The sequence below is a fragment of the Streptomyces sp. NPDC053427 genome (assembly GCF_044544985.1).
In the GTDB taxonomy this organism is placed as follows: Bacteria; Actinomycetota; Actinomycetes; order Streptomycetales; family Streptomycetaceae; genus Streptomyces.
The window spans coordinates 57672-113134 of sequence record NZ_JBITYA010000003.1; the positions used below are offsets into that span (position 1 = coordinate 57672).

Here is a 55463-nt window from a genome sequence, read left to right on the forward strand (position 1 = left end):
GGACGTGGTCCATCAGGACTGACCCCCACACCGCTGGCCCGAGGGCGAAGCGCCTGTCGGCGCCGGAGTACTGCAGGAAGAATGCGGTCAGAAGGATCCCAGGTCGGCGGAGACCCAGTGTTCCGGCCGCATGTAGAGGGCGACGTGTTCACCGAGCTGGGTGCGGTCGTATTCCACGAAGTCGGCGACCTTGTCCTGAGGGAGGTACCGCGCGGCCATTTCCCAGGATCGCTCGCGGCTGTCTGCTTCCGTCCTGGTTACCGGTCCCTCCACCGACACATAGCGCACGGTCGGCTCGGTCCGCTGCACCATCAGGCTGAAACGCCCTGCCGACCGAATCGCTTGCGCCTTACGGGAATCAGGCCCGGTACGCACCCACAGTTCGCCACCCGGCGTGTAGTGATACCAGATGGGAACTGTCAGCGGTGCGCGGTCCGGCCGTTCGACCACCGACAGCGCTCCGATATGAGGCTCCGCCAGAAACTGCTCTCGTTCTCGCATCGACAGCGTCATACGGCCGACCATAGCCCCACGGGACAGCCGCCCACCCGCGCGTACGAGCCCTCTGACTTCAAGAACGCCAGGGTGGCGGGATCGAGGATCTCCGAGAATCCGGATACGGCACGATCGAGCACCGCCTTGCCCACACGGCCAGCAACCTCGCCGTGTGGTCATCTGCTCACCGTGCGTAAATCTCCACAAGTAACTTGGCAAAGTTACTTGTCGAGTCTTACGCTGGGGTCATGACTTCGAACCCCCGGCCGCAGCAGTCCGCTGCGGCAGCACAGCGCCTCAACGACGCGCTGAAACGGCTGCGCGCCCGGCTGCGCACGGAATCGGGGCAGCATGCGATCGGCCTGACCACCACGCAGCTCAGCGTGTTGAGCAGCGTCGTGCGGCAGGGTCCCATCACCGCGGCGCGGCTCGCCGCCGTCGAGCACGTCAGTGCGCAGGCCGTCGCGCAGAACGTCGCGGTCCTCAAGGCCGCCGGGCTCGTCCACAGCGAGCCCGACCCGCAGGACGGCCGCAGGAAGCTGATCAGCGCCGATCCCTCCGCGACCGAGATGATCGGCACGCTCCTGGCCGGTCGCGACACCTTCCTGGCGCGCGCCATCGACCAACTCGTCACGAACGCGGACGAGTTCAAGGACGTGGAGAAGGCCATCGAGCTGCTGGAGCGACTGGCCGCGGCCGATCTGAGCGACGGCGCGATATGAAGACCGGCACAAGCCGGGCCGACGCCCCGACACGCGACCTCGCGCACAAGCCCTTCGCGTGGACGTTCACCACCCCGCTCTATGTGGGCTCCAGCCTCAACCCCGTCAACAGCTCCATCATCGCGACGGCCCTGGTGCCGATCGCCGCCGATCTGCACGTCTCGGTGGGCAGTACCGCCGTCCTCGTCTCCTCGCTCTACCTGGCCAGCGCCGTCGCGCAGCCCACGGCGGGCAAGCTGGCGGAGGTGCTCGGTGCGCGCCGGATCTTCCTGTCCGGCATCGTGCTCGTCCTGCTCGGCGGCCTCGTCGGCGGCCTCGGCCAGAACCTGGCGATGCTGACCGTTGCCCGGGTCCTGATCGGCATCGGCACCTCGGCCGCCTTCCCCTGCGCGATGGTGCTGATCCGGCGCCGGGCCGGGGAGGCCGGTCTCGACGCCCCGCCGGGCGGGGTGCTCGGCGGCATCGCGGTCGCGGGCATGGCCACCGCCGCCGTCGGCCCGCCCATCGGCGGACTGCTGGTCGGCGCCGCGGGCTGGCGCTGGGCCTTCCTGATCAACCTTCCGGTCACCGCGATCGCGATGGTGATGGCCGTGCGCTGGCTGCCCAAGGACGCCGTGCTCGACCGCGCGCACCAGGGCTTCCGCGTGGTCGCCGACCGGATCGACCTGCCCGGCATTCTCGGCTTCGCCGCGTCGATGAGCGCGCTCGTCATCTTCCTGATGGGCCTTCCGGAGGTGGAGTGGGCCGCGCTCGCCGTCTTCGTCCTGGCCGCCGTGCCCACCGTCGTATGGGAGCTGCGCAAGACCGCGCCGTTCTTCGACTTCCGCGGCCTCGCGGCCAACGGCGCCCTCGCCCGCACCTATCTGCGCCAGGCGCTCTCCCTGCTCGGCGTCTACTCCGTGATGTACGGGATGACCCAGTGGATGGAGGCCGCGTACGGCCTTTCCACCCTCCAGGCGGGGTTGATGCTGCTGCCGATGGGAGCGGTGTCCGCGCTGATCTCGCGCCCGCTCGCCAGCCGCAATCTGGTCCGAGGACCGCTGATCGCCTCGGCGGTGACCATGCTGCTCGGCTCGGTCGGCATCATGCTGCTCACCTCCAACAGCCCTGCCCTCGCACTCGTGTTGGTGTCCCTGGTCTTCGGCATCACGTCCGCCACCACCATGGTCGGGAACCAGACGGCCCTCTATCTCGCGGCGCCGCCCGAGCAGATCGGCACCGCCTCCGGGCTCTTCCGGACCTTCGCCTACCTCGGCAGCATCACCTCCGCCGTGATCGGCAGTCAGGTCTTCCGCGACGGGGCGAGCGACCACGGTCTGCACACGCTCGGCATCGTGCTGGTCGGGGCGGGCCTCGCGGCCCTGCTGCTGACCGTCCTCGACCGCCGCCTGATGGGCCGCGGGCCGAAGAACGCCCCCAGCACCTCCAACACCCCGCACACAAAGGAGAGTTCCGCGTGACCACCCCCACCCTGCCCCCGATCGACCCCGAGCGCACCGCCCTGCTGGCGATGGACTTCCAGGACGGGATCGTCCCCCTCGCCCCCGACGCCGACGCGCTCGTCGAGCGGGTCAAGGGCGCCATCGCCGACGTCCGCTCCGCCGGCGGCACCATCGGCTACGTCCGTGTCGCCTTCACCGAGGACGACTGGGCGGCGATCCCGGAGACCAACAAGACCTTCAGCGCGGTCGCCGCGGCGAAGCGGATGCACCACGAGGACATCGCCACCCGGATCGACGAGCGGATCGCCCCCGAGGACGGCGACATCGTCGTACGCAAGGTCCGCATCGGCTCGGGCTCCACCACCGATCTCCACCAGCAGTTGCGCGACCGGGGTATCGACACGCTGATCCTCGCCGGGATCAGCACCAGCGGCGTCGTCCTGTCCACCCTCAACGACGCCGCCGACCGCGACTACCGTGTCTACGTCCTGTCCGACGGCGTCGCCGACCCCGACCCCGAGGTCCACCGGGTGCTGGTGGACAAGGTGTTCCCGTCCCGTGCCCATGTCATCGACACCATCGGGCTACGTGCGCTGCTGGCGTCCGCCTGACATGCAGCCGCTCGGCGCTCCGGCTCGGGGATCTCCCGCGGCGGGGCTCATCGCGCAACGTCTGAGCCAGGCGGCGGACATCCTCGCTGAGCCGGTCCACCCCGGACTGACCCGCGCCACCCTGCATGCGACGGTCGCCGGGACGCCTGTGTACCCGCGCATCGGCTTCAAGCCGAACTCACCGATCCGCTTCTACGGGCTGAGGAGCTGATCCAGGTCGGGGTGCTCGTGTTCGCAGGCGTCGTCGATTCCGTACGTGTCCCACGCGGGGAACGGGTCGTCGCGGAGTCGTTCCCCGTCCGCCAAGAGGCAGTCGGTCAGGGCCGCTTGTAGTGCCTCGACGCGCAGACCGGTGCCGATGAAGACCAGTTCCTGGCCCTGGCTGTCGTCGGCATCGCGGGCCCCGGACGGCTCGAAGCGTGCGACTGCTCCGGCCTGCGACCACAAGCCCGTGACGTTCGGGCGGCTGGCCAGCCAGAAGAAGCCCTTGGAGCGCAGGATGCGACCGTAGGCGCCGCTGTCCAGGCCCTCGGTGACGAAGGTCCACAGTCGGCCCGGGTGGAATGGCGTATCGGCGCGGAAGACCGTGCTGGAGATGCCGTATTCCTCGGTTTCCGGGAGGTGGTCGCCGTTGAGTTCCTGCACCCAGCCAGGGGCCTGCTGGGCCCGCTCCAGGTCGAAGAGTCCGGTGCCGAGGATGTCGCCGGGGTTCACCCGGCCGTGCCGGGCGGGCACGATGCGGGCGGCCGGGTTGAGGCGGGCGAGCGTGGCACGGAGGCGGTCGGCGCTGTCCGCGTCGACGAGGTCGGTCTTGTTGAGGACGATGACGTCGGCGAACTCGATCTGGTCCATCAGCAGGTCGCTGACGGTGCGTTCGTCCTCCTCGTACTGGTCCAGCCCCCGTTCGGCCAGTCCGTCGCCGCCGGCCAGCTCCGGCAGGAAGTTGGCGGCGTCGACGACGGTGACCATCGTGTCGAGCCTGGCGAGGTCGCCCAGGGTCGCTCCGTCGTCGCGCGGGAAGGCGAAGGTGGCCGCGACGGGCATCGGTTCCGATATGCCGCTGGATTCGATGAGGAGGTAGTCGAAGCGGCCCTCGCGGGCCAGCCGGTCGACCTCTTCGAGCAGGTCGTCGCGCAGGGTGCAGCAGATGCAGCCGTTCGTCATCTCGACCAGGCGTTCCTCGGTACGCGAGAGGGCGGCCTGGCCCCCGCGCACCAGCGTCGCGTCGATGTTGACCTCGCTCATGTCATTGACGATGACCGCGACGCGCAGGCCGTCCCGGTTGCCCAGGACGTGGTTGAGCAGGGTGGTCTTGCCCGCTCCGAGAAAACCGGACAGGACGGTGACGGGCAGTCGGTGGTGGATCATTCCGTCGGCTCAGCTCTCGGGGCGCAGCAGGCCGCGTGCGTACGCCTTGGCCAGTCGCTGCGGGACGAGGTAGGGGGTGCCGTCGACGGTGACGGGTACGAGCTGGGGGGTGCTGGCCTTCCACTGGGCGCGGCGGTGGCGGGTGTTGCTGCGGGACATCTTCCGCTTGGGTACGGCCATGGGGACCTCCTGAAGGGGTGTGCGGCGGACGGACGCCACTCTATATGGAAATGGATTCCATTTCCAAAAGGGCGAAGCTCAGGCGTGCCGCAGAGTCTGCCCACGAGGCCGCGCATTCCGGGGCCGACGAGTGTCACCGTACGATGACATCACTTGGTGACATCGTCGACAGGAGGACCCCGCCGTGGAAGCCGCAGATACGACCCCCTCGCTGAGGGAACGGGCGCTGGTGCCGGTGCTGCTCTCGGTGGGGATGCTGGTGGCGATCATCAGCAGCCTGGGCGCGCCGCTGATCCCGACGATCGCGCGGGTGGACCATGTGTCCCTGGGCGTGGCCCAGTGGTCGTTGACGGTGACGATGCTGGTGGGCGCGGTGGCCACCCCGCTGATGGGGCGGCTGGGGGACGGGCCGCACCGCCGGAAGGTGATCCTCGGGGGCCTGGCGGTGGCGCTCGTGGGCAGTCTGCTGGCGGCGCTGCCGACGGGCTTCGCCGGGCTGGTCGTCGGGCGGGGACTGCAGGGCATCGGCATCGGCCTCACCCCGCTGGCCATGGCCGCCGCCCGGGACGCGCTGCCGCCCGAGCGGGCGCGGCATGCGGTCGCCACCCTCTCCCTGACCGCGGCCGCCGGAGTGGGGCTGGGCTATCCGCTCACCGGGGTCCTAGCCGCATACCTGGGGCTGCACTCCGGATTCTGGTTCGCGGCGCTCGCCACGGCGCTGGCCCTGGCGGCCCTCTGCGTGGTCCTGCCGCCGTCGCCGCAGCGGCCCAAGCACCCCTTGGACGTTTTGGGCGCGCTGTTGCTGGCCGCGGGGATGGCCGGACTGCTCTACGCGACCACTGTCGGCGGGCAGTGGGGCTGGGGTTCGGCACGGCTGCTCGGGCTGATCGCGGTGTCCGTGCTGCTCCTGACCTGGTGGGTGGTGCACGAACTGCGTACCGCCCACCCCCTGGTCGACGTGCGGCTGGTCCGCGACCGGGCGGTGCTCGCCGCGGATCTCACCGCGCTGATATCCGGAGTGGCGATGTACGTCATGTTGTCGCTGGTGACCCAGTACGTGCAGACGCCGACGTCGGCCGGCTACGGCTTCGGCGCCTCGGTCGTGGTCGCCGGTCTGGTGCTGGTGCCCTTCTCGGCGGCCAGCATGGTCTCCGGCCGTCTGGTGCGGATGGTCTCCCGCAGGGTCCCGCCCGCCCGTCTGCTGCCCCTGGGCTGCCTGGTGTCCCTGGGGGGAACCGCGCTCTTCGTCTGCGCTCGGGGCGGTCTGTGGGAGGTGTTCGTCACCATGGGCCTCATCGGTCTGGGCGCCGGCGTCACCATGTCCGTGATGCCCGCGATGATCGTGGGCGCGGTCCCGGCGCACGAGACCGGCAGCGCGATGAGCTTCAACCAGGTGGTGAAGTACATCGGGTACTCCACCGGCAGCGCCTTCGGCGCGGCCGTCCTCGCGGCTCATACCGGTGCCCAGGGGCTGCCCACCGAGGGCGGCTACGGGGTGGCCGCGCTCTCCGCCTGCGCGGTCTGGGTGGTCACCGCCCTGGCCGGATATCTGCTGGCCCGCGCGCCGCGTCCGGCCGCCGCGTCCCGCCAGGTGTCGCGATCCCCCGAGACGGCACCGGCCGCCGGAACGCATAGGGTGGCCGTGACGGAGCGTGAGATCGACACGCGGGCGGACACGGAGGGACACCGTTGAGCGGGAGACAGGAAGCGCGCCGCAGGGATTCCGCGCAGAGCCGCGAATCGCTGCTGCGCGCGGCGGGCGAACTCTTCGCCGAGCACGGGTTCGACCGCACCACCACCCGGGACATCGGCCGCCGAGCGGGTGTGGACCCGGCCCTCATCGCCCGCTATTTCGGGGGCAAGACGCAGCTGTATCTGGCCACCGTCGAGGCCGAGCGGGGCGACACGGTCCTCGGAGACCTGCTCGATCCGGACCGGCTGCTGGACGTCCTGGAGCGGGCCGACCGCAAGGGGCTCGTCCCGATCCTCCAGGTCGGCGTCCAGCGGCTGAGTGAGCCGGAAGCCGAGGAGGCCGCGCGCGCCGCACTGCACGACCGACTGGTGGAGCCGCTGTACCGGCGCTTCGCGGCCGACGGGAAGGGACGGCCCAGGCTGCGCGCCGAGATGGTGGTGGCGGCGGTCCTGGGCATCGTGCTGGGGCGCCGGTCCGGTTCGTTCGGCGAACTCGGCAAGGTGGAAGCGGCCGACCTGGCCGGCCTGCTCCGGGAAGTTCTCACCGGCGAGGCGTGCTGACGCCCCGTCGACCGCCGCGCTCCGCCCGCCCGGGAAGGCGGGCCGGGCATGCCGAAAGGCTCCCCGTTCCGTCGGAGCGGTAACGGAGAGCCCTCAGGCTTGCGCCGGTGGCTCAGGAGTTGAGTTCCTCCAGGGTCCGGCCCTTCGTCTCGACGGCGAACAGCGCGATGACCGCGCCCACCGCCGCCACGCACGCGAGCTGGGTGAAGACCAGCGTCAGGCTGCCGCCCGCGCCCAGGATGCCGCCGACGACGATCGGGCCGAGGATGACGCCCGCCCGGTTCCACAGGCCGCCGAAGGCCGCGCCCTTGGCGCGGTTGCGCGTCGGGTACAGCTCGGGGGAGTAGAGGTAGAGCCCGGCATTGATCGCGTAGACGAAGAAGGTCGTGCAGGACGCGAACACCGCGACCTGGCCGCCGGAGACGGCCCCGGCCAGTGCGAGGGTCCCCACCGCCAGCGCCGTACCGCCGAACGCGACCACCAGGGCGGGCCGTCGGCCGACCCGGTCGATCACGAGCGCGACCACCAGCGTGCCGAGCAGGCCGGTGACATTGCTGAGCAGCGTGTAGACCAGCGCGGTGGTCAGGTCCAGGCCGAAGTTCTTGGTGTAGAGGGACGGCAGCCAGGTGGAGATGCCGTGGTTGACGTAGTACGCGACGAACCAGAGGCCGGAGACGACCGCGGTGCGGCGCAGATAGCGCCCGCCGAAGAGCTCCCGCAGGCGTCCCCGAGAGGTGTCCGTGCCCGCCGTGGCGGTGGCGGCCGGTTCCGGCAGAGGGGCGGCGGTGGAGCGCGCCACCTCGGCCTCGATCCGTGCGAGGACGCGCTCGGCCTCCTCCGTCCGCCCGCGCGCCAGCAGCCAGCGCGGCGACTCGGCGACGTGCCGGGGGAGGGCGGCGGCGAGCAGTACGGGCAGCCCGCCGATCACGAACATCGCCCGCCAGCCGAGATGGGGCACCACCCACACGGCGAGCAGGGTCGCGGCGGCCAGACCGGCCGGGAAGATCATCTCGTAGAGCAGCACAAAGCGGCCGCGGCGGTCCGAGCGTGCGATCTCGTTGATGTAGGTGGCGGCGACGGGGACGACGCCGCCGATGCCCAGGCCCTGGACGAACCGGAAGAGCGCGAACATCTCGATGCCGTTCGTGAGGGCGACGGCAAGGCCGGCGAGCGCGGTGACGGCGACCCCGAGGGCCACCGTCCGCACCCGGCCGATCCGGTCGCCCAGCGATCCGGCGCCCAGGGCACCCAGGAGCATGCCGATCGAGGCGGCGGTCAGGGCGAAGGTGGCCTGCCCCGTCGTGAGGTGCCAGTCCCGCACGAGGACGGGGAGTGCGGAGGCGGCCAGCAGTTGATCGAACGCCTCGAAGAAGGTGACGGCGCCGATCAGGCAGCGGACCTTGACGTGCCAGCGGGAGTGCGGCAGTCGTTCGAGCCTTGCGGCGATTGATCCTGCGGATCCCGCGGCGGGCCGTCCGGCCACAGTCGTCATGGAGGTTCCTTCCGCGAACAGGGGGTTGCGGCGACAGTAGGAACAGTTGCCTAAGCGGTCAATAGTTAATGGCAAAAGTATTTTCTCGCGCAGGAGGTCTTGCCGACGAGATATTTAAGCCCTTAGATTTCTAGTGCTCGGAGCCGACCGCACTCGCTCGGAGCCCCACCCATCCGCCGACCGGTCCCGGAGGTCCGCCGTGCCTCGTTTCTCCACCGACATCCTGATCGGAGGCCAGTGGCGCCCCGGCGCGGGCGCCCCGCTCGAGACCGTGGACCCGGCCACCGGCCAGATCCTCGCCACCCTCCGGGCGGCCTCGGTGGAAGAGGTGGACGAAGCGGCCCGGGCCGGTGCGCGCGCCGCCGCCGACCCGGCCTGGCGCGACCTGCCGCCCCATCGGCGCGCCCGGCTGCTGCACCGCATCGCCGAACTGATCGAGGACGCCGCGGACGAACTCTCCGCGGTCCAGACCGCCGACACCGGCAAGACCCTCGCCGAGACGAAGGCCCTCGCCCTGAGCGCCGGCGCGACCTTCCGCTACACCGCGGCCGCGCTGGAGACGGCCGAGGACGCGCTCACCCCGTCACGCGGCGCCTACGTCACGATGAGCGTGTACGAACCGATCGGCGTCGTCGCGGCCATCAATCCGTGGAACTCCCCGGTCGCCAGCGACGCACAGAAGATCGCTCCCGCGCTCGCCGCCGGAAACGCCGTCCTCCTCAAGCCCGCCGCCTGGACGCCGCTGGTCTCCCTCGTCCTCGGCCGCCTGATCACCCGCGCCCTGGACGAACTCGGGCTGCCGACCGGGCTGTTGTCGGTCCTGCCGGGCAGCGGCCGGGTCGTCGGCGACGCGATCGCCACCCACCCCCTGGTCGGCCGCATCGGCTTCACCGGCGGTACGGACACCGGCCGGGCCATCGCCGCGGTCGCCGCCGCCAAGCTGATCCCCGCCTCGCTCGAACTGGGTGGCAAGTCACCCACCGTCGTCCGGGCCGACGCGGACATCCCCCAAGCCCTGGCGGGCGTGATGTTCGGGATCTTCTCCTCCAGCGGCCAGTCCTGCATCGCCGGATCGCGGCTGTTCGTCGCACGCGACATCTACGACGCGTTCGTCGGCGAACTCGTCGACCGGGTACGGGCGTTGCGCGTCGGCCCCGGAACCGCGCCCGGCACTCAGGTCGGTCCGCTCGTCCACCACCGGCACCGGGACGCCGTCGCCGCATATGTGGACCTCGCCCGCGAGGAGGGCGGCCGGGTCCTGTGCGGCGGGGCCGTCCCCGAGGGCGACGCGTACAAGGCCGGTGCCTACTACCTGCCGACGGTCATCGACGGGCTCCCCAACTCCGCCCGGGTATGCCGGGAAGAGATCTTCGGCCCCGTGCTGATCGCCCTGCCCTACGACGACGAGGACGATCTGGTCCGCCAGGCCAACGACTCGGTGTACGGCCTGGCCTGCGGCATCTGGACCCGCGATCACCGGGCGGCCTGGCGGCTGGCGCGCCGCATCGATGCCGGCACGGTCTGGATCAACACCTACAAGCAGTTCAGCATCTCCACCCCCTTCAGCGGATGGAAGGACAGCGGCCTCGGGACCGAGAAGGGCCGCGACGCGATCCGTGCCTACCAGCGGCAGAAGTCCCTGTACTGGGGCACCTCCGACGCGCCCCTGCCGTGGGCCGGATAGGCCCCGCCCCGCATCCGCCCCCGCCCCCACCACAACCCTCGCCCCTGCCCCCTGCCTCCGGAGACGGTCATGCCCCAGCCCCCCCTCGCCCGCCTGCGTGCTCTGCGCTCGGTCGAGCTGCTCACGCCCACCTTCGGCGAAGCCGCCGACTTCTACGCCGAGGCGTGGGGGCTCGCGGTCGTCGAGTCCGAGCGCGACGCCGCATGGCTGCGCGGCACCGGCGAGGAACACCACGCGCTCCAGCTGACCCGCTCCGATCGCACCGGCCTCGGCCGGATCTCCTTCGCGGTCGCCACCCCCGCCGAGATCGACGAGGCGGCCCGCAGGCTCGAGGCCCGCGGCATCGTTGCGGTCGCCGGGCCCGGCCCGCTCGACCAGGTCGGCGGCGGATACGGCCTGCGCTTCCACGACCACGAAGGGCGGCTCATCGAACTCTCCGCGGAAACCTGGGCGGGCGCGCCACGCGGACGGGACGCGGCCGTCCCCGTCGGCGTCACGCACACCGTCCTCAACACCCCCGACATCGACGCTGCCGTCGCCTTCTACTGCGATGTGCTCGGACTGCGGGTCTCCGACTGGTCCGAGCACCAGATGGCGTTCCTGCGCTGCAACGCCGACCACCACTGCATCGCGTTCAACCAGGCCGCATGGGTGTCCCTCAACCACGTGGCGTACGAGATGAGTTCGGTCGACCACTTCATGCGCGGCCTGGGCCGGCTGCGGCACCACGGGATCGCGCCGAAGTGGGGACCGGGCCGGCACGGTCCCGGCAACAACACCTTCTCCTACTTCACCGACCCGACCGGCCTGGTCTGCGAATACACCTCCGAAGTGGCGCAGGTGGTGGAGGACCGCTGGATCGCCAAGGTGTGGCGCCGCACCCCCGAACTCTCCGACCTGTGGGGCACGGCGGGCCCGCCGTCGACGGAGATCCGCCGCCACATGGCCGGTTCGCCGGAGGGGATTCAGGTATGAGCACGCTCAAGGTGGGACTGGTCGGCTGGGGCGCCATCGGCCGCGTCGTCGGCACCGCCCTCGCCCAACAGGACGTCCCCGGCGCCGAGTTGACGTGTCTCGTCGACAACCGCCCGCTCGGCGAGGCGGCACCCGCGCCGCAGGTCACCTTCGAGGAGGCGATCGCGCGCTGCGATCTGATCGTGGAGGCCGCGGGCCAGGGAGTCGTCCGGGAATGGGGCGAGCGCGTCCTCACCGCCGGCACCGATCTGCTCGTGGCCTCGACCGGGGCGCTGACCGACGACGAGCTGTCCAAGCGGCTGCGCGCCGCGGGGCCCGGCCGGGTGTACTTCACCGGTGGCGCGGTCGGCGGGCTCGACCTGCTCCAGGCCGTCCGGGCGATGGGCCCGCTGGACGACGTACGACTGACGACGACGAAGCTACCGGCGACCCTCGAACAGCCCTGGATGGACGAGGAGTTGCTCGACCGGATGCGGTCCGCGACCGGGCCCGTCGAGGTCATGTCGGGCACCGCACGCGACATACCGGTGAAGTTCCCCAAGTCGACGAACGTCGCCGCCTCGGTCGCCCTGGCCGCCGGCGACCTCGACGCCGTCCGCGTGCGCGTCGTCGCCGACCCCGCCGCACACCACACCCGGCACGTCATCGAGGCGTCCGGGCCCCACGGGACGTACCGCTTCGACGTCGCGCATCTGCCCGACCCGGGCAACCCGGCGACCAGCCAGGTCGTGCCGTACGCCGTACTGCGCAGCCTCGCCGCCCTGGCCGGCCGGACGGGGCAGATCCTGTGACCGCCGCCGTGCACACCGAGGAGGCCGGCCACCAGGGACCGCTGCTGCTGTGTCTGCACGGCATCGGCTCCTCGTCGGCCGCGTTCGCCCCGCAACTCGCCGAACTGGGACGCCACGCACGCGTCGTCGCCTGGGACGCCCCCGGATACGCCAAGTCGGCCGACCCCGAAGCCCCGTTGACCCTCGACGACTACGCCGACACGGCGGCCGACCTGATCCGCTCGCGCGGCGGGCACGCGCACGTCCTGGGCGTGTCCTGGGGCGGCGTGATCGCGCTGCGACTCGCCGTCCGCCATCCGGAGCTCGTCGCGTCCCTCATCGTCGCCGACTCCAGCCCGGGCTCCGGTACCGACCCGGAGAAGGCGGCCGCCATGCGGGCGCGGGCCGCGGAGCTGGCCGAGGCCGGCTCTCGGACCTTCGCGGAACGGCGCGCGCCCCGCCTGGTGTCCGAGCGGGCCCCCGCCGACCTCGTCCGGCGCGTGACCGACACCATGGCGGACGCCATCCGCCTGCCGGGCTACGGATACGCCGCTGCGTCGATGGCCGCCGCCGACCTGCGCGACGAGCTGCCCCGGATCGCCGCCCCCACCCTCGTCCTCTGCGGCGACCAGGACCGCGTCACCGGCCCCGACGCCTCCCAGGCCCTCGCCGGTGCCGTCCACAAGACCGCCTACGTGATCGTCAAGGACGCCGGTCACCTGGCCAACCAGGAGCAACCCGAGCGCTTCAACGCCTGGGTGCTCTCGCACCTCCGCATCACCGCCCGTATCCCCGCATAGGAGCTGATCCGCATGCCTCTGACCACCACCGCCTACGACAACGGCGGCGACCTCGCCAAGTACACCGACTCCCTGATCGCCACGAAGGACTCCCGCGCCGCCGACTTCGACACCCTCTCCTTCCAGGAGAAGGCGGGCCCGCAGTACCGCCGCGGCCAGATCCGTTACGTCGGCTCCGGCGCCACCGGCAACCACGAGAGCGACAACCGGATCCTCCCGTCGGGCGGCTTCACCTTCTCCAACATGCTGCTGCCGCCCGGCGCCGAGGGCCCCGCGCACACCCACCACGACGTGGAGGAGGCCTTCTTCGTGCTGGAGGGCCGGGTCCGCGTGGGTGTCCACCGCGGCCCGGACGAGGTGGAGTACCGCACCCTCGGCTACCGCGACATGATCGTCGTGCCCGCCGGCGTGACCCGCTCCCTGAAGAACGAGGGCGACACCGACGCCCTGTTCTGCGTCATCATCGGCACGCAGAAGCCGCAGGTGCCGTCGTACCCCGAGTACTCGCCGATGCACGGTGTCACCCGTGGCTGACCGACGCACCGTCGTCGTCACCGGGGCGGGCCGTGGCCTGGGACTGGCCATGGCCCGCCGGGCCGGCGCGGACGGCTTCCGGGTCGTCCTCGCCGAGCTGGAGGAGCGGCGCGGCCGGGCCGCCGAGACGCGGCTGCGCGCGGAGGGCATCGACGCCCACTTCACGCGCTGCGACGTCGCGGACCCGGCCTCCGTGGCCCAACTCGCCGACTTTACGGGGGAGTTGGGGCCTCTCTACGGTCTGGTCAACAACGCGGCGCTCGCCAACGGGGTGGGCGGCAAGGAGTTCCAGGACATCGACGTCGAGGACTGGGACCGGCTGATGACGGTCAACGCCCGCAGCCCCTGGCTGGTGTCCAAGGCCCTGCTGCCGCATCTCCTCGCCCACGGCGGCCCCGGCCGCATCGTCAACCTCGCCTCCGACGCCGCCCTCTACGGCTCCCCGCGGCTGGCCCACTACATCGCCTCCAAGGGCGCCGTGATCGCACTGACCCGGGCCATGGCCCGCGAACTCGGCGACAAGGGCATCACCGTCAACGCGGTCGCCCCCGGCCTGACCGAGTGCGAGGCCACCGAGACCGTGCCCGCCGAGCGGCACGACCTCTACCGCATGAACCGGGCCATCTCCCGCCCCCAGCAACCCGACGACCTCACCGGAACGGTCGCCTTCCTGCTCGGCGAGGAGTCCCGCTATCTGACCGGCCAGGTGATCGCCGTCAACGGCGGCTTCACCATGCACTGACCACGCTGCACCGACCCACACCACCTGCACCGAGCAACAGGAGACAACCGTCATGGATCTGGGCCTCGCCGACCGCACCATCGTGGTCACCGGCGGCAGCTCGGGCGTCGGCCTGGCCACGGTCCGCGCCCTCCTCGCCGAAGGCGCGCACGTCGCCACCTGCGGACGCGACGCCGACCGGCTCGCCCGCGCGGCGGCCGACCTCGACAGCGACCGGTTGCTGACCGCGGTGTGCGACGTCCGGGACGCGGACGCCGTGCGCGCCTTCACCGACCTGGCCGCCGCAACGTTCGGCGGCATCGACGGCCTCGTCAACAACGCCGGCCAGTCCCGGATGAAGAGCCTGGACGAGACCACCGCCGACGACTGGCGCGACGAGCTGGAGCTGAAGTTCAGCGGCGTCCTCAACCCGCTGCACGCGGCCCGCCCGCACCTGAAGGCGGCGCCCGCGCCGAGCGTCGTCAACGTCAACGCGGTCCTCGCCAAACAGCCCGAGACCCGCCTGATCACCACGAGCGCCGCCCGCGCCGGCATCCTCAACCTCTCCAAGTCCCTGTCCGCCGAACTCGCCGCCGACGGCATCCGGGTCAACTCCGTATGCCTCGGCCTGATCGACACCGGCCAGTGGACCCGTCGCCACGCCGCGGCGGACACCGACCTGACCTACGAGGACTGGCAGGCGCGGCTCGCCACCGACCGCGGTATCGCACTCGGCCGGCTCGGCCGGGCCGACGAGGTCGCCTACGCGATCGTCACGCTGCTCTCGCCCCGCGCCTCGTACATCACCGGCACCAGCATCGACGTCTGCGGCGGCGTCGGCCGTTCCATCCTCTGAGGAGACCTCACCATGCGTTACGACAACGGAGGCGATCTCCTCGTCGCCGTCCTGCGGGAACTCGGCATCGACACCGTCTTCGGCATCGTCAGCGTGCACAACCTGCCGCTGGTCGAGGCCGTCGACCGGGAGCTGCGGTTCGTCCCGGTACGCCACGAGGCGTCCGCCGTGAACGCCGCCGACGCCTATGGGCGTGCCCGCGGCGGCATCGGCTGCGCCCTCACCTCCACCGGCACCGGCGCCGGCAACGCCGCCGGCTCGCTGATCGAGGCGCTCAGCGCGGGCACCTCCGTCCTGCACGTCACCGGGCAGGTGGAGAGCCGCTATCTGGGCAGCGGCCGCGGCTTCATCCACGAGACCAAGGACCAGCTGGGCATGCTGACGGCGGTCTCCCGGTACGCCGCCACCGTGCCGTCCGCCGACGATGCGGGCCGCGTCCTGCGCGCGGCGGCCCACGCCGCGGGCACCGCCCCCTGCGGGCCCGCGAGCGTCGAGTGGCCGATCGATCTGCAGTACGCGGCCCAGAACGATCCCGCGGCACCGGCCCCCGCGTCCGCCGTCCCGGCCCCCGCACCGGACGCGCTGGCCGCCGCCGGCGCGCTGCTGGCCTCGGCGCGCCGCCCCCTCATCTGGGCGGGCGGCGGCGCGACCCGCGCCCGTACCGCACTCGCCGACCTGCTGGCCGCGACCGGCGCGGGACTGCTCACATCGAACTCCGGGCGCGGCACGGTGCCCGAGGACCACCCCCAGGTCATCGGCAACTTCGCCACCACCCCACCGGTCCGCGCGCTGCTCGCCGACGCCGACGTCCTGCTGACCATCGGCACCCACTTCCGCTCCAACGAAACCGCCGACTACGGACTCACGCTCCCCGCCGCCCACCTCCAGATCGACCTCGACGCCGACGCGCTGGGCCGGGTCTACCCGGCCCGGCACCCGCTCCACGGCGACGCGGCCGACATCCTGGCGGCGCTGCTGCCCCACGCGGCACCGGCCGAGCGGTCCTGGACGGACCGGATCACCGCGGTCCGCGACCAGGTGCGGGGCACCCTGCACGACGCCATCGGCCCCCAGGCGGCGATCTGCGACGCGCTCCGCGCCGCCCTGCCCCGCGAGGCCGTCGTGGCCCGCGACGTCACCATCCCCTCCAGCAGCTGGGGCAACCGGCTGCTGGAGATCTACGACCCGCGCGACAACGTCTTCCCCCGCGGCGGTGGCATCGGGCAGGGCCTCGGCATGGGCATCGGAGCCGCCCTCGCCCGCCCGGAGACGCCCACGGTCGTGATGGCGGGTGACGGCGGCCTCGCCGTCCACCTCGGCGAACTGCTCACCCTCGCCCAGGAACGGCCCCGCCTCACCCTGCTCGTCTTCAACGACGGCGGCTACGGAGTGCTGCGCAACATGCAGGACACGTACAGCGAGCGCCGCTCCGGCGTCGACCTCACCACCCCCGACTTCGCGCAGCTGGCCGGCGCCTGCGGCCTGCCGTATCTGCGCATCGCGGCCGAGGAACACGCCGCCCCGGTGCTGGACGAAGCCGTAGCGTCGGACGGGCCGGTGCTCGTCGAGGTCGACCTGACGGCGCTGGGCCCGATGAAGAACCCGTTCACCCCGCCCGTGAAGATCCCGGAGCAGACAGGAGCCGGCCGAGATGAGTGACACGCCTCTGCACCTGACCGTGCACCGGATGACCTGGGAGGCCGACGGCGTCCTGTCCGTCGAACTGACCCACCCCGACGGCAAACCCCTTCCCGCCTGGGCCCCCGGAGCCCACCTCGACGTCGAGGTGGGCGGCCTGATCCGCCAGTACAGCCTGTGCGGCGACCCGCAGGCGCCGACCACGTACCGCATCGGCGTGCTCAACGCACCCGCCTCGCGCGGCGGTTCGCGCCATGTGCACACCCGGCTGCGCCCCGGTCAGACCGTCGCGGTCTCCGCGCCGCGCAACCACTTCGCCCTGGAGGACGCCCCCGGGTACCTGTTCGTGGCCGGCGGCATCGGCATCACCCCGCTGCTGGCCATGGCCCGCGAGGCCGCCCGGCGCGGCGCCGACTGGCGGATGGTCTACGGCGGCCGGAACCGCGCCTCGATGGCCTTCACCGACGAACTGGCCGCGCTGGGCGGCGAGGTGACCCTCGTCCCCCAGGACGAGCACGGACACCTCGACCTGGACGCCGCCCTCGACGGCCTGTCCGACACCACCCTCGTCTACTGCTGCGGCCCCGAGCCCCTGCTGGCCGCGATCGAGCGGAAGTGCCCGGCCGAGCGCCTGCGCGTGGAACGCTTCGCGGCGCCCGCGACGGAACGCACCGGCGAGGACGCGGCGTTCGAGGTCGAGTGCCGCGCCTCCGGCCGCACGCTCACCATCGGCCCGGACACCTCGATCCTTCAGGCCGTGGAGGACGCGGGCATCCCCGTCACCAGCTCCTGCCGGGACGGTATCTGCGGCTCCTGCGAGACCCGGGTGCTGGCCGGCACCCCCGAGCACCGCGACTTCCTGCTCAGCGAGGCCGAGCACACCGCGAACGCGACCATGATGATCTGCGTCTCGCGCTGTGCCTCCGGCCGCCTCGTCCTCGATCTGTGAAGCTACCCACCGACTCTGCCGTTGGAGGCCCGATGACCACCGCCCCCTGGCCGTACCTGGACACCCACCAGTGCCGTACGCACGAACCCACCCCCTACGAGTACAAGCTGGCCGCCACTCTGGAGGAAATCTTCAGCAAGGACGGCCACGAACTCGCCGACGTCATCGGCGGACTGAACGCCCGCCAGGTCCACGCCCCCGACGGCGCCCCGTGGACCGAGGAGTCCTTCCGCGCCGAGATGCACCGCCTGGGAGCCTGACCATGACCCTCTCCACCACCGCAACCGCCGACCACATCTGTGCCACCGGCCTCCGCAACCAGTGGCACCCCGTCGTCCCCTCCCACTTCGTCGCGCCCGGCGCGATGCGCAAGGTGACGGCGCTCGGCGAACAGTGGCTGCTGTTCCGCCGCTCCGACGGCGCCCTGTCGATGCTCGCCGACCGCTGCCCCCACCGCGGCGCCCCGCTGTCCCTGGGCAAGCACCTCGGCGACCGGGTCGCCTGCTGGTACCACGGCGTCGAGGTCGAGCCCGACGGCACCGTCTCGTCCGTGCCCGGCCTGCCCGGCTGCAATCTCGAAGGCAAGAAGCTCGTCACCTCGCTCCCGGTCCGCGAGGTCGCCGGCGCGATCCTCGCCTACTTCGGCGACGACCAGCACCCGGAACCGGTCGACCTGACCCTCCCCGAGCCCCTCGACGACCCCGAGATCGAGCCGATCCTGTGTTACGCCGAGTGGGACGTCCCGTGGCGGTATGCCATGGAGAACCTCCTCGACCCCATGCACGGAGCGTTCCTGCACCACGAGTCCCACACCATGTACGACGGGGACACCACGGCCAAGTTCCGTATCCGCGAGACCGACCGGGGCTACTTCTTCGAGAAGACCGACCAGCGGGGCGTGAACTTCGACTGGGTCGAGCTGTGCCGCACCGGCGTCGACTGGGTGGACCTCTCCATCCCGTACCCGCCCTCCGCGGGCCCCGGCGGCGCCTTCGGCATCGTCGGCATGGTCTGCCCGGTGGACGCCGGGCGCACCGGTGTTTTCTTCTGGCGCTACCGCCGCGTGCAGGGCTGGCAGCGCGACACCTGGCGCTTCCTCTACAAGACGCTCATCGAGGAGCGGCACTGGGCGGTCCTCGAACAGGACCGCGTCATGCTGGAAGCCATGCCCGCCGACGCCGACCAGCGGGAGAACCTCTACCAGCACGATCTGGGCGTGGTGCGGCTGCGGCGCCTGTACCGGGCGGAGGCCGAGCGACAGTCCGCGGCCGTCGCCCCGGCCGGGTGAGCTGAGCCGCGGGCCTCAGCCGGCGGGCTCCCCTCGAAGCTCAGCCGGCGGGCTCCTCGTCCGACGCGAGGATCGAGTGCTCCAGCTTGCGCAGCAGCCGCGCGAGCTGGCGGCACTCGGCCGGCGACATCCCGCCGAGCATCCGGCGCTCATTGTCCAAGTGCTCGGCGAAGACCTGATCCACCTTGGCGAGCCCCTCGTCGGTGAGCCGCGAGTACACGACGCGCCGGTCCTCGGCGTCCCGCTCCCGCACGATCAGCCCGTCCTTCTCCAGCCGGTCGATCCGCAGCGTGACCCCGGCGGACGACACCAGCCCCGCGTCGGCGAGCCGGCCCGCAGTCAGCCGGTACGGGGCCCCGGACCGGCGCAGCGCGGTCAGCACATCGAAACCGGCCACCGAGAGGCCGTGGCGTTCGATGGAGGCCGTGAGGCGAGTGCTGTACCGCAGGAACGACCGGTGCAGCCGGGCCAGGACCTCCAGCGGGGCGGTGTCCAGCTCGGGACGCTCCCGCGCCCACTCCTCGATGACCATCGCGACGGCATCCACATCCCCCGTCGCCCTGCGCTCCGCCATCCCGTCCCCTCGTACGATCCGCAGGACCGTGCCGCCGCAGTCCATGCGCGGCGCACACATCCCTTACCCCTGAAAATTCTACCCCTGAGGCGACTGGCCGTCGCCGGCAGGCCGCTCGAAGGGACGGGGTACGCGGTCCGATGGGCTTGCGCCCTGACCATTCCTCCTGGTCAGCGGCGCTCATTGGACTTTCTGCTGAGGGCGTTCAGCGTCCATGGTCGGGAAAGCACATTGCGTAGAGGGGCGTTGACGGATTGGACTGTCAAGGCCAACGCAGCCCGGTGAACACACCGGCTTCGCCCCCTGTCACGGCGGAATACGACCCGCACGGCTTCCGGTTCGGAAGCTGGTAGCACAGAAGAAAGCGAATGACATCCATGCTCGACGGTTGCACGCCCTGGCCCGAGGAGTTCGTCGACCGCTACTGGGCGGTCGGGCACTGGCGTGGCAATACGCTGGACAACCTGCTGCGCGGCTGGGCCCTGCAATACGGATCGCGGACCGCGCTCGTGCACGGCGACACCCGCATCACGTACGCGGCCCTGAACCGGCGCGTGGACCGCATGGCCGCCGGATTCCGGCTGCGCGGCCTCCGGCCCGGACAACGTGTCGTCGTCCAGCTGCCGAACGTTCCCGAGTTCGTCATCACCACGTTCGCGCTGATGCGCATCGGCGCGGTCCCCGCGTTGTGCCCGGTCTCGCACCGCGCGTCCGAGGTGTCCCACCTGGTGCGGGTCACCGAGGCCACCGGCTATGTCGGTCCCTCGACGCACCGGGGCTTCGACCACATGGCGATGGCCGCGGACATCGCGTCCCGAGGGCCCTTCCTGCGGCGGGTGTTCACCTATGAGGCGCCGGGCACCTCGTCCCCGTACGGCGGCCTGACGACCGACCCGTCGGGCTGCCACTACTTCCCGCTGGGCTCCATCGACGCCCCGCCCGGGCCGACACTTGCGCAGAGTGCCGACCAGGTGGCGTTCTTCCTGCTCTCCGACGGTCCCACCGCGGCGCCCGAGCTCGTTCCGCGCACCCACAACGACTACGCCTACCAGGCGCGGGCCGCCGCCGAACTGGTGTCGCTCACCGAGAACGACGTGTATCTCGCCGCACAGCCCGCCGAGTTCACCTTCACCCTCGGCTGCCCCGGCATCGTCGGCACCCTCTCCGTCGGCGGCACCGTCGTTCTGGCCGAGACCCCGGAACCCGCCGCATGCCTCACGGCCATCGAACGAGAGCGGGTCACCCTCACCTCCGTGGCGCCCGCCGTCGCCCAGCGCTGGCTCGACGAACTCCCCACGGTCCAGGCCGACTTGAGCAGCCTGCGTCTCGTGCAGATAGGCGGCGCGCCCCTGCACCGGGCCACCGCCGAACGGATCGGCCCCGAATGGGGCTGCCGCCTGCAGCAGGTCTTCGGCATGGCTGAGGGGCCGCTCACCCTCACCCGGCCCGCCGATCCGGACGAGACCGTGCTCACCACGCAGGGCCGCCCGCTCTCGCCCGACGACGAGATCCGTCTTGTCGACGTCGACGGCAAGGACGTGCCCGACGGGGAGCCCGGCGAACTCCTCGCCCGCGGTCCGTATACCTTGCGGGGCTACTACCGGGCGCCCGACCACAACGCACGCTCCTTCACCCCCGACGGCTACCTCCGCACCGGCGCCCTCGCGCGGCGCACCCCGGACGGCAACCTGGTGGTGACCGGCCGCCCTGAAGGACGTCCCACGGCGGGCTGACCACGAAGACCCCTCTGGCCTGTGACGGGCCGGTCATGTGTATCCCGGTTTCGGCGAAGTCCCCTCAAGGAGTGGAATTCACGGAACCAGAGGCTGCTCACCCACAGGCACACCACAGAATCATCGGCATGGCCGATGAACCCGAACCCGCGCCTGAACCCGCCCCGGAGCCCTCCAGGGGGGCGACGGAGCGCTGGAGCTCTCCCCTGAGCCTGGGCAACGCACCACTTGACCTCGACACCCTTCCCCCCACCCGTCACACCGACCGCGCATCAGGCGACATCTGGGTCAGCACCGCCGACGCATGGTCGACGGATCGTGTGGCCGTGTCTCCCGGCGAACTGAGCGCCGTACGCAAGTGGAGAGGGCCGGACGAACCGTCCCCGGACGCGTGCGGGAGCGAACTGCGCCGCCTGAGCGGCCACCGTCCCGCGACCGATCCGGAGGGGCTTGTGATGGCAGGTCAGGGGAGTGTTCTGCACGGTGGCCGGTCGGGCACGCCGTTTCGAGGACGTGTCCGGTCGATCAGGCGGGAGGACTCGGTCACGGGGTGACGGAAAGGACGATCTTTCCGGTGGTGCGGCCGGTCTCACCCAGCGTGTGGGCGGCGGCGGCCTCCGCGAGAGGGAAGACCGCGTCCACGATCACCCGCAGACGACCGTCCTCGACCAGGGCGCCGATCTCGCGCAGCCCCGCCTGGTCGGGTTCGACGAGCATGAAGACCGCCCGCACCCCTGCCGCTTCGGCCTCTTCGCGGGGGAAGGTGTCGTCCAGCGGCAGGATCGAGATCAGCGTTCCGCCTGGGCGCAGGGTGCGCAGGGACCGGGCCCAGTTCTCGCCGCCGAGGCCGTCCAGGACCACATCCACGTCGCGGACGGACTCGGCGAAGTCCTGGCTGCGGTAGTCGATGAGTTCGTCCGCGCCGAGCGAGCGCAGCAGGTCGTGCTTGGCGGCGCTGGCGGTGCCGATCACATGGGCGCCCCGGGCCTTGGCGATCTGGACGGCCAAGTGGCCGACGCCGCCCGCGGCGGCATGGACGAGAACGCGCTGGCCGGGCCGGATGTGCGCGGTGTCCACCAGGGCCTGCCAGGCGGTGAGCGAGGCCAGCGGCAGGGCACCGGCCTGGAGGTGGTCCAGGCCCTTGGGGCGCGGTGCGAAATGGCGGGCCGGGGCGGTGACGTACTCGGCGTAGGCGCCGGCCGGGTGGGGGAAGCGCGGCATCCCGAAGACCTCGTCACCCGGCTGGAAGAGGGTTACGCCGTCGCCGGTCTCCTCGACCACCCCGGAGACGTCGAAGCCCAGGATGAAGGGCAGCTTCGTACCGGCGCCGAACGCTCCCCGCTCGCGGGTCTTCCAGTCGGCCGGGTTCACGCCCGCCGCGTGCACGCGGACCAGGACCTCGCCCCGGCCCGGCTGCGGGCGAGTCGTCTCGACGACCTTGAGGACGTCGGGGGTTCCCGGGGCGTCCTGGGAGACGGCACGCATGGTCGCGGGGGCGGGGCTGGCGGGGCTGGTGGTGGGCTGGGACATGGTCACGTTCTCTCTCCGGTAGAGATTTTTCCGGTCTGTGCCGATTTCCTTGGGCACGTCCTCAGCCTGCCGGAGCCACAAGAGCCCCAGTAGCGGCCTGATGGCCACGGCCTGAAAGGATCCGGCCATGCACCACGTCGGCGTTCTGGCCCTGGACGGAGTCGTCCCCTTCGAGCTCGGCATCCCCGCGCGCATCTTCGGGGCCGCCCGCGACAGCGCGGGCAACCCGCTCTACACCGTGACCACATGCAGCCTGGACGGCCGCCCGGTACGCGCCGAGGCCGATTACGGGCTCAGCGTCACCCGCGACGCCTCGCTCCTGGCCGGCGTCGACACCGTCGTCATCCCGCCCTCCCACGCCCTCGGCCCGATCCGCGAGGAGGGTCGCCTGCCCGGGGCGCTGCGCGACGCCCTGGCCGCCATCCGCCCCGGCACCCGGATCGTCGGCATCTGCACCGCCACGTACGTCCTGGCCGCCGCCGGGCTGCTCGACCACCGGCCCGCCACCACTCACTGGCGGGAGGCCGACCGGCTGCAGCGGATGTTCACCACCACCCGCATCGACCCCGACGTCCTGTTCGTCGACGACGGCGACATCCTCACCTCCGCCGGTGTCGCCGCCGGCATCGACCTGTGCCTGCACATCGTCCGCCGTGACCACGGCAGCCTCATCGCCAACGAGGTCGCCCGTTCCTGCGTCGTAGCGCCCTGGCGCGACGGCGGCCAGGCCCAGTACATCCAGCGGCCCGTCCCCGATCCCCGGGCCACCAGCACCGCCCCCACCCAGGCATGGGCCCTGGAACGCCTCACCGAACGCCTCACCCTGGCCGACCTCGCCGCCCACGCCACTATGAGCGTCCGCACCTTCACCCGCCGCTTCCGCGACGAAGTCGGCATCACCCCAGGCCAATGGCTCACGCGCCAACGCATCGATCTGGCACGCCACTTGCTGGAAACCACTGACTGGCCCGTCGACCGCGTCGCCCACCGCGCCGGCTTCGGAACCGGCGTCTCCCTGCGCCAGCACCTCCACGCCTCCATCGGCGTCACCCCCCAGGCGTACCGCCGCACCTTCCGCCCCGCGACCACGGCCGCGGCCGCCTGACCCTCGCGCTCGCGGGCACGCTCCGCGCGGGCTCGGTGCGTGGTTATCCGGTGGGCTTGCCGGGTTGGTCGTGGGTGGAGCAGTGGATGCCGCCTCCGCCGGAAGCGATGGTGTCGATCTGCACGGGCACGATGTCGCGCCGGGGGAAGTGTTCCTGCAGGATGCCCTTCGCGCGGTCGTCGGCCTTGGCGTCGCCGAAGCGGGGCATGAACACCGCGTCGTTGGCGACGTAGAAGTTCGCGTAGGTGGAGACGAAATCGTCGCCGCGTCCGGTGATCTTGTCGAGGTCGGGCTGGGGCAGGTCGATGACTTCCAGGCGCTTGCCGCGGGCGTCCGTCGCGTCCTTGAGCACCTTCCTGGCCTGGTCCGCCGCGCGCGACCATACGTCCGGCGGGCTGCCGGGGAATGCCCGGTCCACGAGGACGACGCCCGGCGCGGTGAACCGGACGAGGCTGTCGACGTGCGCGTCGGTGATGTCCTGGCCCCGCACTCCGGCCAGCCAGAGCACCTTCTCGACACCCAGGCTGCTCTTGAGTTCGTCCTCGATCGTGTCGCGGCTCTTGCCGGGATTGCGGTTCTTGTTGACCACCGAGCTCTCGGTGACCAGCAGGGTTCCCTCGCCATCGGTCTCGAAGGAGCCGCCTTCGCCGACCAGCGGGGCCTGTGCGCGCTCGATGTCGTACTTCGCCAGCAGGGTGCGGCCGACCTGGGCGTCGTTGCGGTGCTGCTGCTTGTTGCCCCAGCCGTTGAAGTGGAAGTCGACGCCCAGGAGCCGGTCATCGGGCGCCTTCACGAACACCGGGACGGTGTCGCGCGCCCACAGGTCGTCCACTTCGAGGGGGATCACCTCGACCTGGGAGCCGCAGGCCCGCTGAGCGGCGGCCTGCTGGGCGGGCCTGGCCATCAGTACCACGGGCTCGTACTCGGCGACGGCCCGTGCCACGCGCGCGATGTCCTGTCGTACGGCGGGCAGCTCCTCGTACCAGACCGACTCCAGGGCGGGCCAGGACATGAAGGTACGGGCGTGGCTCTCCCACTCGGCGCCGAACGTGCGGCCCGACGTCTTCCCGCCCGCGGCGGAGCCCGAGGAAGAGGGGGAGGTCACGTCGTCGGCCGGACCGCAGGCGGCGGTTCCCAGGGCGAGTGCGCCGATGCCGGCGAAGGTACGCAGCGCGCTGCGACGGGACATGGAGGGGTGCGGCACAGAAGACTCCGGAATTCGGGTTATGGGCCTGATTGCAGGGAGAGCGAACCCCGAATCTCGGCCGCTGGAACGAATGGGAACGAAAACCATCCGACGGCGCCGGTCCTTTCCGGCACGTGCGTGCGGGTCGGCTCACGGCAACGGTTCGTGCATGGTGGAGCAGTGAATTCCACCGCCGCCTCCCATGAGACGGTCGACATTCAGCTGGACCACCTCGCGTCCCGGAAAGGCTTCGGACAGGGCACGGCGGGCGGCGTCGTCCTTCGCCTTGTCACCGAACTGCGCGGTGATGACGCCGCCGTTGACGAGATGAAAGTTGAGATAGGAATCGACAAAGGCCGAGTCCCGTGAGCGCACGGTGTCCGGGCCGTCCACCCGGATCACGCGAAGGCGTCGCCCCTTCGCGTCGGTCGCGGCGGACAGGATCGCGAACTGTTCCCGCGCGTCCTCGGCCCAGACGTCACTCCGGTCGTCAGGGGGGGAGCTGCACCATGACGACGCCGGGCCTGATGAAGCGGGACGTGACGTCGATGTGGTTGTCGGTGATGTCCTGCCCGCGGACCCCCGGAACCCAGATCATTTTCTCGGCACCGTACGCGTCGAGGACGGCCTCTTCGATCTCGGCCCGGCTCATTCCGCGGTTGCGGTTCTTGTTGACCAGGCTGCTTTCGGTGGCCATCACCGTGCCGTCGCCGTCGGTCTCGACCGATCCGCCTTCTCCGACGAAATCCGCCTCATGGATGGCGAGCCCATTGAATTCGGCGACGTACCAGGCCACCTCGGCGTCATCGCGATGTGTCTGCTTACCGCCCCAGCCATTGAAATTGAGGGCGACGGCAGCGAGGTTTCCCCGGCCGTCGCGCCGGAAGACGGCGCAGGTGTCGCGCATCCAGAGGTCGTCGGTGGGAATCGAGCTGAGGACGGTGACGTTCCGCCCGCAGGCGGCCCTCGCGTCCGCGGCGGTGGTTTCGTCCGGCGCGCACATGATGACGGGCTCGTAGGCGGCGACCGTACGGGCAATGAGGGCGATGTCCTGCTGAACGCCGGACAGCTGACGCCCCCAGATGGATTTCCGCGACGGCCAGGACATCCACGTCCGTGCGTGCGGCACATCGTCCGCGGGCACGCGCCACCGGGAGCCGCCGGCACGGGCGGTCGCGGGCCCTTGCGAGGGGCTCGCCCCGAAGAGGGCGTCGAGCAGACGCCTGCCTGTGGGGAGGTCGTTCATGGGGGGATCTCCACATCAAGTGCGGTGTGCCGAGGGGACGTTGACTCTCGGAGGCAAGGGCCGGGGGAGCAGGAGAGGCCGCCGGCGGACGGGCACCCAGGACGGGGAAAAGACAGCGGGCCCGGCATCGCCGTACCTCCACTGTGACACTGACTGGAAATTCAGTCAAACCATGAGGGTGCGCCGTGCCGCCTTTCGGGAACCCTGGAAACCCTGGAACTCAGCCCTTCGCGTCCGGGAGCAGCTCGCGCTCCACGGCAGCGGCCACATGCGCCCTCGCTTCGGCGGTGGTGAGCAGGCCGGCCAGCCAGCGCCCGCTCAGCCCTTCCACCAGGGAGGTCAGCCGGACCGCGGCGGCGCGCGAGTCGATCGACGCGGGGACGGCCCCGTCGCCCTGGCCGTCCTCGATCAATTCGGCCAGGTCGACGAGCCAGCGCTCGGTGAGCGACGCCAGGATCGGCCGCAGCCCCTCGTCGAAGGTCGCCGCCGCGCGCATCTCGCCCCACACGGCGGAGTTCTCCCGTACGGCCTCGTCGTCCTGGAACTCCGCGGCCAGCAGCCGAACCAGCAGCTCATGAACGGGGGAGTCGTCATCGTCCGCGATGCACGCATAGCCCTCGGCGCGGTCGTTGACGTACTCCAGCGCGCTGGTGATCAGGCCCGCGCGGTCACGGAAGTGGTAGTAGATCAGGGTCTTGGAGACGCCCGCCTCGGCGGCGACGTCCTCCACCCGTAGCCCTCGGACGCCCCGTCGGGCTATCACTCGACAGGTGGCTTCCAGCAGCTTGGCGCGTCGGGTACTCACGTACGTACAGTAACCACTGGGACGCGGTAGGTCCGCCGCGCGGCAGCCGGAGGGGCGCGACGCTACCGGCGCGCCAGCCGCTCCAGTTCCATGTCGATGGCGTCCAGCATCAGCTCGCGGGCGTGCTTCAGGGGCAGGATGCCGCTGAGCCAGCGCGTGCTGAGCCCTTCCACCAGCGCGGTCAGCCGTTCGGCGGAGAGGGCGAGGCCGGTGGCGGTGGCCATGGGCTGCACCCGGCCGAGCAGATCGGCGATCTCCTGCACCCAGATCAGCGTGGCCTTGGCCAGGTCTTCCCGCAGGTCGGGGTCGAAGACGGCGCTGGCGCGCAGCTCGCCCCATGCGGTGCTGTTCTCCCGGACGACCGCCTCGTCCTGAAACTCCAGCAGCAGGTTCCGTTCCAGTTTCTGACGCGGGCTCAGGGGCGCGGCGTCCGGGTCGTGTTCGGTGGTGTAGCGCTCCGCGCGGTCGCTGATGAACTCCAGGGTCCGGCGCAGGATCCCGGCCCGGTCCTTGAAGTGGTAGTAGATCAGCGCGACGGACACGTCGGCTTCCGCCGCCAGCTCCTCGACGCGCAGCCCGCGCACTCCGCGCCGGGCGATCACCCGCGCGGCTGCCTCCATGATCCCTGTTCTCCGGTCACCCACGGTTCCCTACCCTAACCGGCTCCTTCGTCGCGTCCCGTCCCAAGGGTTGACTGAAAATTCAGTCAGGGGTCATGATGCGGGGCAGTCGTCCTTCCCTCGACCACTTCGGCACCCCTCTGGATCCGATGCCGTCACGAGAGCCGCGCCCCGCGGCCCCTTGTCCGCCTTCCTCTGAAAGAGCCACCGCATGACCTCCGACCCTCCCGGTACGCCGCCCGCCTTCGCGGCCCTGTCCGCCGACGATCCGCGCGAGATCGGCGGCTACCGGCTGCGCGCCCGGCTCGGCTCGGGCGGCATGGGGCGCGTCTATCTGGCGTACACGCCCGGTGGCCGACCTGTGGCCCTGAAGGCGGTACGGCCGGAACTCGCCGGCGACGCCGAGTTCCGGGACCGGTTCGCGCACGAGGTGGCCAGTGCCCAGCGCATCCACGGGCTCTACACGGCCCAGGTCATCGGCTCCGGTGTGGATGCCGCGACGCCGTGGCTGGCCACCGCCTATGTGCCCGGCCCCACGGTGCACGACGTGGTCGACCGGCACGGCCCGCTGCCGGTGCGGACCGTGCTGCTGCTCATGGCGGGCATCGCGGAAGCGCTCCAGGCGATCCACGGAGCCGGGGTGGTCCACCGCGATCTCAAGCCTGCCAATGTCCTGCTCGCCGCCGATGGTCCCCGAGTGATCGACTTCGGCATCGCCCGCGCGGCCGACGCCGTCGCGCTCACCAGCGCCGGCCTGCGGATCGGTACACCCGCATTCATGGCGCCCGAGCAGGCCGTCGGCCGGGCCGCGACGCCCGCCACCGATGTCTTCGCGCTCGGCGCGCTGGCCGTGCACGCCGCCGGAGGTATGCCGCCCTTCGGCAACTGCCCCGAGTCCGTCGCCCTGTACCGAGTGGTCCATGAGCCGCCCGACCTCACCCACGTACCGGCCGAGCTGCGCGAACTGCTGTGGTGGTGCCTCGCGAAGAACCCTGAGGAACGGCCCGCCACCGGCGCCCTGATCGAGGCCGTACGCCGCCACCCGGCCGTGGGCGAGGATCTGCGGTTCGCCGACGGCTGGCTGCCGACCGCGATCCGTACGGAGATAGCCGGCCGCGGCGAACCGCCCGAGACCTCCCGCCGGCCGCACGCGCAGCCCACCGTGACGGCCGTCCCGGATCCTCGCCCCCAGCCCGGCCCACCGACTCCCGCCCCACCCGCGCCGCAAGGAGGCAGGAGGCGCAGGCGCCGGCTCGTACCGATCGCGATCTTCGCGGTCCTGGCCGGTTGCGCGGCGGCCTACTCCTTTCTCGGCCCCGCCCACGACAAGGCGGCCTCCTCCGCCGGGCCCGAACGGGGGAGCGCCTCGTCGAGCGCCGCATACCGCCGGATGTACGCCGACACCGAGCTGACCTCCCCGGATCCGACCTACGAATTCGACCTGCGGAACGGCAAGGTGGCCCCCGAGTCCACCGCCGACTGGTACCTGGCGCGCACGGCCACCGCATTCGAGTTCCCCGAGGACAGCGATGCCTACATCGGCTCCGGCGACAGCCTCACCCCCGCCGCCTGCGACAAGGGAATCGACAGCGAGCCGGTGACGACGCTGAAGTTCAGCGACCTCGACGGCCGGCACCCCTTCTGCGTACGCAGCGGGAACGGCCGGGACATCGCGGTCGTATGGCTCGTCGAAGCCGTGCCCGGGAGCGGGTCGGTCACGGTCTCCCTCAGCCACTACCGCAAGATCGACTGACCCCGTCCCGCCGCCGGATCGACTGATCCTGAACATTCTTCCGCCCATTCCATTGACTGAATTTTCAGTCAATGGAATGTTCGGAATCCTCGCACCGCCTACCGACCCCTACCGGCCGCCGACCGACCGACGTGCCACAGAAAGCGACGTGCTCTCATGCGCATCGACACTCCGCACCCCGCGCCCGCTCCGGACGGTTTCCCGGAGTCGTGGCCATGCAGCTGACTCCGACCGAACGAGACCGTCTGCTGCTGTTCGGCGCCGCCGAACTGGCCCGGGCGCGGCGCGCACGCGGGCGCCAGCTGAACGTGCCCGAGGCGACCGCCCTGATCGCCGACACGGTGTGCGAGGCGGCCCGGGACGGCGCCCGCCTCGCCGAGGCCGTAGCCGCCGGGCGTAAGGCGCTCGGGCCCGGGGACGTACTGCCCGGCGTGCCCGATGTCGTCACCGAGATCCATGTCGAGGCGGTGTTCGCCGACGGGACCAGGCTGGCCGTGGTCAGCGATCCCTTCGGTGGCGGCGGCCTCGGCGCGCACGCACCGGGTGCGGTGCTGCCCGGGGCCGGGGCGCCGGCCGGACCCGAGCCGGTCCGGACGCTGACGGTCCGCAACACCGCCTCGGTACCGGTCAGCGTCACCTCGCACTTCCACTTCTTCGAAAGCAACCCGCGCCTGGAGTTCGACCGGGCCGCCGCGTACGGGATGCGACTGGCCGTGCCGGCCGGTTCGTCCACCCGGTTCGATCCGGGGACGGCCCGCGAGGTCGGACTCGTACCCATCGGCGGTGGCCGCGTCGCGATCGGCTTCGCCGGGCTGGTCGACGGACCGCTGGACGCGCCGGGCGCGAAGCGGGAGGCACTGCGCCGGGCGGCCGCGTGCGGCTACGCCGGGGCCGGAACGGACGAGGACCAGCAGGAGGACGCGCCGTGAGCACCACGATCGATCCGCAGGAGTACGCCGCCGTGCACGGCCCGCGGGCCGGCGACCGGGTGCGCCTTGGCGACACCGGGCTCGTCGTACGGGTCGAGTCCGACTCACAGGCCCCCGGGGACGAATTCCTGGCCGGATTCGGCAAGACCGCGCGGGACGGCCTGCACCTGAAGGCCGCCGCCGTCCGTGACACCTGCGACATCGTGATCAGCAATGTGCTGGTGATCGACGCGGCACAGGGGATCCGCAAGACCTCGATCGGCATCCGCGAGGGGAGGATCAGCGGGATCGGGCGCGCGGGCAACCCGGACACGATGGACGGTGTCGATGTCGTCGTCGGTACGGGCACGTCCATCGTCTCCGGCGAGGGCATGATCGCCACCGCCGGTGCCGTCGACACCCACGTCCACCTGATGTCGCCGCGGATCATGGAAGCCTCGCTGGCCTCCGGCGTGACGACGATCATCGGGCAGGAGTTCGGGCCGGTGTGGGGCGTGGGCGTCAACTCGCCGTGGGCGCTGCGCCACGCCTTCAACTCCTTCGACGCCTGGCCGGTCAACATCGGCTTCCTGGCGCGTGGTTCGTCCTCCGATCCGGCCCCGCTGGTCGAGGCGCTGGCCGAGGGCGGCGCCCTGGGCTTCAAGGTCCACGAGGACATGGGCGCGCACGCCCGCGCCCTGGACACCGCGCTGCGCGTCGCCGAGGAGCACGATGTCCAGGTCGCGCTGCACAGCGACGGTCTGAACGAGTGCCTGTCGGTCGAGGACACGCTCAAGGTCCTGGACGGCCGCACCATCCACGCCTTCCATATCGAGGGCTGCGGCGGCGGACACGTCCCCAACGTGCTGAAGATGGCGGGGGTGCCGAACGTCATCGGCTCGTCCACCAATCCGACCCTGCCCTTCGGGCGGGACGCGGTCGCCGAGCACTACGGCATGATCGTGTCCGTCCACGACCTCAAGACCGACCTGCCGGGCGACGCGGCGCTGGCCCGCGACCGGATCCGGGCCGGGACGATGGGCGCGGAGGACGTGCTGCACGATCTCGGCGCGATCGGCATCACCTCCTCGGACGCGCAGGGCATGGGGCGCGCCGGCGAGACCGTGCGCCGGACCCTCGCGATGGCCGGGAAGATGAAGGCCGAGCTCGGCCCGATGGAGGGCGACGGCCCGTACGACGACAACGCGCGAGTGTTGCGCTACATCGCCAAGCTCACCATCAACCCCGCGATCGCCCACGGCCTCTCGCACGAGATCGGGTCCATCGAGGTCGGCAAGATGGCCGACATCGTCCTCTGGTCGCCGCAGTACTTCGGCGCCAAGCCGCAGCTGGTGCTCAAGTCCGGCTTCCCCGCCTACGGCGTCACCGGCGACCCGAACGCCGCCAACGACCGTTGCGAACCGCTGGTCCTCGGGCCGCTGTTCGGCGCCCACGGCGCGACCGCGGCCGATCTGTCGGTGGCGTTCGTCAGCCGGGCGGCCACCGAGTCCGGCTCCTTCGGCAGACCGTACGACGCGCTGGCCACCCGGCGCCGACGGGTCGCCGTCCGCGGCACCCGCGGCATCGGCCCGGCCGACCTGGTGCACAACGCGCGCCTGGGGGAGGTGCAGGTCGACGCGGACAGCGGGCTGGTCACGCTGGACGGGACACCGATCCACTCGGATCCGGCCCAGGAAGTCCCGCTCAGCCGCCTGTACTTCCTTTGAGTCACACCCACTGAGTCACACCCACTGAGTCACACCCACTGAGCCACACCCCACTGAGTCGCACCCCACCGGGCCGGGATGAACCGCGAGACGTATCCCGAGACGAAGCCCGGACAGACCCCGAGAAGAGAGAGTTGCCATGAGCTTCCGTATGCCCGCCGAATGGACCGAGCACGAGCGCTGCCTGATGGCCTGGCCCACGCGGCCCGACCTGTGGGGCGCCGTCCTGGGAACGGCCAAGCAGGAGTACGCCGCGGTGGCCCGCGCCATCGCCGGGTTCGAGCCGGTGACCATGGTCGCGCCGCCCGGCCACGCCGAGGAGGCTCGCGAACTGTGCGGAGCGGGCATCGAGGTGATCGAACTGCCCCTGGACGACTCGTGGTTCCGCGATTCCGGGCCGATCTTCGTGCTCGGCCCCGACGGCCGGCGCGCCGGCGTGGACTTCCGCTTCAACGCCTGGGGCGGCAAGCACCATCCGTACGACGCCGACGACCGGGTCGGCGCCCTGCTGGTGGAGCGGCTCGGCGACCGGACCGTCCGCTCCGAGATGATCCTGGAAGGCGGGGCGATCACCGTGGACGGTGAGGGCACGCTGATCACCACCGAGCAGTGCCTGCTCCACCCCAACCGCAACCCAGGGATGAGCAGGGCGGAGATCGAGGCCGAGCTGATGGCCCGGCTCGGCGTCACGAAGGTCATCTGGCTTCCGTACGGCGGCCTTCTGGACACCGAGACCGACGGCCATGTGGACGGTGTCTGCGCCTTCGTCGCCCCGGGCAAGGTCGTCGTACAGCTTCCCGACGACCCCCGGCATCCCGACCACGCCCGGATGCGCGCCAACCGAGCGGTCCTTGAGGCCACCCCCGATGCCCAGGGCCGCACGCTGGAGATCATCGACCTTCCGCAGAGCGCGTTCGTCGAGGTCGACGGCGCATCGGTCGAGGTCGGCTACCTCAACTTCTACCTGGCCAACGGCGGGGTGGTCGTCCCGGTCGCCGACCGGCCGCAGGACGCGCAGGCCCTGGCCGTCATCGCCCGGGCCTGTCCCGAACGCAAGGTGGTCGGCGTGCCCGCCCGAGTGATCGCCCACGGCGGCGGCGGGGTCCACTGCATCACCCAGCAGGTCCCCGCCACGGCTCCCCGCGCCTGAATCCCACCTCGCCCCGCCACGGCTCCCCGCGCCTCTGCCCCGCCTCGCCCCGCCGCGTACGTACGGAGAGGAACCCCTCGATGCGCACCGCACCGCCCCGGCCACCAAAGCGCAGACCCGACCGGCCGGCCCTTGTGGCCGCGGCCCTGTCCGCCGTCCTCCTGATGTCCGCCTGCTCGGGGCCGCCGAGCACCGGCGCCGCCGGATCGGACTTCCGCCTGTCCGCGCACACACCCGCGGCCAAGGGAAAGATCGACTCGTTCACATGGGCGCTGTACGCGGAGCCCCTCACGCTCGACTACATCTCCGCCTTCGACTACCCGCAGAACATGATCCTCGCCAATGCCTGCGAGAGCCTGATGCGGTGGACGCCACGGCTGACCCTGGCTCCGGGCCTGGCCAAGAAGGCCACCAACCCTGACCCACGGACCTGGGTCTACGACCTGCGGCCCGGCGTGCGCTTCCACAACGGGGGAGTGCTGACCGCCGACGACGCCCTCTTCAGCCTCCGTCGCCAGATGGACCCCGACAACGGGGCGGCATGGGCGCAGGTCTTCCAGAACGTCGCCTCGCTCAGCAAGACCGGACCACTGCAGATCACCGTGAAACTCAAGCGGCCCGACTCGCAGTTCCCCCAGTACATGGCGACCGCCGCCGGCGTGGTGGCGAGCCGGGCCGGGGTGCGGGCGGCCGGCAAGGACTACGGCACCTCCGGCGACCTCGGCTGCACCGGCCCGTACCGGCTCGGGAAGTGGGACAAGGGCCAGTCGATCGAGCTGCGGCGCTTCGACGGCTACTGGGGCACCAAGGCCAAGTCGGCGAAAGCGGTGTTCCGCTTCCTCACCGACTCCAACGCACGGACCAAGGCCATGCTCAGCGGAGAGGTGGACGGCGGCTACCTCATCCCCACCGAGAGCTACGCCGCCCTGCGCTCCAGCGGCGTCGGCACCCTCTCCTTCGGCGAGGGGCTCAGCACCGTCAACGTCAATGTCACCAACATGCGCGGACCACTCGGCGACGTCCGGGTCCGGCGCGCGCTGGCCCTGGCGCTGGACCGCCGGGGCTTCGTCAAGACCGGCCTGAGCGGTGTCGGGACCGTCACCACCTCCCTCACCGCCAAGGCGGCCTGGGCCGCTGCCCCCAAGGCCGTCAGACGCGCCGCCTTCCGCGGACTCCCGTCCACCGAGCGGAATCTGGCGGCGGCAAGGAAGCTCATCAAGGAGGCCGGGGCCACCGGCAGGACGGTGACCATCGCGACCAGCTCGATCGGCCAGGACGTGTCGCTGCTGGCCACCGCCGTCCAGTCGGCCGGCAGCCGGATCGGGCTCGATGTCCGGCTGAAGACCATCGCCCCCAATGCCTTCAGCGCGCTGTTCACCGACCCCAAAGCGCGCGAGGGCATCGACATGTTCCCGGAGACGTACTACAACTCCATCACCGACCCGCTGGACCTCCTCAGCAACTTCCAGACCGGCGCGTACCAGAACTTCGCCGGCTACCGCGACCGCTCCTACGACGACCTGGTCAAGCGGGCCCGCGCCGCCTATGACCCGGCCGAGCGGCTGGCCACGGAGGCCAAGCTCCAGCGGAAGGCTGCCGAGCAGGTCCTGTGGATCCCGGTCGCCGAATGGCCCACCGCCGTGTTCCTCAACAAGCGGATCACCGGCGCGCCCACCACCATCTCCTACCTCTACTACCCGTGGGCCGCCGACATCGGGGCCGCGTCGTGAGCTACCTGGGATTCGTCGTACGACGCCTGGCCGAGATGGCCGCCACCCTGCTCGGCGCCTCGTTCGTGATCTTCGGCGCGATGTATCTGGCGCCCGGCAGCCCCGCGAGCTTCCTGCTCTCGGGACGGTCCGCCTCCCCGGACGCCCTGCGGGCGATCAACGAGCAGTACCACCTGGACGACCCCCTCGCCGTACGGTACTTCCGCTGGCTCGACGGGCTGCTGCACGGCGACTTCGGCCGCTCGATCACCTATCGCACCGACGTGTCCCGGCTCCTGGCCGACCGGCTGCCCAGCACCCTGCTCCTGGTCGCCATGGCGCTGGTGCTCGTGCTGATCGCGGGCCTGGCCCTCGGCCGGCTCGGGGCGGTCCGCGGCGGCGCCGTCGACGCCACGGTCCTGGTCACCACCACCCTCGCCGTCGGCACGCCCTCCTTCGTCGCCGCCGTCATGCTCCAGGGCCTGTTCGCGGTGCGGCTGCACTGGTTTCCCGCCGGCGGGACCGGCGTCGGCCTCGGGCAGCTGGTCTGGCACCTGACGCTGCCCGCCGTGGCCCTCGCCCTCTACCTGATCGGCATGCTGGCCCGCGTCACACGCGGCGCCATGCTCGACGTCCTGGGACAGGAGCACGTCACGGTGGCCCTCAGCCGAGGCGTGCCGAAGCGCAAGGTCATCGGCCGCCATGTGTTCCGCAACGCGCTCGGCACCGTGCTCACCACCGGCGGACTGATCGTCTCCACCCTCCTCGTGTGCACCGTCCTGGTGGAGTCCGCGTTCGGCGTCGGCGGCATCGGCCAGCTCCTCGAACTGTCCATCACCACCAAGGACTTCCCCACCGTGCAGGCCATCTCCTTGACCATGGTCGCCCTGTTCATGGCGGTGAACCTGGTCGTCGACCTGATCCACCCGCTGGTCGACCCGCGCATCGCCACCGGACCGGGGAGGTCTCCCGCATGACCGTCGCCGTGCTGCGCCGGCCCGGCCTCGCCCGGCTCCGAACCGCCCGCGCCCCGCTGTACCTGCTCTGCCTCGGCATCGTCGCCGTTGTCGTCATGACGGCGCTGCTCGCCCCCTGGCTCGCCCCCGACGCCCCCAACACCGCCGACCTCGGCAACGCCCTCGCCGGACCGTCCGCCGCCCACCCCTTCGGCGTCGACGCCTCCGGCCGCGACACCCTCTCCCGCCTGGTCATCGGCGCCCGGACCTCCCTGCTCGGCCCGCTCGGCGTCGTCGCCTTCTCCACCCTGGCCGGCGTCGCCATCGGTGTCGCCGCCGCCTGGCGCGGCGGCTGGCTCGACTCCGTGCTGTCCCGCGGCACCGAGCTGGTCTTCGCATTCCCCGGGATGCTGCTGGCGATCCTGATCGTCACCGTGTACGGCGAAGGGCTCAGCGCCCCGGTCATCGCGCTCGCCGTCGCCTACCTTCCGTACGTCAGCAGACTCACCCGCTCCCTGGTGCTCGCCGAACGCGAACGCTCGTACGTGAGTGCCTACCTGGTGCAGGGCCACTCGGCGGCACAGGTCTGCCTGCGGCACGTCCTGCCCAACATCGCCCCCGTCGTCCTCGCCCAGTCCACCATCAACTTCGGCTATGCCCTGATCGACCTGGCGGGTCTGTCGTTCCTCGGCCTCGGCGTCCCCGCGCTGACCCCCGACTGGGGCCGGATGGTCTTCGACGGCCAGATCGCCATCCAGCAGGGCTACCCCCTGTCGGCGATCCTGCCGTGCGCCGCGATCGTGCTGACCGTCGTCGCGTTCAACGTCGTCGGCGAGCGCTGGGCCGACCAGGTCGCCAGGAGGGACCGATGAACACGGACAACGGCCACGGCGCTCGCGACTCCCACGGCGCCCCCGACCACCCCGATTCCTCCGACCACCCCGGTACCCCCGCCCTCCTCGACATCCGAGGGCTGGGACTGCGGCTGCCGGGCACCGCCCGGCCCGTGCTCGACGGCGTCGATCTCACCGTCGACGCCGGTGAGACCGTCGCCCTGGTCGGCGAATCCGGCTCCGGCAAGACCCTCACCTCGCGCAGCGTCCTGCGGCTGCTGCCGCCCGGTGCCACCGCCGAGGGCACGGTCCGGGTCGCGGGCGAGGACGTCCTCACCATGACGCCCTCGCGGCTGCGCGCCCTGCGGACCGGCACGGCGGCCATGATCTTCCAGGACCCGCGCGCCGCCATCAACCCGCTCCGCCGGATCGGCGACTTCCTCACCGAGAGCCTGCGCTGCACCACCGGAATGCGCACGCAGGAGGCAGAGCGGCGCGCCGCGGAGATGCTCGTGGCGGTCGGCCTCACCCCCGCCGCGCTGCGCCGCCACCCGGGCCAGTTGTCGGGCGGGATGCTCCAACGCGTCATGATCGCGGCCGCGTTGATGGGTGAACCCGCCCTGCTCCTCGCCGATGAAGCCACCACCGCCCTCGACGTCACCACCCAGGCCGAGGTCGTCGCGCTCCTCGGCGACCTGCGCGAACGCTTCGGCACCGGGCTGCTCTTCGTCACCCACGACCTCGGCCTCGCCGCGACCATCAGCGACCGGGTGTACGTCATGTACGCCGGCCGGATCGTCGAGACCGGGCGCGCCGCCGCGCTGTTCGCCCGTCCTCGGCACCCGTACACGGCAGCCCTGCTCGCGGCGACTCCCCGGCTTGCGGTACCGCGGGGTCGACTGGCTGCCATTGACGGCCAACCACCCGATCCCCGCCAGGAGTTGACCGGCTGTCCCTTCGCGCCGCGATGTGTGTACGCAACCGATGTCTGCCGGGAGCAGGCACCCGTCGTGCGCCCCGTCGGCGACGCGCCACAGGGCGGGCACACGCATCGCGTCGCCTGCCACCACAGCGACCGGCTCGAAGGGATCGCCGTCCATGACTGACGCCGTTCTGCACGTCACCGGAGTGTGCCGCTCCTACGGCAGCGTCCACGCCGTGGACGACGTAGCGTTCACGCTCGCCGCGGGCGGTTCGCTCGGCATCGTCGGCGAGTCCGGCTCGGGCAAGACGACCACCGCCCGGATCGTCGTGGGTCTGGAGCGCGCGGACGCCGGCCAGGTCGTCGTGCGCGGCCGGGAGCGGACGGGCCGGGCCCGTGGACGGGCCGCCCGGCTGGCGCGGGCCCGCGAGGTCCAGATGGTCTTCCAGGACCCGTATCTCTCCCTCGATCCGAGGGTGAGCGTCGATACGGCACTGCGGGAGACGCTGCGGCTCCACTTTCCCGAGGCGGACCACAGCCGCCGCCTCGCCGAACTCCTCGACCAGGTCGGGCTCGGCACCCGGGCGGCAGGCGCACTGCCCCGGCAGCTCTCCGGCGGCCAGCGCCAGCGGGTCGCCATCGCCCGGGCACTCGCGGTGGAACCGGCCGTCCTCGTCCTCGACGAGGCCGTCGCCGCTCTGGACGTATCGGTGCAGGCCCAGATCCTCAATCTGCTGGCCGACATCCGCGAAGAGACCGGCATCGGCTATCTGTTCATCACTCATGACCTCGGCGTGGTGCGGTGCGTCACGGACGACGTGATCGTCATGCGTCAAGGGCGGATCGTCGAGTCGGGCGGCACCGCCCAGGTACTCACCGAGCCTCAACACCCCTATACCCGGCTGCTGTTGGAGTCCGTCCCGCATATCGGCTGGGATCCACGGGCCATCGCCGCGGCACGCCGGGCCCTGTAGAGCCGGCCCCAACGATCGGAGATCAGAGATGAAGAACCACACTGCCCCGCAGGGCCCGTCCGGCCGCCTCCTGGGCAGGAGAAGCTTCCTGGCCGCCACGGGACTCGCGGCAGCCGGTGCTGCCTGGGCGGCGACGGCGACGGCGAGGGCGACCGGTGGCGGCACGGCCCGCGCCGCCACTCCGGCCCCGGCCGGCGAGACGGCTTTCGCCGTGCCGGTCGACACCGTGCCGCACACCCGGACCTGGATGGCCTGGCCCGACAGCAGCGCCATCTGGGGCCGGAAGCTGGCCGGGGTTCAGGAGAACATCGCCCTGATCGCGAGGACGATCGCGACGTACGAACCCGTCACCCTGTGCGCCAACTCCGCCAGTGTCGCGCAGGCCCGGAAGTCCTGCGGGCCGGACGTGACCGTGCTCGGCTCGATCCCGGTCGACGACTGCTGGATGCGGGACAGCGGACCGGTCTTCCGTACCGACGGGGCCGGGGGCCTGGACACCGTCGGCCTGAACTTCAACGGCTGGGGCGACAAGCAGGCCCACGCGAAGGACGCCCTGGTCGCCGAGCGGATCGCGGCCGAACTCGGAATCCCCTTCACCGCCGCCGGCTTCGTGGGCGAGGGCGGCGCGGTGGAGACGGATGGCAACGGCACGCTCATGGCGACCAGGAGCAGCCTGATCAACCCCAACCGCAACCCCGACCTGACACAGAATCAGCTCGAAACGGCCATGTGCCGAGCCTTCGGGGCCGCCAAGGTGATCTGGTTCAACGGCGTGACCGGCCGCGACATCACCGACGACCACGTCGACGCCACCTCCAGGTTCCTGGCCGCCGCCGACGGCCTCGTCCAGATGCCGCTCGCCACCGATACCGACCCCTGGTCGAAAGACGCGCGACAGCAGTACCGGATCCTCTCCACAGCCACCGACGCCCAGGGCAACCCCGTCAAGGTCGCCAAGCTTCAGGGCCCCGACTACCACCTCATCCGCTCGCGCGACCCCAAGTTCGTGGCCGCGTACGCCAACTACTACGTGTGCAACGGCGCGGTGATATCGGCCCAGTTCGGCGACACCCGCGCCGACGCCGCGGCCAAGGAGACCCTCCAGAAGCTGTTCCCGGGCAGGGCCGTCGAGCAGCTCGACATCGACAGCCTGGGCGCGGGCGGCGGCGGCATCCACTGCGTGACCCAGCAGCAGCCCCGCGCTGTGTGAAGGCCGAGGCGCTGTTCTCCCGGTTGGACCCGGTCGGGAACCGACCAGCCCGTCAGAGGTCGGTCCAGCCGTGTTCCAGGTAGTCATGGCTGTCTATCGAGACGGGCACCCCGGGCGCGGGGAACACGGCAGGCACGTCGAGGAAGAGTTCGTCGTCCTCAGGCTGGGCCAAGGGAGCCAGTAGCGGCGGCAGCACGTGCTCACCGATACCGGTAGTGAGGTGCGTGCCGCTGTACTGGTCCTCCAGTGCAGCGCGGATCTCGGCCGGGTCAGCGGACAGGTAGCCCATGTCGAAGGAGTTCGGTGCCTCCTCGTAAGAGAACTCCTAGGCGTCCTTGACCCAAGGTGTTCCGAAGACGCCGTCGGTGGACGAGCGAGCATCCAAGGACGCGCGAGCATCCGAGGACGAGGAAGGAGTGGAGAGGCGCGACGTTCTCGGTGCACTGGGCGTGTGCCGCCGCGGTGGAATTCACTGCCGCAGGGCCTCGAAGGCATGCCGGGCGGCGGTGCCGATGGCGAGGTCGATGTCCGGAGCGAGGTTGGCGCGGCGGTCGGAGCGGGTGAGCGCGGCGATGGCCACCCGGTCGCCGGATTCGGCCTCCACCACACCGATCTCGTGCCGTAGGTGGAGGAAGGTCCCGGTCTTGCCGCTCACCCGGAGGGTGTCGGCACGCAGTTCGCCGGCCAGGCGGTGGGTGAAGACCTGCAGGCCCATCAGCCGGCGGAGTTCGGCGGTCGCGGCGGGGTGGGCGATGTCGTCGCGCCACACCCGCTGCAGCAGGTCGACGAGCGCGGTGGCGGTGCCGGTGTTGGCGTGTGCCGGGTCGAGCGTCTCGATGGTGTGCCGTCCGGTGTCGTCGTCCCGGATGGCCAGCTCCTGGGCGAGCAAGAAGTCGTTCCCTGCGGCGCCGGCGGCGCAGCGGTACATGTGGTCGAGCCGGTGCCGTACCCGTATGCCGGCGCAGCCCCAGGCGTGCAGACGCGCGTCGACCTCCGCTACGGGGACGAGGCCGAACAGCGCGTCGCCGCTGGCGTTGTCGCTCACCGAGAGCATCAGGTAGATGAGGTCGCCGACGGCGACCGTGGCCGGGTGGCGGAAGGCAGCCAGTCCGGTGGGGCCGACGCTGCTGGTGGTCGGGTCGAGGGTTACGGGGTGTGCCGCGTCGAGTGCCCCGTTCGCGATCCGGTCCAGGGCGACCAGGGCCAGCGGGACTTTGACCACCGAGGCGAGCGGTACCGCGTGGTCGATGTCGAAGCCGAGCTGCTCGGCGGTGTCGAGGTTGCGGGCGAGGAACGCGCCGCGCACGCCCAGGGCCGCCCAGTCGGCGGCGATGGTCTCGGCGACGTCGAGGAGGGCGCCGTCGGCCGCGTTGTAGGTCGGCCGGTTCGCGGGGGCCGGGCTCATCGGGCTCATCCGTGGGCCGCCAGGTGCAGCGGGGCGTCGTGGTCCGCGGCCCGGGACGGTGCGGCGCTCGGCGCCGCGGTCGCCGTGGCACCGACGGCGGACGCCAACAGGGCGGCCAGCCAGTCCGGCACATGCGCCGTGTTTGGTCGGCGTCGTGTCGCCCCGGGGTCGTATCCCCGGTGCAGCGAGGCGTCGGCGAGCGGAGCCCAACTCGCCCCGTTCCGCCGCGCGAACGGCTCGGAGCACAGCATTGTCACCCGGCCGGCGAGCATCTCGGCGAGCCCGCCCGCGCTCGCTTCGGCCGGGCGGATGAGGCCTTCCGGCAGCCCGGAGCGGGCGGCCGCCCGACTCAGCCGGTCCTGAGCGTGGGGGACCTGGTCCTCCCGCGTGGTGAGGATCGGCAGCGCGCCCGAGGCGCCGCGGCCGCGACGGGGTCTGAGGTCCTCCAGGTGGACCGCGCGGGGGCGGGGGCGAAGCCGGGCCTCGGTAGGGGTGGCGGGTGCGTCGTCCGGCGTGTCCGAGGGCGGCGCGGAGGCCAGGCCGAGGGGGACGCGGAGCGCGGCGTGCTCGGGGGCGACGCGCAGCAACGTATAGGTCAGGGAGCCGTCGGCGAGGCCCAACTCCCGTTCACCCGGCGGTAGTTCGCGCACGCCGAGCGGGGTGCCGTGCTCGGCGCCGGCGCGGATGATGCGCGCCAGCGCGGCGGGAGCGCAGTCCGCCGGCACCGCCACGGCCCGTACCGCCGACCGGTGGGCCGACTCGGCGATCTGCCGCAGCCGCTCTGCCCGGTCCAGTACGTCCTGGGCGTACGGCAGCAGCAGGACGCCGAACCCGGTGGTCGTGACCTGGCGCCGCGAGCGGTCGAACAGCAGCCCGCCGTAGTGCTCCTCCAGGGTCTTGATGCGGCGGCTCAGCAGCGGCTGGGCGATGCCGAGCCGGTCGGCCGCACGCGAGAAGCTCGCCTCGTCGACGGTCGCGACGAACGCCTCGAGGTGCGCGAGCAGATCCATCCGGCATTCATATCAATTAGTTATGGCACCTTCAATGATGACTCTTGGACATGGGTGGCCTCCAGCTGTTTCGCTGTCCTGGTCGAGGGCCCGCGACAGACACGACGACGAACCGAACCCTCTGGGAGACGTGCACCCATGACCAGTGCCACCCCTCTGCCGCGGCGCGGCATGTTCAAGGCCGGCCTCGCCCTGTCGACCGCCCTGCTCGTACCGGCCGTTGCGACCCCGGCCGCCTCGGCCGCAATCCCCGGGGCGCGCGGCGTCGATGCTCCGGGACCGCGCGGCGCCGAGGCCGCCCTGCGTGACCTGGAGAGGCGCTACGGCGCGCGCCTCGGCGTGTTCGCCCACAACGTCCGCAGCGGCCGGACCGTGGCCCACCGGGCACAGGAGCGGTTCGCGATGTGCTCGACGTTCAAGGCGTTCGCCGCCGCGGCGGTCCTGCGCGACCGCGGGCGCTGTGCGCCGCTGGACAAGGTGATCCACTACCCGGCCCGGGACATCCTGCCCAACTCGCCGATCACCGCACAGCACATCGACACCGGCATGACGGTGGGCGAGCTGTGCGCGGCCGCGATCCAGTACAGCGACAACACGGCGGGCAACCTGCTGCTGCGGGGGATCGGCGGCCCCGGCGGCCTCACCGACTTCTTCCGGTCGCTCGGCGACCCGGTGAGCCGACTCGACCGCTGGGAGCCCGACTTGAACGCCGCTGTCCCCGGCGACCCGCGTGATACGACCACACCCCAGGCCATGGGCCGCAGCCTGCAGCGGCTGACGCTGGGCCGGGCTCTGGACGACGCGGGCCGACGGCACCTCATCACCTGGCTGAAGGGCAACACCACCAGCGGCGAACGGTTCCGTGCCGGGCTGCCGGACGACTGGATCGTCGCGGACAAGACCGGTACCGGCGACTACGCCAGCGCCAACGACGTCGGCGTCGCCTGGACGACCCGGAAGGCGCCGATCGTCCTGGTCGTACTGTCGTCCAAGCCCGCACAGCACGCGGCCGTGGACAACGCACTGATCGCCGAAACGGCTCGCGTGCTCGCCCGCACCCTGGCACCCGGTGAATGAACTCCCTTGATTTCCCCGAGGTGGTCAGCGGATGACGTCCGCTGCCCGCACCCTGGTCAGTCCTGCCCTCGGTCGGCCAGGGCTGCCGCGGTGGCGCGGGCGAAGCCATCCGGATTGTCCAGCATGATGTTGTGCCCGCAGTGCGGGATGGGGACCACGCTCACCCCGGCGGCGACGAGCGCGTCGGTGCCGGGGAGCGGTCCGTCGGCCTCGGGCAGCAGGAACGTGCGGGGAATGTCCAGGTTCAGCAGAAGTTCGCGCATGGTGGGGACGGTGCCGCGGGTGAGATGGACCGCGCTGCGGTGCAGGGCCGCACGGTCGGCCAGGCGCATGGTGGCCCACCAGTGGGGCCCGACCCGGTCGCGGACCTCTTCCCAACCGCCGGCCAGGAACTCCTGCTCGGAGTAGGCGGCGATGCCGCTGCTGCCGCTGGTGCCGGGCCTGCGCGGGATCGGGTCGAGGTTGGCATCGACCAGCACCAGGCGGGAAACCAGCTGCGGGTGCCGGGCGGCCAGGACGATGGCCACAGAGCCGCCCATGCTGTGGGCGATCAGCTCCGCACCGGTGACCCGCGCAGAGGTCAGCGCCTCGGCGAGGGCATCGGCGTGCGCCTCCAAGGTGTACGGGAAATCCGGCGGGCAGTCGCTGATTCCGTGACCGAGCAGATCGATCAGGAGGGAGCGGCGGCCGGCCAGCAGCGGATGGAGCGCAATCTCGGCGAAGTAGGCGGGCGAGGTGGCACCCAGCCCGTGCAGGTAGACGCGCGAAGGCTCCCGCCCCGGCAGCTCGACCCAGCGGATCCGGTCACCCTCGGTCGTCACAACGGCGTTACGCACAGCGCTGCTCCCCTGTAGTGAGATCAATAGCGGGATGAGAGTAGCCGCCGGCATCCGACTCCACGTCAGCCCTTCGCGTGCATACGCCTGGCCACGGGTGTGGGGACGAGCCTCACCTCTCCGCGCTCACCGAAGTGCGGGTTGTCATCGGCGTCGCCGCGACGGTGCAGGCGCCCGCGGGCGCCTGCACCGTCACCGCGGGCCACCGGAACGCGACGCCATGAGGCGGACGTCTCCGACAGCCGGCGCGGCGAAGGGGGTCAGCGGGTGCGGGCGGGCGGAGTCTGGTCGACGAGCACGGCCGTCGTGCGCTCCAGGAGTTCGCAGAGGGAGGCGTGCTCGGCGGGCGTGAATGCGGCGGTGAGTGCGCGCTCAAGGACGATCACCTCGTCGTAGGCGCGGTCCAGCACTGCCCGGCCGTCCTCGGTCGGCGTGGCGATCTGCACCTTGGCGTGCACCGGGGACGGGTCGCGGCGAATGAGCCCCTTGCTCTCCATGTTGGCCAGGACGGTGGCCATGCTCTGCTGGGTCACGCCGCAGGACCGGGCCACCTGGGCGGCGGACATGCCGCCCTCGCGGGAGAGGGCCAGCAGCACGGTGTACTGCGTCATGGTCAGCCCGTGGCCGCGCAGTACGGCTTCGTGGTGCGCCATCAGCGCCTGCTCCGCCCGCTTGATCCGGGTGCAGAGGTACTCCTCGACCGGGATGTCCGACACTTTCTCACTCCAATACACAGGGATCTGTGTTGACTCAGGTAGCTGTGATCTCTAACGTTCCCCGTGACACAGGATACTGAGTCAGCACAGGAGGCTGCATCCATGAGAGCGATCATTCTCGACGGCGATGACAACTACCGGATCACCGAGCTCGACGAGCCCGTCCCCGGCCCTGGTGAGGTCGCGATCCGGGTGGCGTACGCCGGCATCCAGTGGGGCGACACGATGGTGCGGGACGGCCACTTCCCCGTACCGCGCCCCTTCGTCCCCGGCTTCGAGGCGTCCGGGCACATCATCGCGGTCGGTGCGGGCGTGGACGAGGGCCGCGTGGGCGAACCCGTAGCCGCACTGACCACGGCCGGCGCCTACGCCGAGGTGGTCGCGACGCCCGCGGTGCTCGCGCTGCCCACCGGCGGCGTTCCCTTGCGGACGGCGGCAGGCTTCGGCTGGGGCACCCCGACCGCCTATGACCTCGTCCATCACGCGGCACGGGTGCGAGCGGGCGAGAGCGTACTGATCCATGCCGCGGCCGGGGGAGTCGGCACTCTCGCCGCCCAGTTCGCCGAGCTGGCCGGCGCCGGCCGGATCGTCGGGGTGGTCGGCAGCCCTCGTAGGGCCGCCTACGCGGCCCAGTTCGGCTTCGACCGGGTCCTGCTGCGCGACGAGTTCCCGGCCGAGATCGCGCACGAACAGTTCGATGTGGTCCTCGACCCCGTCGGGGGCCAGACCCGACGGGACAGCTTGCAGGCGCTTGCGCCGCACGGACGGCTGGTCGCCTACGGCAACATCGGCAGCTACGAACCCGTCCTTGCCGACACCAACGACCTGCTCATGGCCGGTACGTCGCTCGTGACCTACAACAGCAACCTGCTGAGCCGGACCCACCCGGACCGCCTCGCCCACTCCGCTCGCCAGGCGCTCGAACTCCTGGCCCACGGGCGGATCCGCGTCGATGTCACCGCCGAATACGACCCCGAAGAACTTGACGTCGCGGTGACGCGGCTGCGCGAAGGTGCCACCGACGGGAAGAGCGTTCTCCGAGTCGCCGACCGCCTCGGAGCCAGGTCGGTGGCCGGACGGAGCGGCCGGTAACCGGCAATGCCTGTAGGCCAGTTGGGGGGCATGCGTCCCGCTCCCGCCCGGTGAACGCATCGAGCGAGACCGGCAGGCCGCGGCCCGACGGCTCCGGTGGCGACGCCGTGCGGGATGCCGCGGCGGCGCGCTCCCGGAAGGCGCGCCGGCGGCACGCAGCGGAGCGGTACCGCGCCGGCCGGCCCGCGTCCCCCTGTCGGTCCCGGGGATGCCGTTCGACCCTCTCGACCGCTACTTGATGCCGGTGTCGCCGAGCGCCTCCAGCACCTGTCGCAGGCCGTCGCCGGTCTTCTTCACCACGTCGCGGTCCACATCGGCGAGCAGCCGCGCGTAGTTCGCCAGGTGGTCGGCCAACGCGGCCCGGGTGACCTCGTGGCCGTGCTCGGTGAGGCGGATCTTGATGGTGCGCCGGTCCCCGCCGTCGCGCACCCGCTCGACCAGGCCCTTGGCCTCCATCTTGTCGATGCGGTTGGTGATCGCGCCGGACGTCACCATGGACGCCTTGAGGAAGGCCCCGGCGGTGAGGGCGTACGGGGGCCCCGAGCGCTGCAGCGTGGTGAGTACGTCGAACTCGCCGTGCTCCACGCCGTGTGCGGTGGCCGAGGCCTTGGCGGACTTCTCGACCACCCGGGCCAGTCGCTGGATCCGCCCGAAAAGCTCCACGGGCCACAGGTCCTCCGCCACGTCGGGGCGCTCCTTGACCCACTGGCTGATGATCGCGTCCACGGCATCGCTCATCGCTGCACTCCTCTCAATGGACATCTTCTCAACGTTAAGACACTTGACGTTGAGAGAGTCGAGATGCTTTTATTTCAACGTTGAGATTATCAAGGTTGAACGACAGGAGCACCCCATGTCCGAGCTCGCCCTCCACCCCGTCGCCCAGGACCTCCTCTTCCGCGAGGCCCGCACCGCCAACACCTTCACCACCGAGCCGGTGACCGAGGAGCAGGTCCGGGCGATCTACGACCTGGTCAAGTACGCCCCCACCGCCTACAACCAGGCGCCGCTGCGGATCGTCCTGATCCGCTCGGACGAGGCCCGCGAGCGGCTCCTGCAGCACATGGCCGAGGGCAACCGGCCGAAGACCGCCGCCGCGCCGCTGGTCGCGATCCTCGCCGCCGACAACGAGTTCCACGAGGAGCTTCCCGCGCTGCTTCCGCACTTTCCGCAGGCCAAGGACCTCCTGTTCGCCGACCGCCCGGTCCGCGAGGAGTCCGCGCTGCTCAACGCGGCGCTCCAGGCGGCCTACTTCATCCTCGGCGTGCGCGCGGCGGGGCTGGCCGCGGGGCCGATGACCGGACTCGACTTCCAGGGCGTGCAGAAGGAGTTCCTGGACGACGACCACACGCCGCTGATGGTCGTGAACATCGGCCGTCCGGGCGAGAACGCCTGGTACCCGCGGTCGCCGCGGCTCGCCTACGACGAGGTCTTCACGACCGCCTGAACGGCTCACCGCGCCGAGCTCCGGCGCCCACCGGACCGCCCGAGCGCTCGACCCCGCCGAGCCGCCTCGTCCCCTCCCGGTCGCCCGGGCCGTCCCTGCCGCTTCGCCACGCCTCCCGCCCCGATCGCCTCGCCCCACCTCGACTTCCGGAGTCCACCGTGTCCCTGCTCGACCGAACCCGCCCCCTCCAGCCCACCCAGGCGCCGCGCCAAGTCCCCGCCGCATGGCTGGCGTTGCTCGCCACTCCGCTCGCGGCGAGCGCCAACAGCCCGGTCCTGATCCTCCCCGACATGGCCGAATCGTTCGGCGTCCGTACCGACACGGCGACCTGGCTCGTCACGGTCTTCGCCTGGGCCGTGGCCGTCGGCACCCCGCTGATGGCGGGACTGCTGCGCCGCCGCGGACTGGGCGCCGAGCTCCGGCTGAGCGCGGCCCTGATCGCGGCCGGCACCGTGGTCGTCGCCGTGGCCCCCTGGCTGCCCCTGGCCATGGCGGGCCGGGCGGCGCAGGCGATGGGCGGCGCCGGCCTGGTCACCGCGGCGATGAGCCTGGCGGGCTCGGTCCGCCGCATGGGCGTGATCACGGCGGGCTTCGGAATACTCGGCGCGGTCGGGCCGCTCCTCGGCTCGTCGATCGCGGGCACCGCCTCCTGGCGGGTCTCCCTCGCCGTCGGAGCGGTCGCGCTCCTCGCCGTGCCGGCGATCATGCGCCGCGCCGACCTGTCCGCACCGCAGCAGAGCACCCCCTTCGACGGCCGGGGCGCCACCCTGCTGGTCCTGCTGGCGACGGCCCTGGTCCTCATCCCGCGCTTCCCGCTTCCGGCGGTGACCGCCTCCCTGGTGATGGCCGCGCTGCTGGCCCTGCACATCCGGTCCCACCCCACGGGCTTCGTCCCCGCGTCACTGCTGCGCACCAGGACCTTCGTCCTCTCCACCCTGCTCGCCTGCACCTTCTCGACCTCGTACTTCACGCTCCTCTTCACCATCCCGCAGCTGCTGCACCACCGCACCGACTGGTCGACCTCCACGATCGGCACCGGGCAGCTGTTCGCGCTCCTCGCCGGCTCGGTGCTCTCCATGGTGCTGGCCGCGGCCTCGGCCCGGATGGGCCGCCCGCGGGTCCTGACGATCCTGCTCACGGTCGGCGCGCTGGCCCCGCTCACCGCGGTGCTGACCCCCTGGCCGCCGCTGCTCCTGCTCGTCGCGACGCTGGCCGTCTTCACGACGAGCGCGGGCCAGGCCACGCTGGCGGTGTACGCGAGCCAGGCCGCGCCGGCCGCCCAGCGCCCCACGGCGATCGGCCTGTTCAACCTCGGCTACCAGCTGGGCGGCGCCTTCGGCCCGGCGATCGCGGCCCTGATCATCCTCGGCGGCTGAACCGCGCCGCCTCGGCCCTGACCGAGGCGGCTCATCGGCTCCAGCACCGTGCGAGCGCTCCCTCGCCGCACGGGGCCGGGGCCACGCTGCGTTCGCCGGCGAGGGGGCGGTCGAGGACGGAGAGCAGGAGGGGGCCGAAGCCGATGAGGGCGGCTACAAGGCCGGACGCTCCCGGGCACGGGCGTCCGAACAAGGCCGGGCGAACGGCGTGACACTTTCAGGCGGGTACCTCTTCATGCCCGCTGCGAACGGGCGCGCATGGATGCACTTCGCGCTCGATGCGCGGCAGGATCTCCGGGATGTAGATCTTCCGGATGGCGTCACCGGCATCGTGAGCCTCCCAGTGGGCGCGGTCGGCCCAGCGCTCGACCAGGACGAAGCGGCCGGGCTCCTCGTGTGACCGGTAGGCCTCCCAGCCGGCGCAGCCGTTCTCTGCCAGGCACAAGGGACGCATCCGAGCCAAGGCATCGGCAACCAGGGCGATATCGGCGCGGTCGGGGACCCGGATGATGACGATGAGGTCGAACAACGTGCTCCTCAGGGGTGGGCTGAGCCTCCGCCGGTGTCGCCGAGGCTCGGGCAGCCAGTCAGAATAAGCGATCTTCAGCCGGGCGGGCGGCGGACGGGGGCTTCACCGTGGGGTGGCAGCAACCGGGCTTCCACACCAACGACCCCGCGGGCAACTCCTCGTGGAACCGAGGGAGTTCGAGATCTGCGCGGGCAACGGAGCGGATGCCGCGCTCACCGGCCGGATTCACCCTGCCCTGACGGCCGCGACGGCATGCGCCCGCGGAGAGCTTGTACTCCGCCGACGCTCGCCTCGGCCTGGAGCCACGCACCGTGAGATCCCGGAAATCTCTCCTTCACACGGCGGGACGGGCCATGAAATACGCCGTACCTAGCGTTCTTCTGACGGACACACACGGACCGACCGGTCCGGCAGGGTCCGCCCTGACGCAGGGGCACCGGAAACCCGCACCGGTGCGAGCCGTACTGCCGTCTCCAGCCGCCCGCGCCCGGACATCCCCGAGCGGGCTCCCACCCTCCCCTCCTGTCAACGGCGCCAAGCGGGGACACAGCGCAGGCCCGATCACCCTCCAGGAGGCGTGGCATGAGTGTTCCCCCACCATCGGCAGCGGAAGGCGTCCGGTCCGGGCCGGCCCTCGAAGAGCGGCCCGACGCCGGGCAGACGGCAGCCAAAGACGTGGCGGTCACGGAGTCGGAAGCCAAGGGCACGGTAGTCGCGGACGCGGCGGACGCGGCGGACGCGGCGGACACGGCGGCCACGGCACTGGCGGCCACGGACGCGGCCGCCAGTGAGACCCTGGAGGACTACACCCTCCGGTTCGCTCCTCGTAGTTACCGCCGGTGGACCCCGATGGTGGTGGCGACCACCGCGCTCGGCGGCATCGCCTACATGGCCGACTTCTCCATCGGCGCCGGCATCGGCCTCACCCACGGCACCGGGAACGCGCTCGCCGCGATCGCCGTCGCGGCAGCGGTCATCTTCGTCACCGGCTTCCCCCTCGCGTACTACGGCGCCCGCTACAACATCGACCTGGACCTGATCACCCGCGGTGCCGGGTTCGGCTACTACGGCTCGGTGCTGACCAGCGTCATCTTCGCCAGCTTCACCTTCATCTTCTTCGCCCTCGAAGGCTCGATCATGGCGCAGGGCCTGAAACTGGGGCTCGGGCTGCCGCTGTGGCTGGGGTATCTGGTCTCCACCCTGATGGTGATCCCGCTGGTGATCTACGGGATGAAGGCACTCAGCAAGCTCCAGGTGTGGACCACGCCGATCTGGCTGCTCCTGATGGTGGGCCCCCTGCTGTATCTGGTCACCACCGACCCGGGCACGGTCGACCGCTTCCTGTCGTACGCCGGGACCGACGGCGACGGCGGCATCGACACCGCCTCGGTGCTGCTGGGCGCGGGCGTGTGCCTGTCGCTGATCGCGCAGATCGGCGAGCAGATCGACTATCTGCGGTTCATGCCGCCCAAGACCCCTCAGAACCGGCGCAGTTGGTGGACCGCCGTGGTCATGGCCGGTCCGGGCTGGGTGGTGCTCGGTGCGCTGAAGCAGGCCATCGGGGTGTTCCTGGCCGTATACATCCTCGCCGAGGTGGGGCCCGCCGCGGCCACCGAGCCCATCCAGCAGTTCCGGGGCGCCTTCGACGCGATGCTGCCCTCCTGGCTGGTGATCCCGCTGGCCGTGGTCCTGGTGGTGATCAGTCAGATCAAGATCAACGTGACCAACGCCTACTCGGGCTCGCTCGCATGGACCAACTCCGTCACCCGGATCACCAAGCACTACCCGGGCCGCATGGTCTTCGTGCTGCTCAACCTGGCGTTCGCGCTGATGCTGATGGAGACGGACATGTTCAGCATCCTCAACTCCATCCTCGGGTTCTACTCCAACTGCGCCATCGCCTGGGTCGTGACCGTCGCCACCGACATCATCGTCAACAAGTACGTGCTCAAACTCTCCCCGAAGACGCCCGAGTTCCGCCGCGGCATGCTCTTTGCGGTCAATCCGGTGGGCGTGGTGGCGTTCGTCGCCGCCTCCGGCCTGTCGATCGCCATGTACTTCCACCTCCTCGGTGACGCTCTCCAGCCGTACTCGCCGGTCGCCGCGGCCCTCATCGCCTTTGTCCTCACCCCGCTCACGGCGGTGCTGACGAAGGGCCGTTACTACCTGCGCCGCACCGACGACGGCATAGCCGAAGCGCTCCTCGACCCGGACGGCAACCCCAGCGCCACGACGTACGCATGCCATGTGTGCCGCCAGAGCTTCGAGCGACCGGATCTGGCCGCCTGTCACACCCACGACGCGATGGTCTGCTCCCTGTGCCTGACCACCGACAAGACCGGCGACCACCTCCTCCCGCCGGAGCCCGCCACCGCCTGAGGCCAACGGCTGCACTGATTCCCCGAGCGGTGGGCCGCGCCCCTTTGGGCGGCCCACCGCTTCGCCGTCTTCGTGCAGCACTCCGGGCTGCCGAGGCAGCCCTCGCCGTGGGTGCAACCGCCGCTGTGGGCAGGGCCCTGCGGAATCTCGGCGCGCGAAGCGAGCGCCGGGGTGACAATGCGTGACTCCGGCCTGCCTGACAGTGCATCCATGTTCGTGTCGATCTTGTGGATCTTTGCCGTCGGCAGCATGGATTCCGGACGAGGCCGTCCATCTCGCTGTTCGGCGCCTGCCCGTGCCGTGATAGCACGGAGTAATCAAATTCGAGGGAGGCTACGACCGCATGGGTATCTTCAGCCGTCGCCAGAGCGCGACCATCGAGCCGACGCCGGCTGCCGGGCCCCGTACGCCTTTCCCGGCGGCCGACGCCTCCGGAGTCGCGCTGGACCCCGCACTTCGCGCGCTGACCGGGGAATGGACCATCGACCGCCCGCACAGCCGCATCGGATTCTCCGTGCGGCACGCGATGGTCACGACGGTGCGGGGTGCTTTCGCCGACTACGACAGCACGCTGTACTTCGACGGAGCCCGGCCCTCCCGGTCCCGGGCCGAACTCGTCATTCGGGTCGCCAGCGTCGACACGGGTGTGGATCAGCGGGACGCACACCTCATCGGCACCGACTTCTTCGACGCACGCCGCTTCCCGGAGATGGTGTTCCGCAGTACCTCCACGGTCCACGAGGGTACGGAGAGCTTCCGTATGACAGGGGATCTGACCATCCGCGGCGTCACCCGGCCCGTGGAGCTGCAACTCGACTACCTCGGCTCGGTCCTGGACCCGTTCGGCTATGAGCGAGCCGGCTTCGACGGCACCACCACCATCGACCGCACCGATTGGGGCTTGGTCTACAACCAACGCCTGGAGGCGGGCGGCGCCATGGTGAGCGAGAAAGTTCGGCTCCAGTTCGACATCTCCGCGATCCGGGCCATGCCCCAGGAGTAGTTGCCCCGGAAGGTCCCCTGCGTTCCGTACGCCTGCACCCCTCGACGAGGCGAGCCGCGGGCCGGCACCGACTTCGTCATGGGCCCGCCGCCGTACCGGCCCGAGCGCATCCTGCGCGACGAGCCGTGCTCGGCGGCTCCGGCGCCAGGCGCAGTTCTCTGCGTCGGCGCTGCTCGGCGAGGTCGGCAACGGGGGCGGACAGGAGCAGGGCCCGGGTGTAGGGGTGGTCGGGCGCGCGGACAGGGCGCCGTCCGCGTGGTCGATGCTGACGCCGAGGTAGGCGTCGTCGGTCACCTCGTCGGCGAACGTCCCAAGTTGTTGCAGGCCCCTGGCAAAGTCGTCGGCGATCCGTCTGCCTCAGCCGAGGCGGGACAGGGCCGCCCGGACCGCGGCGAGGTCCGTGTCCGATGCCAGGCCGGCGTGGTAGAGCCGGATCTCGTTGGCGCCCAGTTCCGCGGCGTGTGCGGCGTCCGCGTCGAGGGTTGTGGGGCTGCCGCCCATTCCGGTGACGATGGTGAAGTTGGCGGCCAGGGTGGTGTCTTCGGTGCGGTACGGCGCGAACGGTGTGAGGGAGTCGGTGCGTGCCTGGAAGCCTCCCGTGCAGGGCAGGACCAGGCCGTCCGTGAACGTGAGGATTTCGGCGGGTCGGACGCCGACGTTGGCGCCGCAGTGGTGCGCCGCGGGGTCCGCGTGCAGCAGCACCCGGAACGCGGGGTCGTGCGCCGCGTCCCGCACCGCGGCGACGACCTCGCGCTGCAGGCTGTGCGCGACCAGAAGGCGCCACCGGGCGACGAGGGCCGCACGCCGCGCGCCGAGCCGCGTCTCGACCTCCGCCCACTCGTCCGTCCGACCGTCGTTCAGGGACCGGCCCGACCGCAGCGGTGTCAGGGCCTTGGCGACGGCGGCCCGCAGCGCGTCGGGGTCCTCGCCGAGTGAGGCGTATCCGTCGCGGCAGTCCGCGCAGAAGCACAGCGACATCAGATACTGCCCGGCGCCGGTGAACGGCACCCCGGCGATCTTGTCGTGGGCGTGCAGATGCGCCAGCCCGTACCAGCCGCACGATTCCAGCTCCGTGCCGTGTGTCCCCGGCCGCACGGCGGCCTCCGCGGCCAGCAGGGTGAGGTAGGTGCGTACCTCGGGGCGGGCGATGCACGGTGCCCAGGGATACCGGTCGCCGTAGGCGTTGACCACACAGCTGTCGGGGTGCTCCTCGCCCAGACGGGAGTTGTGCGCGAGCACCACCCAGGAGTGCACCTCGATCCCCGCGTCGGTCAGTGCGGCGGCGGCCTCGCCGTACGGATCGGGGCCGGCGACCCAGCCCTGGGGGTACGGGCACAGCGGCTGCCCCTCCCAGTGCAGGGCGTCCGGCGGGTAGTACACCGCGGAGTGCGGGGCGGTGACGACCAGGTGCCGGGGATGGCGTGGGGTGAGCGCGCGGGTCGAGTGATAGGCGGACGCCAGGGTGGCCTGCCGTACACCCAGGTCGGCCAGGCGTCGGGCGGCATGGGGATCGCCCACGACATCCCAGGGATACAGAAACGCGGAAGCCTTCATCGTCGGCACCCATCTCCGTCAGAGGTCTGGACAGGGTCTGCACAAGGCATGTACACACTCATGTTTGTGGTTCATAATTCTGAACCTCATTGAGACGCTATGCCCACCCCGTCGGCCGGTCAAGGGTGTTGTGCCGCCGAGCGGGCCTCGACGAAAGGGATGTGTCTTCGCCCCCAGCAATCACGCGGTGGGCATCACTCCTCACCCGGCGGTGCCCCGGTGCCCCGGTGCCCGGATCCCTTCTACGGTCTGTCGAAAAGATTCGGCGAGGATCTCGCCTCCCTCTACTGGGACCTGCGCACCCGGCCCCCGATCTGGCCGCACTGAGCCGGCGGCGGGCGGAGCGATCCATGCACGGCCCTTGACGCCCTTCATGAGCGCTCGTACATTCCCGCATACTCGAAGTTCATGAAGCTGGATGATATTCAACTACCTGAACGCGACCGGCCGTGCAATGCCGCTCGGATACTCCCCTCAGGAGAGCTGTATGCATCTCGATCGCGTTCTCTTCTTCCCCGTCACCCCGTTCGCCTCCGATGGCTCCGTGAGGGAACGATCAGTCTCAGCCTTGTCGAGGGGGCGGCCACACACGACTTCCCCTTCTTCACGGCGCGTTACTCGGCGGCATGTGGCGTCATCAGAATGGCCTGCGGCACGGCTTGCACGGTGACGCGCCGTCGCCCCCGCCACCGCCTCGCCCTGACCGACAGGATCTGCGGCGACTGACGGCACGGTGCCGGGCGGGAGTCAGCGGCTCCCGCCCGGCCGTGGCAGGTTCAGCTTCAGCGGGCCGCAGCCGAGGCGGGCGGCCTCGGCCTCGACGTAGCGGGGGAAGAGGGTACGCACGTCCGCGCCGGTCCCGCCCTCGTTGGCCTGTACGAGGAACACCGTCTCGCCCGCCTGGCAACGGGCCCGGAAGACGCCGAGGTTGGGGCCGAGGCCGCCGGAGCCGGCGGCGGAGCGCACCCGGTCGCCCTCGTCCAGCGTCATCCTCGTGAAGATCGCGGCCAGCCGCGGGTCCTCGACGGTCATCAGGCGCTGCTTCGGCTGCGAGCCGGTGATGTCCCGGTCGCAGGTGCGCACCGGACCGTGCCCGTCGGTAATCATCGGGTACCGGACCGGCCGGCGCTTCTTGCCCAGGGTCAGCCCCTCGATGCCGCAGAGCGCGTTCGGCTTCTCCGTGCGGGTGTAGCGGGCGGCCTTCGGCAGGCGTTCGACCGGATCGGCGATCGTGCCGGCGCAGCCCAGGTCCGCGCTGACCTTGTTGACGAGCTTCACGACCATGCGGGCCATCCCGTCCCGCTCCTTGGTCCTCGGCTC

Annotated in this window: 55 protein-coding genes and 2 pseudogenes (2 of these 57 cut by a window edge); 37 read left to right on the forward strand and 20 right to left on the reverse strand. The window is 71.3% G+C overall.

Features of this window, described 5'->3' with window-relative positions; genetic code table 11:
- A protein-coding gene (locus tag ACIGWZ_RS08190) for a calcium-binding protein (protein ID WP_400062073.1) crosses the window boundary here: on the forward strand, positions 1–22 show its final stretch. The gene continues 878 nt to the left of window position 1, outside the view; only the last 22 of its 900 coding nucleotides appear in the window; its start codon lies off the left edge, out of view; its stop codon occupies positions 20–22.
- 65 nt (positions 23–87) lie between these two features.
- Here ACIGWZ_RS08190 and ACIGWZ_RS08195 read toward each other — a convergent pair whose 3' ends face one another.
- Positions 88–513: a pyridoxamine 5'-phosphate oxidase family protein gene (locus tag ACIGWZ_RS08195; RefSeq protein ID WP_400062075.1), complete on the reverse strand. Its 426-nt coding sequence runs from the start codon at positions 511–513 to the stop codon at positions 88–90.
- Between the two features lie 230 nt (positions 514–743).
- Between ACIGWZ_RS08195 and ACIGWZ_RS08200 the strand changes: the two genes are divergently transcribed.
- The 4 genes and pseudogenes from ACIGWZ_RS08200 to ACIGWZ_RS08215 all read left to right on the forward strand — a co-directional run.
- Positions 744–1217 (forward strand): MarR family winged helix-turn-helix transcriptional regulator, encoded by a 474-nt coding sequence (locus ACIGWZ_RS08200; RefSeq protein ID WP_400062076.1) that lies wholly within the window; start codon positions 744–746, stop codon positions 1215–1217.
- Positions 1214–2677: an MFS transporter gene (locus ACIGWZ_RS08205; protein WP_400062078.1), complete on the forward strand. Its 1464-nt coding sequence runs from the start codon at positions 1214–1216 to the stop codon at positions 2675–2677. Before ACIGWZ_RS08200 ends, ACIGWZ_RS08205 begins: the two co-directional genes overlap by 4 nt.
- Positions 2674–3270: a cysteine hydrolase family protein gene (locus ACIGWZ_RS08210; RefSeq protein WP_400062080.1), complete on the forward strand. Its 597-nt coding sequence runs from the start codon at positions 2674–2676 to the stop codon at positions 3268–3270. The genes ACIGWZ_RS08205 and ACIGWZ_RS08210 overlap by 4 nt, the downstream gene beginning before the upstream one ends.
- Before the next feature lie 103 nt (positions 3271–3373).
- A pseudogene (locus ACIGWZ_RS08215) lies at positions 3374–3481 on the forward strand (GNAT family N-acetyltransferase); the annotation flags it as partial.
- Here ACIGWZ_RS08215 and ACIGWZ_RS08220 read toward each other — a convergent pair.
- Together ACIGWZ_RS08220 and rpmF are read right to left on the reverse strand one after the other, a co-directional pair.
- Positions 3463–4638 carry a GTP-binding protein gene (locus ACIGWZ_RS08220; protein WP_400062082.1) on the reverse strand — a complete coding sequence of 392 codons (1176 nt, stop codon included), beginning with the start codon at positions 4636–4638 and terminating at the stop codon, positions 3463–3465. The pseudogene ACIGWZ_RS08215 and the gene ACIGWZ_RS08220 overlap by 19 nt on opposite strands.
- Positions 4639–4647: 9 nt before the next feature.
- Entirely contained in the window at positions 4648–4818 is a 171-nt protein-coding gene (rpmF, locus tag ACIGWZ_RS08225; RefSeq protein ID WP_382976046.1) for a 50S ribosomal protein L32, read from the reverse strand.
- Between the two features lie 184 nt (positions 4819–5002).
- Here rpmF and ACIGWZ_RS08230 point away from each other — a divergent pair, with 184 nt between their 5' ends.
- Positions 5003–6511, forward strand: coding sequence for an MFS transporter (locus ACIGWZ_RS08230; protein WP_400062085.1), 1509 nt, complete (start codon positions 5003–5005; stop codon positions 6509–6511).
- Entirely contained in the window at positions 6508–7071 is a 564-nt protein-coding gene (locus ACIGWZ_RS08235) for a helix-turn-helix domain-containing protein (protein ID WP_400062087.1), read from the forward strand. The genes ACIGWZ_RS08230 and ACIGWZ_RS08235 overlap by 4 nt, the downstream gene beginning before the upstream one ends.
- A gap of 112 nt (positions 7072–7183) precedes the next feature.
- Here ACIGWZ_RS08235 and ACIGWZ_RS08240 read toward each other — a convergent pair whose 3' ends face one another.
- A complete protein-coding gene (locus tag ACIGWZ_RS08240; RefSeq protein ID WP_400062089.1) occupies positions 7184–8563 on the reverse strand; it encodes an MFS transporter in 1380 nt (459 codons plus the stop codon).
- A 199-nt stretch (positions 8564–8762) separates the two neighbouring features.
- On the opposite strand from ACIGWZ_RS08240, the gene ACIGWZ_RS08245 reads away from it, so the two are divergent.
- The 11 genes from ACIGWZ_RS08245 (at position 8763) to ACIGWZ_RS08295 (ending at position 18778) form a co-directional block, all read left to right on the forward strand.
- Entirely contained in the window at positions 8763–10247 is a 1485-nt protein-coding gene (locus tag ACIGWZ_RS08245; protein WP_400062090.1) for an aldehyde dehydrogenase family protein, read from the forward strand.
- Positions 10248–10316: 69 nt separating this feature from the next.
- Positions 10317–11222: a VOC family protein gene (locus ACIGWZ_RS08250; protein WP_400062092.1), complete on the forward strand. Its 906-nt coding sequence runs from the start codon at positions 10317–10319 to the stop codon at positions 11220–11222.
- Positions 11219–12013: an aspartate dehydrogenase domain-containing protein gene (locus ACIGWZ_RS08255; protein WP_400062094.1), complete on the forward strand. Its 795-nt coding sequence runs from the start codon at positions 11219–11221 to the stop codon at positions 12011–12013. Before ACIGWZ_RS08250 ends, ACIGWZ_RS08255 begins: the two co-directional genes overlap by 4 nt.
- Positions 12010–12792 (forward strand): alpha/beta fold hydrolase, encoded by a 783-nt coding sequence (locus ACIGWZ_RS08260; protein ID WP_400062096.1) that lies wholly within the window; start codon positions 12010–12012, stop codon positions 12790–12792. The genes ACIGWZ_RS08255 and ACIGWZ_RS08260 overlap by 4 nt, the downstream gene beginning before the upstream one ends.
- A gap of 12 nt (positions 12793–12804) precedes the next feature.
- A complete protein-coding gene (locus ACIGWZ_RS08265) occupies positions 12805–13326 on the forward strand; it encodes a cupin domain-containing protein (protein WP_400062098.1) in 522 nt (173 codons plus the stop codon).
- Positions 13319–14068, forward strand: coding sequence for an SDR family oxidoreductase (locus tag ACIGWZ_RS08270; protein WP_400062100.1), 750 nt, complete (start codon positions 13319–13321; stop codon positions 14066–14068). Before ACIGWZ_RS08265 ends, ACIGWZ_RS08270 begins: the two co-directional genes overlap by 8 nt.
- A 52-nt stretch (positions 14069–14120) precedes the next feature.
- Complete coding sequence (locus ACIGWZ_RS08275; RefSeq protein WP_400062102.1) at positions 14121–14903, forward strand: SDR family oxidoreductase; 783 nt, start codon at positions 14121–14123, stop codon at positions 14901–14903.
- A gap of 12 nt (positions 14904–14915) precedes the next feature.
- Positions 14916–16562 (forward strand): thiamine pyrophosphate-binding protein, encoded by a 1647-nt coding sequence (locus tag ACIGWZ_RS08280; RefSeq protein ID WP_400062104.1) that lies wholly within the window; start codon positions 14916–14918, stop codon positions 16560–16562.
- Entirely contained in the window at positions 16555–17490 is a 936-nt protein-coding gene (locus tag ACIGWZ_RS08285; RefSeq protein ID WP_400062106.1) for a PDR/VanB family oxidoreductase, read from the forward strand. Before ACIGWZ_RS08280 ends, ACIGWZ_RS08285 begins: the two co-directional genes overlap by 8 nt.
- A 32-nt stretch (positions 17491–17522) precedes the next feature.
- Positions 17523–17750 (forward strand): recombinase-like helix-turn-helix domain-containing protein, encoded by a 228-nt coding sequence (locus ACIGWZ_RS08290; RefSeq protein ID WP_400062107.1) that lies wholly within the window; start codon positions 17523–17525, stop codon positions 17748–17750.
- A 2-nt stretch (positions 17751–17752) separates the two neighbouring features.
- On the forward strand, positions 17753–18778 hold the full coding sequence (locus tag ACIGWZ_RS08295; protein ID WP_400062109.1) for a Rieske 2Fe-2S domain-containing protein: 1026 nt from the start codon (positions 17753–17755) through the stop codon (positions 18776–18778).
- A 40-nt stretch (positions 18779–18818) separates the two neighbouring features.
- Here ACIGWZ_RS08295 and ACIGWZ_RS08300 read toward each other — a convergent pair whose 3' ends face one another.
- Entirely contained in the window at positions 18819–19352 is a 534-nt protein-coding gene (locus tag ACIGWZ_RS08300; protein ID WP_400062110.1) for a MarR family winged helix-turn-helix transcriptional regulator, read from the reverse strand.
- 368 nt (positions 19353–19720) lie between these two features.
- Here ACIGWZ_RS08300 and ACIGWZ_RS08305 point away from each other — a divergent pair, with 368 nt between their 5' ends.
- The gene (locus ACIGWZ_RS08305; protein ID WP_400062112.1) at positions 19721–21085 is read left to right on the forward strand and encodes a (2,3-dihydroxybenzoyl)adenylate synthase; all 1365 of its coding nucleotides are present in this window, start codon (positions 19721–19723) and stop codon (positions 21083–21085) included.
- 543 nt (positions 21086–21628) lie between these two features.
- Here ACIGWZ_RS08305 and ACIGWZ_RS08310 read toward each other — a convergent pair.
- Positions 21629–22615: an NADP-dependent oxidoreductase gene (locus ACIGWZ_RS08310; RefSeq protein ID WP_400062114.1), complete on the reverse strand. Its 987-nt coding sequence runs from the start codon at positions 22613–22615 to the stop codon at positions 21629–21631.
- 127 nt (positions 22616–22742) lie between these two features.
- Between ACIGWZ_RS08310 and ACIGWZ_RS08315 the strand changes: the two genes are divergently transcribed.
- Positions 22743–23720, forward strand: a complete 978-nt coding sequence (locus ACIGWZ_RS08315) for a GlxA family transcriptional regulator (RefSeq protein WP_400062116.1) — start codon at positions 22743–22745, stop codon at positions 23718–23720.
- A gap of 43 nt (positions 23721–23763) precedes the next feature.
- Here the strand turns inward: ACIGWZ_RS08315 and ACIGWZ_RS08320 are convergent, their stop codons facing one another.
- The 5 genes from ACIGWZ_RS08320 to ACIGWZ_RS08340 all read right to left on the reverse strand — a co-directional run bounded on the left by ACIGWZ_RS08320 (position 23764) and on the right by ACIGWZ_RS08340 (position 27577).
- On the reverse strand, positions 23764–24909 hold the full coding sequence (locus tag ACIGWZ_RS08320) for an agmatine deiminase family protein (protein WP_400062118.1): 1146 nt from the start codon (positions 24907–24909) through the stop codon (positions 23764–23766).
- 147 nt (positions 24910–25056) lie between these two features.
- Entirely contained in the window at positions 25057–25350 is a 294-nt protein-coding gene (locus tag ACIGWZ_RS08325; protein WP_400063228.1) for an agmatine deiminase family protein, read from the reverse strand.
- 46 nt (positions 25351–25396) lie between these two features.
- Entirely contained in the window at positions 25397–26152 is a 756-nt protein-coding gene (locus ACIGWZ_RS08330) for an agmatine/peptidylarginine deiminase (protein ID WP_400062120.1), read from the reverse strand.
- Positions 26153–26372: 220 nt separating this feature from the next.
- Positions 26373–26957, reverse strand: coding sequence for a TetR/AcrR family transcriptional regulator (locus tag ACIGWZ_RS08335; protein ID WP_400062121.1), 585 nt, complete (start codon positions 26955–26957; stop codon positions 26373–26375).
- 62 nt (positions 26958–27019) lie between these two features.
- Positions 27020–27577: a TetR/AcrR family transcriptional regulator gene (locus ACIGWZ_RS08340; RefSeq protein WP_400062123.1), complete on the reverse strand. Its 558-nt coding sequence runs from the start codon at positions 27575–27577 to the stop codon at positions 27020–27022.
- Positions 27578–27788: 211 nt separating this feature from the next.
- On the opposite strand from ACIGWZ_RS08340, the gene ACIGWZ_RS08345 reads away from it, so the two are divergent.
- The 10 genes from ACIGWZ_RS08345 to ACIGWZ_RS08390 all read left to right on the forward strand — a co-directional run bounded on the left by ACIGWZ_RS08345 (position 27789) and on the right by ACIGWZ_RS08390 (position 39719).
- Positions 27789–29330 (forward strand): serine/threonine-protein kinase, encoded by a 1542-nt coding sequence (locus ACIGWZ_RS08345; RefSeq protein WP_400062125.1) that lies wholly within the window; start codon positions 27789–27791, stop codon positions 29328–29330.
- Between the two features lie 215 nt (positions 29331–29545).
- Positions 29546–30259: an urease subunit gamma gene (gene ureA / locus ACIGWZ_RS08350; RefSeq protein ID WP_400062127.1), complete on the forward strand. Its 714-nt coding sequence runs from the start codon at positions 29546–29548 to the stop codon at positions 30257–30259.
- On the forward strand, positions 30256–31965 hold the full coding sequence (locus ACIGWZ_RS08355) for an urease subunit alpha (RefSeq protein WP_400062129.1): 1710 nt from the start codon (positions 30256–30258) through the stop codon (positions 31963–31965). The genes ureA and ACIGWZ_RS08355 overlap by 4 nt, the downstream gene beginning before the upstream one ends.
- Before the next feature lie 139 nt (positions 31966–32104).
- Positions 32105–33115 carry an agmatine/peptidylarginine deiminase gene (locus ACIGWZ_RS08360; RefSeq protein ID WP_400062130.1) on the forward strand — a complete coding sequence of 337 codons (1011 nt, stop codon included), beginning with the start codon at positions 32105–32107 and terminating at the stop codon, positions 33113–33115.
- Positions 33116–33195: 80 nt separating this feature from the next.
- Positions 33196–34845 (forward strand): ABC transporter substrate-binding protein, encoded by a 1650-nt coding sequence (locus ACIGWZ_RS08365; RefSeq protein WP_400062132.1) that lies wholly within the window; start codon positions 33196–33198, stop codon positions 34843–34845.
- A complete protein-coding gene (locus ACIGWZ_RS08370; protein ID WP_400062134.1) occupies positions 34842–35801 on the forward strand; it encodes an ABC transporter permease in 960 nt (319 codons plus the stop codon). Before ACIGWZ_RS08365 ends, ACIGWZ_RS08370 begins: the two co-directional genes overlap by 4 nt.
- Positions 35798–36652, forward strand: coding sequence for an ABC transporter permease (locus ACIGWZ_RS08375; RefSeq protein ID WP_400062136.1), 855 nt, complete (start codon positions 35798–35800; stop codon positions 36650–36652). The genes ACIGWZ_RS08370 and ACIGWZ_RS08375 overlap by 4 nt, the downstream gene beginning before the upstream one ends.
- A complete protein-coding gene (locus tag ACIGWZ_RS08380) occupies positions 36649–37719 on the forward strand; it encodes an ABC transporter ATP-binding protein (protein ID WP_400062138.1) in 1071 nt (356 codons plus the stop codon). Before ACIGWZ_RS08375 ends, ACIGWZ_RS08380 begins: the two co-directional genes overlap by 4 nt.
- Entirely contained in the window at positions 37712–38509 is a 798-nt protein-coding gene (locus tag ACIGWZ_RS08385) for an ABC transporter ATP-binding protein (protein WP_400062140.1), read from the forward strand. The genes ACIGWZ_RS08380 and ACIGWZ_RS08385 overlap by 8 nt, the downstream gene beginning before the upstream one ends.
- Before the next feature lie 28 nt (positions 38510–38537).
- Positions 38538–39719 (forward strand): agmatine/peptidylarginine deiminase, encoded by a 1182-nt coding sequence (locus ACIGWZ_RS08390; RefSeq protein ID WP_400062142.1) that lies wholly within the window; start codon positions 38538–38540, stop codon positions 39717–39719.
- Between the two features lie 52 nt (positions 39720–39771).
- On the opposite strand, the gene ACIGWZ_RS08395 is transcribed toward ACIGWZ_RS08390, so the two are convergent.
- From ACIGWZ_RS08395 to ACIGWZ_RS08405, 3 genes are all read right to left on the reverse strand, one after another.
- Positions 39772–40008: a hypothetical protein gene (locus ACIGWZ_RS08395; RefSeq protein ID WP_400062144.1), complete on the reverse strand. Its 237-nt coding sequence runs from the start codon at positions 40006–40008 to the stop codon at positions 39772–39774.
- Between the two features lie 180 nt (positions 40009–40188).
- Positions 40189–41124 (reverse strand): serine hydrolase, encoded by a 936-nt coding sequence (locus ACIGWZ_RS08400; protein WP_400062146.1) that lies wholly within the window; start codon positions 41122–41124, stop codon positions 40189–40191.
- Between the two features lie 5 nt (positions 41125–41129).
- Entirely contained in the window at positions 41130–42134 is a 1005-nt protein-coding gene (locus ACIGWZ_RS08405) for a LysR family transcriptional regulator (RefSeq protein WP_400062148.1), read from the reverse strand.
- A 171-nt stretch (positions 42135–42305) separates the two neighbouring features.
- On the opposite strand from ACIGWZ_RS08405, the gene bla reads away from it, so the two are divergent.
- Positions 42306–43211, forward strand: a complete 906-nt coding sequence (gene bla, locus ACIGWZ_RS08410; protein WP_400063230.1) for a class A beta-lactamase — start codon at positions 42306–42308, stop codon at positions 43209–43211.
- Between the two features lie 56 nt (positions 43212–43267).
- On the opposite strand, the gene ACIGWZ_RS08415 is transcribed toward bla, so the two are convergent.
- The gene (locus ACIGWZ_RS08415; RefSeq protein WP_400062150.1) at positions 43268–44047 is read right to left on the reverse strand and encodes an alpha/beta fold hydrolase; all 780 of its coding nucleotides are present in this window, start codon (positions 44045–44047) and stop codon (positions 43268–43270) included.
- A 260-nt stretch (positions 44048–44307) separates the two neighbouring features.
- Positions 44308–44763, reverse strand: a complete 456-nt coding sequence (locus ACIGWZ_RS08420) for a MarR family winged helix-turn-helix transcriptional regulator (protein WP_400062152.1) — start codon at positions 44761–44763, stop codon at positions 44308–44310.
- 102 nt (positions 44764–44865) lie between these two features.
- Here ACIGWZ_RS08420 and ACIGWZ_RS08425 point away from each other — a divergent pair, with 102 nt between their 5' ends.
- Positions 44866–45855 carry a zinc-binding alcohol dehydrogenase family protein gene (locus ACIGWZ_RS08425; RefSeq protein WP_400062154.1) on the forward strand — a complete coding sequence of 330 codons (990 nt, stop codon included), beginning with the start codon at positions 44866–44868 and terminating at the stop codon, positions 45853–45855.
- A 231-nt stretch (positions 45856–46086) separates the two neighbouring features.
- On the opposite strand, the gene ACIGWZ_RS08430 is transcribed toward ACIGWZ_RS08425, so the two are convergent.
- Positions 46087–46593, reverse strand: coding sequence for a MarR family winged helix-turn-helix transcriptional regulator (locus ACIGWZ_RS08430; protein WP_400062156.1), 507 nt, complete (start codon positions 46591–46593; stop codon positions 46087–46089).
- A 115-nt stretch (positions 46594–46708) separates the two neighbouring features.
- Between ACIGWZ_RS08430 and ACIGWZ_RS08435 the strand changes: the two genes are divergently transcribed.
- Positions 46709–47302 (forward strand): malonic semialdehyde reductase, encoded by a 594-nt coding sequence (locus ACIGWZ_RS08435; protein ID WP_400062158.1) that lies wholly within the window; start codon positions 46709–46711, stop codon positions 47300–47302.
- Positions 47303–47460: 158 nt separating this feature from the next.
- Positions 47461–48678 carry an MFS transporter gene (locus tag ACIGWZ_RS08440; protein ID WP_400062160.1) on the forward strand — a complete coding sequence of 406 codons (1218 nt, stop codon included), beginning with the start codon at positions 47461–47463 and terminating at the stop codon, positions 48676–48678.
- A 217-nt stretch (positions 48679–48895) separates the two neighbouring features.
- On the opposite strand, the gene ACIGWZ_RS08445 is transcribed toward ACIGWZ_RS08440, so the two are convergent.
- A complete protein-coding gene (locus tag ACIGWZ_RS08445) occupies positions 48896–49207 on the reverse strand; it encodes a putative quinol monooxygenase (protein ID WP_400062162.1) in 312 nt (103 codons plus the stop codon).
- A gap of 582 nt (positions 49208–49789) precedes the next feature.
- Between ACIGWZ_RS08445 and ACIGWZ_RS08450 the strand changes: the two genes are divergently transcribed.
- Both ACIGWZ_RS08450 and ACIGWZ_RS08455 read left to right on the forward strand, forming a co-directional pair.
- Positions 49790–51586, forward strand: coding sequence for a purine-cytosine permease family protein (locus ACIGWZ_RS08450; protein WP_400062164.1), 1797 nt, complete (start codon positions 49790–49792; stop codon positions 51584–51586).
- A gap of 343 nt (positions 51587–51929) precedes the next feature.
- Positions 51930–52589: a YceI family protein gene (locus ACIGWZ_RS08455; RefSeq protein WP_400062166.1), complete on the forward strand. Its 660-nt coding sequence runs from the start codon at positions 51930–51932 to the stop codon at positions 52587–52589.
- A gap of 357 nt (positions 52590–52946) precedes the next feature.
- Here the strand turns inward: ACIGWZ_RS08455 and ACIGWZ_RS08460 are convergent, their stop codons facing one another.
- On the reverse strand, positions 52947–54143 hold the full coding sequence (locus ACIGWZ_RS08460) for a hypothetical protein (protein ID WP_400062167.1): 1197 nt from the start codon (positions 54141–54143) through the stop codon (positions 52947–52949).
- Between the two features lie 163 nt (positions 54144–54306).
- On the opposite strand from ACIGWZ_RS08460, the pseudogene ACIGWZ_RS08465 reads away from it, so the two are divergent.
- Positions 54307–54437, forward strand: a pseudogene (locus ACIGWZ_RS08465) (NAD(P)-dependent oxidoreductase); the annotation flags it as partial.
- Positions 54438–54890: 453 nt separating this feature from the next.
- On the opposite strand, the gene ACIGWZ_RS08470 reads toward ACIGWZ_RS08465, so the two are convergent.
- Positions 54891–55463 carry the 3' end of a hypothetical protein gene (locus ACIGWZ_RS08470; RefSeq protein ID WP_400062169.1) on the reverse strand. Its footprint extends 597 nt past the window's final position, so 573 of the gene's 1170 nt are visible here — the last part of the coding sequence; the start codon falls outside the window, past its right edge; the stop codon is at positions 54891–54893.

Bases quoted from the DNA above. Each gene is read 5' to 3' on its own strand.
- ACIGWZ_RS08290 (WP_400062107.1), top strand. From the start codon at position 17,523: ATGACCACCGCCCCCTGGCCGTACCTGGACACCCACCAGTGCCGTACG.
- ACIGWZ_RS08285 (WP_400062106.1), top strand. From the start codon at position 16,555: ATGAGTGACACGCCTCTGCACCTGACCGTGCACCGGATGACCTGGGAG.
- ACIGWZ_RS08265 (WP_400062098.1), top strand. From the start codon at position 12,805: ATGCCTCTGACCACCACCGCCTACGACAACGGCGGCGACCTCGCCAAG.
- ACIGWZ_RS08240 (WP_400062089.1), bottom strand. From the start codon at position 8,563: ATGACGACTGTGGCCGGACGGCCCGCCGCGGGATCCGCAGGATCAATC.
- ACIGWZ_RS08430 (WP_400062156.1), bottom strand. From the start codon at position 46,593: ATGAGCGATGCCGTGGACGCGATCATCAGCCAGTGGGTCAAGGAGCGC.
- ACIGWZ_RS08395 (WP_400062144.1), bottom strand. From the start codon at position 40,008: ATGGGCTACCTGTCCGCTGACCCGGCCGAGATCCGCGCTGCACTGGAG.
- ACIGWZ_RS08340 (WP_400062123.1), bottom strand. From the start codon at position 27,577: ATGGAGGCAGCCGCGCGGGTGATCGCCCGGCGCGGAGTGCGCGGGCTG.
- ACIGWZ_RS08345 (WP_400062125.1), top strand. From the start codon at position 27,789: ATGACCTCCGACCCTCCCGGTACGCCGCCCGCCTTCGCGGCCCTGTCC.
- ACIGWZ_RS08330 (WP_400062120.1), bottom strand. From the start codon at position 26,152: ATGAACGACCTCCCCACAGGCAGGCGTCTGCTCGACGCCCTCTTCGGG.
- ACIGWZ_RS08385 (WP_400062140.1), top strand. From the start codon at position 37,712: ATGACTGACGCCGTTCTGCACGTCACCGGAGTGTGCCGCTCCTACGGC.
- ACIGWZ_RS08195 (WP_400062075.1), bottom strand. From the start codon at position 513: ATGACGCTGTCGATGCGAGAACGAGAGCAGTTTCTGGCGGAGCCTCAT.
- ACIGWZ_RS08275 (WP_400062102.1), top strand. From the start codon at position 14,121: ATGGATCTGGGCCTCGCCGACCGCACCATCGTGGTCACCGGCGGCAGC.
- ACIGWZ_RS08400 (WP_400062146.1), bottom strand. From the start codon at position 41,124: ATGAGCCCGGCCCCCGCGAACCGGCCGACCTACAACGCGGCCGACGGC.
- ACIGWZ_RS08320 (WP_400062118.1), bottom strand. From the start codon at position 24,909: ATGTCCCGTCGCAGCGCGCTGCGTACCTTCGCCGGCATCGGCGCACTC.
- ACIGWZ_RS08405 (WP_400062148.1), bottom strand. From the start codon at position 42,134: ATGGATCTGCTCGCGCACCTCGAGGCGTTCGTCGCGACCGTCGACGAG.
- ACIGWZ_RS08220 (WP_400062082.1), bottom strand. From the start codon at position 4,638: ATGATCCACCACCGACTGCCCGTCACCGTCCTGTCCGGTTTTCTCGGA.
- ACIGWZ_RS08460 (WP_400062167.1), bottom strand. From the start codon at position 54,143: ATGAAGGCTTCCGCGTTTCTGTATCCCTGGGATGTCGTGGGCGATCCC.
- ACIGWZ_RS08300 (WP_400062110.1), bottom strand. From the start codon at position 19,352: ATGGCGGAGCGCAGGGCGACGGGGGATGTGGATGCCGTCGCGATGGTC.
- bla (WP_400063230.1), top strand. From the start codon at position 42,306: ATGTTCAAGGCCGGCCTCGCCCTGTCGACCGCCCTGCTCGTACCGGCC.
- ACIGWZ_RS08305 (WP_400062112.1), top strand. From the start codon at position 19,721: ATGACATCCATGCTCGACGGTTGCACGCCCTGGCCCGAGGAGTTCGTC.
- ACIGWZ_RS08315 (WP_400062116.1), top strand. From the start codon at position 22,743: ATGCACCACGTCGGCGTTCTGGCCCTGGACGGAGTCGTCCCCTTCGAG.
- ACIGWZ_RS08310 (WP_400062114.1), bottom strand. From the start codon at position 22,615: ATGTCCCAGCCCACCACCAGCCCCGCCAGCCCCGCCCCCGCGACCATG.
- ACIGWZ_RS08380 (WP_400062138.1), top strand. From the start codon at position 36,649: ATGAACACGGACAACGGCCACGGCGCTCGCGACTCCCACGGCGCCCCC.
- ACIGWZ_RS08360 (WP_400062130.1), top strand. From the start codon at position 32,105: ATGAGCTTCCGTATGCCCGCCGAATGGACCGAGCACGAGCGCTGCCTG.
- ACIGWZ_RS08390 (WP_400062142.1), top strand. From the start codon at position 38,538: ATGAAGAACCACACTGCCCCGCAGGGCCCGTCCGGCCGCCTCCTGGGC.
- ACIGWZ_RS08205 (WP_400062078.1), top strand. From the start codon at position 1,214: ATGAAGACCGGCACAAGCCGGGCCGACGCCCCGACACGCGACCTCGCG.
- ureA (WP_400062127.1), top strand. From the start codon at position 29,546: ATGCAGCTGACTCCGACCGAACGAGACCGTCTGCTGCTGTTCGGCGCC.
- ACIGWZ_RS08295 (WP_400062109.1), top strand. From the start codon at position 17,753: ATGACCCTCTCCACCACCGCAACCGCCGACCACATCTGTGCCACCGGC.
- ACIGWZ_RS08250 (WP_400062092.1), top strand. From the start codon at position 10,317: ATGCCCCAGCCCCCCCTCGCCCGCCTGCGTGCTCTGCGCTCGGTCGAG.
- ACIGWZ_RS08375 (WP_400062136.1), top strand. From the start codon at position 35,798: ATGACCGTCGCCGTGCTGCGCCGGCCCGGCCTCGCCCGGCTCCGAACC.
- ACIGWZ_RS08255 (WP_400062094.1), top strand. From the start codon at position 11,219: ATGAGCACGCTCAAGGTGGGACTGGTCGGCTGGGGCGCCATCGGCCGC.
- ACIGWZ_RS08435 (WP_400062158.1), top strand. From the start codon at position 46,709: ATGTCCGAGCTCGCCCTCCACCCCGTCGCCCAGGACCTCCTCTTCCGC.
- ACIGWZ_RS08365 (WP_400062132.1), top strand. From the start codon at position 33,196: ATGCGCACCGCACCGCCCCGGCCACCAAAGCGCAGACCCGACCGGCCG.
- ACIGWZ_RS08455 (WP_400062166.1), top strand. From the start codon at position 51,930: ATGGGTATCTTCAGCCGTCGCCAGAGCGCGACCATCGAGCCGACGCCG.
- ACIGWZ_RS08280 (WP_400062104.1), top strand. From the start codon at position 14,916: ATGCGTTACGACAACGGAGGCGATCTCCTCGTCGCCGTCCTGCGGGAA.
- rpmF (WP_382976046.1), bottom strand. From the start codon at position 4,818: ATGGCCGTACCCAAGCGGAAGATGTCCCGCAGCAACACCCGCCACCGC.
- ACIGWZ_RS08425 (WP_400062154.1), top strand. From the start codon at position 44,866: ATGAGAGCGATCATTCTCGACGGCGATGACAACTACCGGATCACCGAG.
- ACIGWZ_RS08450 (WP_400062164.1), top strand. From the start codon at position 49,790: ATGAGTGTTCCCCCACCATCGGCAGCGGAAGGCGTCCGGTCCGGGCCG.
- ACIGWZ_RS08200 (WP_400062076.1), top strand. From the start codon at position 744: ATGACTTCGAACCCCCGGCCGCAGCAGTCCGCTGCGGCAGCACAGCGC.